This is a genomic window from Mogibacterium kristiansenii (assembly GCF_029224645.1).
Lineage (GTDB): Bacteria > Bacillota > Clostridia > Peptostreptococcales > Anaerovoracaceae > Mogibacterium_A > Mogibacterium_A kristiansenii.
In genome coordinates, this window is sequence record NZ_JAQXUZ010000016.1 from 1 (window position 1) to 43,580 (window position 43,580).

The 43,580-nt window shown below is 50.4% G+C and carries 57 protein-coding genes, 1 tRNA gene and 2 other RNA genes; 58 read left to right on the forward strand and 2 right to left on the reverse strand.

Annotated features, from left to right (window positions below):
* The 45 genes from PUE40_RS04465 to PUE40_RS04685 all read left to right on the forward strand — a co-directional run.
* A partial coding sequence (locus PUE40_RS04465) for an EF-Tu C-terminal domain-related protein (RefSeq protein WP_472850824.1) occupies positions 1-280 on the forward strand: 280 nt, incomplete at its 5' end.
* 139 nt (positions 281-419) lie between these two features.
* Positions 420-2,108, forward strand: a complete 1,689-nt coding sequence (locus PUE40_RS04470) for a nucleoside kinase (RefSeq protein WP_277672034.1) — start codon at positions 420-422, stop codon at positions 2,106-2,108.
* A gap of 13 nt (positions 2,109-2,121) precedes the next feature.
* Positions 2,122-3,495 carry a tRNA (N(6)-L-threonylcarbamoyladenosine(37)-C(2))-methylthiotransferase MtaB gene (gene mtaB, locus PUE40_RS04475; protein ID WP_154554939.1) on the forward strand — a complete coding sequence of 458 codons (1,374 nt, stop codon included), beginning with the start codon at positions 2,122-2,124 and terminating at the stop codon, positions 3,493-3,495.
* A gap of 3 nt (positions 3,496-3,498) precedes the next feature.
* Entirely contained in the window at positions 3,499-3,840 is a 342-nt protein-coding gene (locus PUE40_RS04480) for a histidine triad nucleotide-binding protein (RefSeq protein WP_154554940.1), read from the forward strand.
* Between the two features lie 527 nt (positions 3,841-4,367).
* Positions 4,368-4,679: a 30S ribosomal protein S10 gene (gene rpsJ / locus PUE40_RS04485; RefSeq protein ID WP_154554941.1), complete on the forward strand. Its 312-nt coding sequence runs from the start codon at positions 4,368-4,370 to the stop codon at positions 4,677-4,679.
* A gap of 78 nt (positions 4,680-4,757) precedes the next feature.
* Positions 4,758-5,393, forward strand: a complete 636-nt coding sequence (rplC, locus tag PUE40_RS04490) for a 50S ribosomal protein L3 (RefSeq protein ID WP_154554942.1) — start codon at positions 4,758-4,760, stop codon at positions 5,391-5,393.
* A gap of 23 nt (positions 5,394-5,416) precedes the next feature.
* On the forward strand, positions 5,417-6,040 hold the full coding sequence (gene rplD / locus PUE40_RS04495; RefSeq protein ID WP_154554943.1) for a 50S ribosomal protein L4: 624 nt from the start codon (positions 5,417-5,419) through the stop codon (positions 6,038-6,040).
* Positions 6,040-6,330, forward strand: a complete 291-nt coding sequence (gene rplW, locus PUE40_RS04500) for a 50S ribosomal protein L23 (RefSeq protein ID WP_154554944.1) — start codon at positions 6,040-6,042, stop codon at positions 6,328-6,330. Before rplD ends, rplW begins: the two co-directional genes overlap by 1 nt.
* Positions 6,331-6,348: 18 nt before the next feature.
* Complete coding sequence (gene rplB / locus PUE40_RS04505; RefSeq protein ID WP_154554945.1) at positions 6,349-7,182, forward strand: 50S ribosomal protein L2; 834 nt, start codon at positions 6,349-6,351, stop codon at positions 7,180-7,182.
* Between the two features lie 14 nt (positions 7,183-7,196).
* Complete coding sequence (rpsS, locus tag PUE40_RS04510) at positions 7,197-7,466, forward strand: 30S ribosomal protein S19 (protein WP_154554946.1); 270 nt, start codon at positions 7,197-7,199, stop codon at positions 7,464-7,466.
* Between the two features lie 18 nt (positions 7,467-7,484).
* Positions 7,485-7,868, forward strand: a complete 384-nt coding sequence (gene rplV / locus PUE40_RS04515; RefSeq protein WP_154554947.1) for a 50S ribosomal protein L22 — start codon at positions 7,485-7,487, stop codon at positions 7,866-7,868.
* Positions 7,852-8,718, forward strand: a complete 867-nt coding sequence (gene rpsC, locus PUE40_RS04520) for a 30S ribosomal protein S3 (protein ID WP_154554948.1) — start codon at positions 7,852-7,854, stop codon at positions 8,716-8,718. The genes rplV and rpsC overlap by 17 nt, the downstream gene beginning before the upstream one ends.
* Positions 8,719-8,742: 24 nt before the next feature.
* Complete coding sequence (rplP, locus tag PUE40_RS04525) at positions 8,743-9,165, forward strand: 50S ribosomal protein L16 (RefSeq protein WP_154554949.1); 423 nt, start codon at positions 8,743-8,745, stop codon at positions 9,163-9,165.
* Complete coding sequence (rpmC, locus tag PUE40_RS04530; protein WP_154554950.1) at positions 9,165-9,368, forward strand: 50S ribosomal protein L29; 204 nt, start codon at positions 9,165-9,167, stop codon at positions 9,366-9,368. The genes rplP and rpmC overlap by 1 nt, the downstream gene beginning before the upstream one ends.
* Positions 9,369-9,386: 18 nt before the next feature.
* The gene (rpsQ, locus tag PUE40_RS04535) at positions 9,387-9,641 is read left to right on the forward strand and encodes a 30S ribosomal protein S17 (RefSeq protein WP_154554951.1); all 255 of its coding nucleotides are present in this window, start codon (positions 9,387-9,389) and stop codon (positions 9,639-9,641) included.
* Positions 9,642-9,652: 11 nt separating this feature from the next.
* Positions 9,653-10,027, forward strand: coding sequence for a 50S ribosomal protein L14 (gene rplN, locus PUE40_RS04540; protein ID WP_154554952.1), 375 nt, complete (start codon positions 9,653-9,655; stop codon positions 10,025-10,027).
* Between the two features lie 11 nt (positions 10,028-10,038).
* Positions 10,039-10,344 carry a 50S ribosomal protein L24 gene (rplX, locus tag PUE40_RS04545; RefSeq protein ID WP_154554953.1) on the forward strand — a complete coding sequence of 102 codons (306 nt, stop codon included), beginning with the start codon at positions 10,039-10,041 and terminating at the stop codon, positions 10,342-10,344.
* A 17-nt stretch (positions 10,345-10,361) separates the two neighbouring features.
* On the forward strand, positions 10,362-10,904 hold the full coding sequence (rplE, locus tag PUE40_RS04550; RefSeq protein ID WP_277672035.1) for a 50S ribosomal protein L5: 543 nt from the start codon (positions 10,362-10,364) through the stop codon (positions 10,902-10,904).
* Between the two features lie 14 nt (positions 10,905-10,918).
* Positions 10,919-11,104: a type Z 30S ribosomal protein S14 gene (locus tag PUE40_RS04555; protein WP_154554954.1), complete on the forward strand. Its 186-nt coding sequence runs from the start codon at positions 10,919-10,921 to the stop codon at positions 11,102-11,104.
* Positions 11,105-11,173: 69 nt separating this feature from the next.
* Positions 11,174-11,572, forward strand: coding sequence for a 30S ribosomal protein S8 (rpsH, locus tag PUE40_RS04560; protein WP_154554955.1), 399 nt, complete (start codon positions 11,174-11,176; stop codon positions 11,570-11,572).
* A 12-nt stretch (positions 11,573-11,584) separates the two neighbouring features.
* Positions 11,585-12,127, forward strand: a complete 543-nt coding sequence (gene rplF / locus PUE40_RS04565) for a 50S ribosomal protein L6 (RefSeq protein ID WP_154554956.1) — start codon at positions 11,585-11,587, stop codon at positions 12,125-12,127.
* A gap of 18 nt (positions 12,128-12,145) precedes the next feature.
* Complete coding sequence (gene rplR, locus PUE40_RS04570) at positions 12,146-12,511, forward strand: 50S ribosomal protein L18 (RefSeq protein WP_154554957.1); 366 nt, start codon at positions 12,146-12,148, stop codon at positions 12,509-12,511.
* 13 nt (positions 12,512-12,524) lie between these two features.
* Positions 12,525-13,028, forward strand: coding sequence for a 30S ribosomal protein S5 (gene rpsE / locus PUE40_RS04575; RefSeq protein WP_154554958.1), 504 nt, complete (start codon positions 12,525-12,527; stop codon positions 13,026-13,028).
* An 11-nt stretch (positions 13,029-13,039) separates the two neighbouring features.
* Entirely contained in the window at positions 13,040-13,222 is a 183-nt protein-coding gene (gene rpmD / locus PUE40_RS04580) for a 50S ribosomal protein L30 (protein WP_154554959.1), read from the forward strand.
* A 14-nt stretch (positions 13,223-13,236) separates the two neighbouring features.
* Positions 13,237-13,677, forward strand: a complete 441-nt coding sequence (gene rplO / locus PUE40_RS04585) for a 50S ribosomal protein L15 (protein WP_154554960.1) — start codon at positions 13,237-13,239, stop codon at positions 13,675-13,677.
* Positions 13,678-14,958, forward strand: coding sequence for a preprotein translocase subunit SecY (gene secY, locus PUE40_RS04590; protein ID WP_277672036.1), 1,281 nt, complete (start codon positions 13,678-13,680; stop codon positions 14,956-14,958).
* Between the two features lie 33 nt (positions 14,959-14,991).
* Positions 14,992-15,645 (forward strand): adenylate kinase, encoded by a 654-nt coding sequence (locus PUE40_RS04595; RefSeq protein WP_277672037.1) that lies wholly within the window; start codon positions 14,992-14,994, stop codon positions 15,643-15,645.
* A gap of 33 nt (positions 15,646-15,678) precedes the next feature.
* The gene (infA, locus tag PUE40_RS04600) at positions 15,679-15,909 is read left to right on the forward strand and encodes a translation initiation factor IF-1 (protein ID WP_154554963.1); all 231 of its coding nucleotides are present in this window, start codon (positions 15,679-15,681) and stop codon (positions 15,907-15,909) included.
* Between the two features lie 18 nt (positions 15,910-15,927).
* On the forward strand, positions 15,928-16,041 hold the full coding sequence (rpmJ, locus tag PUE40_RS04605) for a 50S ribosomal protein L36 (RefSeq protein ID WP_154554964.1): 114 nt from the start codon (positions 15,928-15,930) through the stop codon (positions 16,039-16,041).
* Between the two features lie 133 nt (positions 16,042-16,174).
* On the forward strand, positions 16,175-16,540 hold the full coding sequence (gene rpsM / locus PUE40_RS04610; protein WP_154554965.1) for a 30S ribosomal protein S13: 366 nt from the start codon (positions 16,175-16,177) through the stop codon (positions 16,538-16,540).
* Positions 16,541-16,559: 19 nt separating this feature from the next.
* The gene (gene rpsK, locus PUE40_RS04615; RefSeq protein WP_154554966.1) at positions 16,560-16,952 is read left to right on the forward strand and encodes a 30S ribosomal protein S11; all 393 of its coding nucleotides are present in this window, start codon (positions 16,560-16,562) and stop codon (positions 16,950-16,952) included.
* 19 nt (positions 16,953-16,971) lie between these two features.
* A complete protein-coding gene (gene rpsD, locus PUE40_RS04620) occupies positions 16,972-17,559 on the forward strand; it encodes a 30S ribosomal protein S4 (RefSeq protein ID WP_154554967.1) in 588 nt (195 codons plus the stop codon).
* 49 nt (positions 17,560-17,608) lie between these two features.
* The gene (locus PUE40_RS04625) at positions 17,609-18,556 is read left to right on the forward strand and encodes a DNA-directed RNA polymerase subunit alpha (RefSeq protein ID WP_154554968.1); all 948 of its coding nucleotides are present in this window, start codon (positions 17,609-17,611) and stop codon (positions 18,554-18,556) included.
* Between the two features lie 17 nt (positions 18,557-18,573).
* Positions 18,574-18,915: a 50S ribosomal protein L17 gene (rplQ, locus tag PUE40_RS04630; RefSeq protein ID WP_154554969.1), complete on the forward strand. Its 342-nt coding sequence runs from the start codon at positions 18,574-18,576 to the stop codon at positions 18,913-18,915.
* 7 nt (positions 18,916-18,922) lie between these two features.
* Positions 18,923-19,147, forward strand: an RNA gene (ffs, locus tag PUE40_RS04635) — signal recognition particle sRNA large type.
* Positions 19,148-19,322: 175 nt separating this feature from the next.
* Positions 19,323-20,147 carry an amino acid ABC transporter substrate-binding protein gene (locus PUE40_RS04640; protein WP_154554914.1) on the forward strand — a complete coding sequence of 275 codons (825 nt, stop codon included), beginning with the start codon at positions 19,323-19,325 and terminating at the stop codon, positions 20,145-20,147.
* A 148-nt stretch (positions 20,148-20,295) separates the two neighbouring features.
* Positions 20,296-20,952, forward strand: coding sequence for an amino acid ABC transporter permease (locus tag PUE40_RS04645; protein WP_154554913.1), 657 nt, complete (start codon positions 20,296-20,298; stop codon positions 20,950-20,952).
* Position 20,953: 1 nt separating this feature from the next.
* Positions 20,954-21,748, forward strand: coding sequence for an amino acid ABC transporter ATP-binding protein (locus PUE40_RS04650; RefSeq protein WP_154554912.1), 795 nt, complete (start codon positions 20,954-20,956; stop codon positions 21,746-21,748).
* A gap of 115 nt (positions 21,749-21,863) precedes the next feature.
* Positions 21,864-22,072: signal recognition particle sRNA large type (ffs, locus tag PUE40_RS04655), an RNA gene on the forward strand.
* Between the two features lie 15 nt (positions 22,073-22,087).
* Positions 22,088-23,938, forward strand: a complete 1,851-nt coding sequence (gene dnaX / locus PUE40_RS04660) for a DNA polymerase III subunit gamma/tau (RefSeq protein ID WP_277672038.1) — start codon at positions 22,088-22,090, stop codon at positions 23,936-23,938.
* A gap of 30 nt (positions 23,939-23,968) precedes the next feature.
* A complete protein-coding gene (locus tag PUE40_RS04665; protein WP_154554910.1) occupies positions 23,969-24,322 on the forward strand; it encodes a YbaB/EbfC family nucleoid-associated protein in 354 nt (117 codons plus the stop codon).
* 10 nt (positions 24,323-24,332) lie between these two features.
* Positions 24,333-24,935: a recombination mediator RecR gene (gene recR / locus PUE40_RS04670; RefSeq protein WP_154554909.1), complete on the forward strand. Its 603-nt coding sequence runs from the start codon at positions 24,333-24,335 to the stop codon at positions 24,933-24,935.
* A gap of 54 nt (positions 24,936-24,989) precedes the next feature.
* Positions 24,990-25,475 (forward strand): YbaK/EbsC family protein, encoded by a 486-nt coding sequence (locus tag PUE40_RS04675; protein WP_277672039.1) that lies wholly within the window; start codon positions 24,990-24,992, stop codon positions 25,473-25,475.
* 97 nt (positions 25,476-25,572) lie between these two features.
* A tRNA-Pro gene (locus PUE40_RS04680) sits at positions 25,573-25,649 on the forward strand.
* Between the two features lie 78 nt (positions 25,650-25,727).
* Complete coding sequence (locus PUE40_RS04685; protein WP_154554907.1) at positions 25,728-26,888, forward strand: aldo/keto reductase; 1,161 nt, start codon at positions 25,728-25,730, stop codon at positions 26,886-26,888.
* Between the two features lie 87 nt (positions 26,889-26,975).
* Here PUE40_RS04685 and htpG read toward each other — a convergent pair whose 3' ends face one another.
* Positions 26,976-28,910, reverse strand: a complete 1,935-nt coding sequence (gene htpG, locus PUE40_RS04690; RefSeq protein WP_277672040.1) for a molecular chaperone HtpG — start codon at positions 28,908-28,910, stop codon at positions 26,976-26,978.
* Positions 28,911-29,179: 269 nt separating this feature from the next.
* Here htpG and PUE40_RS04695 point away from each other — a divergent pair, with 269 nt between their 5' ends.
* From PUE40_RS04695 to PUE40_RS04735, 9 genes are all read left to right on the forward strand, one after another.
* Entirely contained in the window at positions 29,180-30,118 is a 939-nt protein-coding gene (locus tag PUE40_RS04695; protein WP_277672041.1) for an NAD(P)/FAD-dependent oxidoreductase, read from the forward strand.
* A gap of 89 nt (positions 30,119-30,207) precedes the next feature.
* Entirely contained in the window at positions 30,208-31,059 is an 852-nt protein-coding gene (locus tag PUE40_RS04700) for an Mrp/NBP35 family ATP-binding protein (protein WP_154554904.1), read from the forward strand.
* 123 nt (positions 31,060-31,182) lie between these two features.
* Complete coding sequence (locus PUE40_RS04705) at positions 31,183-31,716, forward strand: cupin domain-containing protein (protein WP_154554916.1); 534 nt, start codon at positions 31,183-31,185, stop codon at positions 31,714-31,716.
* Between the two features lie 39 nt (positions 31,717-31,755).
* Positions 31,756-32,844, forward strand: coding sequence for an ABC transporter ATP-binding protein (locus tag PUE40_RS04710; RefSeq protein ID WP_277672042.1), 1,089 nt, complete (start codon positions 31,756-31,758; stop codon positions 32,842-32,844).
* Positions 32,828-33,649 (forward strand): ABC transporter permease, encoded by an 822-nt coding sequence (locus PUE40_RS04715; RefSeq protein ID WP_330679740.1) that lies wholly within the window; start codon positions 32,828-32,830, stop codon positions 33,647-33,649. Before PUE40_RS04710 ends, PUE40_RS04715 begins: the two co-directional genes overlap by 17 nt.
* Positions 33,646-34,425, forward strand: coding sequence for an ABC transporter permease (locus PUE40_RS04720; protein ID WP_154554902.1), 780 nt, complete (start codon positions 33,646-33,648; stop codon positions 34,423-34,425). The genes PUE40_RS04715 and PUE40_RS04720 overlap by 4 nt, the downstream gene beginning before the upstream one ends.
* Positions 34,426-35,478 (forward strand): ABC transporter substrate-binding protein, encoded by a 1,053-nt coding sequence (locus tag PUE40_RS04725; RefSeq protein WP_277672043.1) that lies wholly within the window; start codon positions 34,426-34,428, stop codon positions 35,476-35,478.
* A 440-nt stretch (positions 35,479-35,918) separates the two neighbouring features.
* Complete coding sequence (locus PUE40_RS04730; protein ID WP_277672044.1) at positions 35,919-36,458, forward strand: hypothetical protein; 540 nt, start codon at positions 35,919-35,921, stop codon at positions 36,456-36,458.
* A gap of 315 nt (positions 36,459-36,773) precedes the next feature.
* A complete protein-coding gene (locus tag PUE40_RS04735) occupies positions 36,774-36,932 on the forward strand; it encodes a hypothetical protein (RefSeq protein ID WP_277672045.1) in 159 nt (52 codons plus the stop codon).
* Between the two features lie 385 nt (positions 36,933-37,317).
* On the opposite strand, the gene PUE40_RS04740 is transcribed toward PUE40_RS04735, so the two are convergent.
* Positions 37,318-38,148: a pyridoxamine kinase gene (locus PUE40_RS04740; protein ID WP_277672046.1), complete on the reverse strand. Its 831-nt coding sequence runs from the start codon at positions 38,146-38,148 to the stop codon at positions 37,318-37,320.
* A 174-nt stretch (positions 38,149-38,322) separates the two neighbouring features.
* Here PUE40_RS04740 and hrcA point away from each other — a divergent pair, with 174 nt between their 5' ends.
* The 4 genes from hrcA (at position 38,323) to dnaJ (ending at position 43,079) form a co-directional block, all read left to right on the forward strand.
* Positions 38,323-39,375: a heat-inducible transcriptional repressor HrcA gene (gene hrcA, locus PUE40_RS04745; protein ID WP_154554897.1), complete on the forward strand. Its 1,053-nt coding sequence runs from the start codon at positions 38,323-38,325 to the stop codon at positions 39,373-39,375.
* On the forward strand, positions 39,368-39,937 hold the full coding sequence (gene grpE / locus PUE40_RS04750; protein WP_206157383.1) for a nucleotide exchange factor GrpE: 570 nt from the start codon (positions 39,368-39,370) through the stop codon (positions 39,935-39,937). Before hrcA ends, grpE begins: the two co-directional genes overlap by 8 nt.
* A gap of 25 nt (positions 39,938-39,962) precedes the next feature.
* Positions 39,963-41,837 (forward strand): molecular chaperone DnaK, encoded by a 1,875-nt coding sequence (gene dnaK / locus PUE40_RS04755; RefSeq protein ID WP_277672047.1) that lies wholly within the window; start codon positions 39,963-39,965, stop codon positions 41,835-41,837.
* A 96-nt stretch (positions 41,838-41,933) separates the two neighbouring features.
* Positions 41,934-43,079, forward strand: coding sequence for a molecular chaperone DnaJ (gene dnaJ / locus PUE40_RS04760; protein ID WP_154554894.1), 1,146 nt, complete (start codon positions 41,934-41,936; stop codon positions 43,077-43,079).
* The last annotated feature ends 501 nt before the right edge of the window (positions 43,080-43,580 follow it).

Consider the following 43,580-nt stretch of genomic DNA (forward strand, 5'->3'; position numbering starts at 1 on the left):
CACCAAGTTCAAGGGTCAGGTATACGTACTGAAGAAGGAAGAGGGTGGCAGACACACTCCGTTCTTCAATGGATACAGACCGCAGTTCTATTTCAGAACAACTGACGTAACCGGAGATCTGCAGCTGCCGGAAGGCACTGAAATGTGCATGCCTGGAGATAACGTAGTAATGAATATCTCCCTGATCACTCCGATTGCTATCGAAGAAGGACTGAGATTCGCTATCAGAGAAGGCGGAAGAACCGTAGGTTCCGGCGTTGTAACTGAGATCATCGAGTAATTTCAGATATCGCTTAATAAAGCTATAGAAAGGATGCCCTTTGCGGCATCCTTTTTGTTTTGGGAATTCTCACGAAAACACCCCGAACCGCCCGGAAAACATGATATAATAAATTCATCTTTTTATCAGGAGAATTACCATGAATATTCAATTCAGTTTGGGAAAAAATATACCATATACAGCCATTGAAATATCCGATGAGATTACGGCGGAAGAATTGGCGGAACGGTATCGGGAGGAGACACCGTGGCCGGTGGTGGCGGCCATCATCAACCATGAGGTGAAGCCGCTGATTACGCCGATTCATAAAAACGATACCGTGCAGCTGCTGGACATCCGGAACAAGCAGGCCTATCTGATTTTTCAGAACAGCTTGATTCTGCTGTTCATCTGTTCGGTGCGGCAGATTCTGGGAAACGTGCACGTGGAGGTGATGACGTCCCTGAACGACGGGCTGTTTCTTCAGGTGATGCGTCACGGAGAGGATGGCGAGTTTCAGGTAGTGGACATGTCGGAAGATGATGTAGCGCGAACTTATTTTTATATGAAAAAAATGGTGCAGGAAGATCATCCCATTGAGGCGAAGATGTTCCGGCGAAAAGAAGCCATGGAGATTCTGAAGGAGACCGGCTTGACGGAGAAGTATCGGAGTCTGCAGCGGATGAAGGTGGATGAAACGGTACGGATCTATACCTTGGATGGATACAGCGACTTTTTCTACAACTACATGGTGCCTTCCACCGGGTATGTGTCCAAATTCGAGCTGATGAAGTATCGGGAGGGGCTTTTGCTGCGGCATCCGTCGGCGCAGAACCCGGGAGTGATTCCGGACTACGTGGATGAATATCGGGTGTACAACGCTTTGAAAGAGGAGCGTCAGTGGAATCATCTGCTGGGAGTGCAGTATCAAGCGGATATCAACGATCGGATTGAGTCCGGGGCGTACCGGACGCTGATTAAGTTAAGCGAAGCGCTGCACGATAAGAAGATTGTGGAGATTGCGGATCGGATTTCAAAGGAGGAGAAGAAGGTGGTGCTGATTCTAGGGCCCTCTTCTTCCGGAAAAACCACATTTGCCCATCGGCTGATTATTCAGCTGATGGTGAACGGCATGAAGCCGCTGTACATCGGAACGGACGACTATTTTGTGGAGCGGGAGGACACCCCGCTGGATGCAGACGGTCAGAAGAATTACGAGAACATCGATGCCCTGGATCTGCCCCTGTTTAATCGTCAGATGAAGGACCTTCTTGAGGGCCGGGAAGTGGATATGCCGGTGTTTAACTTCAAGACGGGGCATAAGGAGTTCGGAAAGCGGAAGACTCGCCTGGCGCGGAACGGGGTGATCGTCATTGAGGGAATTCACGCCTTCAACCACCTGCTGACCCGGCAGCTTCCGGAGGAGTCTAAATTCCGGATTTATATCAGCCCGCTGACTCAGATTAACCTGGATTCCCACAACCGGATTCCAACGACGGATACTCGGGTAATCCGCCGAATTGTTCGGGATAACCGAAACCGGGCTCATACCGCCGCCATGACTCTGCACCTCTGGCCGAAGGTGCGGGAGGGAGAGAATAAGAACATTTTCCCGCTGAGCAACGAGGCGGACGTGTTCTTCAATACGGTGCACGTCTACGAGATGACGGTGCTGAAGAAGTACGCGGTTCCGCTGCTGAAGGAGGTGCGGCAGGAGGAAGAAGAATATGCGGAGGCCCAGCGGCTTCTGCGGCTGTTCCGCTACGTGGACAGTTTGGACGATGAGAGCATTATCGCCGGGGACTCTATTCTGAGGGAGTTCATCGGCGGCAGTATTTATACGGATTAGATGGAGTAAAAGAATGATAAAGATCGCATTCCATACCCTTGGGTGCAAAGTAAATCAATACGAGAGCGAAGCCCTAATGGAGGCTTTTGCAAAAAGAGGAGCGGAGATTGTCCCGGAGACCGAGATTGCAGACGTGTATTTGGTAAATACCTGTTCGGTTACCAGCATTGCGGATCGAAAATCCCGGCAATTTATCCGCCGCATGAAGAAAAAGAATCCCCACGCTCTGATGGTGGTTACCGGCTGTTATGCCCAGGTTTCCTCGGAGGAACTGGAGGCCATGCCGGATGTGGACCTGATTATGGGCAACAACCTGAAATCCGAGATTCCGGACCGGGTCTGCGAACTGCTTCAGGCGCGGGAGAACCGTGAAACAGCTGTACCGCAGAAACGGAAGGAAGTACTGGCGTACCGCGACCTTCGGGGATACGAGGATATGGGCATCGTCACCGCCAGCGAGTCGGAGATGAGCCGGGCATATATCAAGATTCAGGAGGGCTGCAACCGCTTCTGCTCCTACTGCCTTATTCCGTATGCCCGGGGCGTAGTTCGGAGTCGTCCCCTGGAGGAAGTGCTGGAGGAGGCCAAAATGCTCCTGAACAAGGGATTCCGGGAACTGGTGCTCACGGGCATCAACACCGCCCTGTACGGCACGGAACCGGAGTTCGATTTCCAAAGAGAGCCGGGAGAAGAAGGTCTGAATGGGCTGGAAGCGGTGATTCGGCGCCTGGATGCCATGGAGGGGGATTTCCGGATTCGTCTCAGTTCCCTGGAGCCGACTGTGGTGGACATTAAACACATCGAGCGCATTGTGCAGTACGATAAGCTGTGCCATCACCTGCATCTGTCCCTTCAGAGCGGAAGCGATGCTATCCTGGAATCCATGAACCGCCACTACAATCGGGAGGATTATTTCAAGATTGTACGGTCGCTGCGGGATTTCGATCCTTGTTTTGGCATCACCACGGACATCATCGTGGGATTCCCGGGGGAAACCGAGGCGGACTTTGAGGACACTTTGGATGCGGTTCGTAAAAGCAATTTCGGCAAGGTCCACGCCTTCCGCTATTCCGCTCGGAAGGGCACCAAGGCGGCGGGCTTCAAGGACATGATTTCCGGACGCGTGAAGAGTCGGCGGGCCGGCGCCCTGGAAGAACAGGCGGACGAAATATCCAAAGAATTCTTCCGACGGAACCTGAATCGGGAAGACCGGGTGCTGGTGGAGCGCCACGAGAACGGCATGGCCACCGGGTACACCGGGAACTACATTAAAGTCTATATTCCGGATGAAGAGGAAACCCTGGATGCTGGCGGTTTCGTATCCGTCCGGCTGATAGAGCTATACGAGGACGGCTGTCTGGCTGAGATAACCGGGAAAAGGAGGTAAATCATGAGTGACTGCATTTTCTGTTCACTGGCGAACGGCGAGATCCCAACCGATATGGTCTATGAAGACGACCGCATTGCGTGCTTCCGGGATGCAGACCCGCAGGCTCCGGTTCACGTGCTGATGGTTCCGAAGGAACACATCGCATCTTTGGAAGAGTTGGATGAGAGCTATCGGGATCTGATGGGCTACATGATGGTGAAGATTCACGAAATCGCTGCTTCAGAAGGTCTGGAGAACGGTTACCGTGTGGTAATCAACACGGGCGAAGACGGTCAGCAGACGGTAAAACATCTGCACATCCATCTTCTGGGCAAAAGAAAAATGACCTGGCCACCGGGCTAAACCGGGACAATTCGGACATTTTGACCGAGGCGAGGGAACCGCAAGCCGAAGCTGCGGTTCCCTTTTTTTATGGGAAATTATGGTAAAATAAAGAAAAAAACCTTGATTTTGTAAGGAAAAACGAAAAAATGAACGTGATAAAACGCAGAAACAAAAATGCTGGGAAACCCCAGAGACAGTGTACAGCGGTGGCGCCGTGTAAGGCTTGAAAACAAAGGGTAATGCTTAGAAAAGAGTTGGAAAAATCCGAAAAAAATTTATAAAAAAAGCTTGCGTTATAAGATGATATCCGTTATACTAATAGAGCTTGTTTAAGGCGATGAAGCAGGAAGTTGCTGAGCTATCAGGTAATTTCTGCCGAGAATTGTCCTCGCGAGACGGGGGCGAAGGGGTTCGCTACTTTTGTTTTGAGCATTCATTTGGGAAACGCTCGAAAGAGTGTAGGAGCAAAACGAAAGCCCGGGGCGAATGAAGTGGAGTCCTGTACAAGCATAGCGAAAACAGTACAAATTATAGGAGGATCTACAATGAGTGAATTACAGAAAATCAGAATCAGACTGAAGGCGTACGATCACGCACTGCTGGACAAGTCCGCTGCGAAGATCGTAGAGACCGCACAGAGAACAGGCGCTGTTGTATCGGGACCAATTCCGCTGCCAACACAGAAGGAAGTGGTAACAATCATCAGAGCGGTCCACAAGTATAAGGACAGCAGAGAGCAGTTCGAGCAGAGAACTCACAAGAGACTGATCGACATCACGAACGCAACCACTAAGACGACTGATGCGCTCGCTAAGCTGGACATGCCTGCAGGCGTTGATATTGAGATCAAGCTCTAAGCTAGATTAGGAAGATCACATGAGAGGGCAATCCGGCCAAACCAGAGTGATCCGCTGTAAGAAAGTAGGAGGAGAAATATGAAGACACTGCTTGGAAAGAAAATCGGAATGACACAGATTTTCACCGAAGACGGCCAAGTTGTACCGGTAACCGTTGTTGAGGCGGGACCTGAAGTCGTAACACAGATCAAGACTGTTGAGACTGACGGATACAATGCGGTACAGGTTGGTTACGAAGACCAGAAAGCTCACAGAGTGAACAAGCCGATGACCGGACATTACGAGAAGGCCGGCGTTGCTCCAAAGAAGCATCTCGCTGAGTTCAGAATCGAAGACGGCGAGACTTATGAGCTGGGTCAGGAAATCACAGTAGCTGATTTCGAAGAGGGAATGAAGATTGACATCACTGGCATTTCCAAAGGTAAGGGAACTCAGGGTAATATCAAGAGACACGGACATCACAGAGGTCCGATGAGCCACGGTTCCAAGCATAAGAGACTGGCCGGCGCACTGGCAGCCGGAACTTATCCTTCCAGAGTATTCAAGGGCAACAAGGCTCCGGGAAGAATGGGAAGAGATAAGATTACCGTACAGAACGTTGTTCTGGTAAAAGTTATTGCTGACCGTAACCTCATGCTGGTAAAGGGCGCTGTTCCTGGAAAGAAGGGCGGAGTCGTAAGAATCAGACCGGCAATCAAAGGTCAAGATAAGTAAGAAGGCAGAAAGGAGGAAACAAAATGGCAAACATTAAAATGCTGAACATGGCCGGCGCTGAAGTTGGCGAAATCACATTGAACGATGCGATCTTCGGTATCGAGCCTAACGAGTATGCTGTACACGCTACCGTTAAAAACTATCTGGCAAACCAGAGACAGGGAACTCAATCTGCCAAGACAAGAAGCGAAGTAAGAGGAGGCGGACGTAAGCCTTTCAGACAGAAGGGAACCGGTCGTCACAGACAGGGAAGCACAACGGATCCATCCCAGATTGGTGGTGGTATCGTATTTGCGCCGAAGCCAAGAGATTACAGCTATGCAATTCCGAAGAAGGTAAAAAGACTGGCACTGAAGTCTGCGCTTTCCGCAAAGGTTGCTGAAAACGAGCTGATCGTTCTGGACGAGCTGAAGTTCGAAGCTCCGAAGACAAAAGAGATGGTTAAGGTCCTGGAGAATGTCAAGGCTGAGAAGAAGGCACTGATCGTACTCGCTGAGAAGGATGAGAACGTAATCCGTTCCGCTTCCAACCTGCAGGGCGTAAGAACTGCTCTTGTCAGCACGATGAATGTATATGAGATCGTTAATCATTACAGCCTGATTCTCACAAAGGCAGCCGCTGAGAAAATTGAGGAGGTATATGCGTAATGAAGACAGAATATCAGACAATCATCAAGCCGATCATCACCGAAGAGACGATGGATCTGGCAAGCGACAAGAAATATGTTTTCCAGGTTGCTAAGGAAGCAAACAAGACTGAAGTAAGACAGGCTGTTGAGAAGATCTTCGGCGTGAACGTTGCGAAAGTCAACATTATGAATGTAAACGGTAAAACAAAGAGAATGGGAAGATATGTCGGTAAGACAGCTGACTACAAGAAAGCTGTTATTACTCTTACTGCAGACAGCAAAGAGATCGAAATCTTCCAGGGACTGTAATATAGGAGGTATGTAAGAATGGGAATCAAGAAATACAATCCAACATCTCCAGGCCTCAGAGGAATGACGGTTTCGACATTCGAGGAAATCACCACTGATAAGCCTGAGAAAGCTCTTACAGTCACCCTCAAGAAGCACGCAGGAAGAAACGTAAGAGGTAAAATCACCGTTAGACACAGAGGCGGCGGTACAAGAGCAAAGTACAGAATCATCGATTTCAAGAGAAACAAAGATGACATTCCGGCAACTGTAAAGAGCATCGAGTATGATCCGAACAGATCTGCAAACATTGCTCTGGTATGCTATGCAGACGGTGAGAAGAGATACATTATCGCTCCGAACAAGCTGAAGGTCGGCGATGTAATCGTATCCGGTCCGGATTCGGATATCAAGGTTGGAAACGCACTTCCAATCGCTAACATTCCGGTTGGTACCATTATCCACAACATCGAGCTGAAGCCGGGCAAGGGTGCTCAGATGGTAAGATCTGCCGGTAACGGTGCTCAGCTGATGGCGAAGGAAGGCAACTATGCACAGGTTAGACTGCCATCCGGCGAAGTTCGTATGGTAAGAATCGACTGCAGAGCTACCATCGGCGAAGTTGGAAACATCGAGCATGCTAACATCCAGATTGGTAAGGCTGGACGTAAGAGACACATGGGTTGGAGACCGACCGTAAGAGGTTCCGTAATGAACCCGAACGACCACCCACACGGCGGTGGTGAAGGCAGAGCTCCAATCGGACGTAAGGGTCCGGTTACTCCATGGGGTAAGCCTGCGCTGGGTTACAAGACACGTAACAAGCATAAGGATTCCAACAAGTACATCGTTAGAAGAAGAAATGCCAAATAGGGAAGGAGCATATAATGGGAAGATCGCTTAAGAAAGGCCCTTTCGTTGATAAGAAACTCCTCAAGAGAATCGTTGAGATGAATGAGGCAAATGAAAAAGAAGTAATCAAGACATGGTCGAGACCATCGACGATTTTTCCGCAGATGGTAGGACACACAATTGCTGTTCATGACGGACGCAAGCATGTTCCGGTATACATCACGGAAGACATGGTTGGACACAGACTGGGAGAGTTCGCTCCGACCAGAACATACAAAGGCCATGCCGGTGACAAGTCAAAGTAGTAGAAAGGAGAAATTGACATGGAAGCAAAAGCAACTGCGAAATATGTAAGAATGTCTCCAAGCAAACTCAAGCCTGTTACCGACCTGGTAAGAGGAAAGGATTTGAACGAGGCACTGACCATCCTGAAGTTCACATCCGGTAAGGGTGCTGAGCTGGTGGAGAAGGTTGTACAGTCTGCTGCAGCAAACGCAGAGAACAACCACGATATGAATCCAGATGAACTGTATGTTGCAGAAATCTATGCAAACCAGGGCCCGACAATGAAGCGGTTCAGAGCCGGTGCTCAGGGAAGAGCATCCATGATTCTGAAGAGAACCAGCCACATTGCTGTGACTTTAAGAAGCAGAGAAGATGCAGAACAGAAGGTAGAAGGAGGTTCGCCAGATGGGTCAGAAAGTTAATCCACACGGTCTGAGAGTCGGAGTTAACAAGGATTGGAACTCCAAGTGGTATGCAGGAAAGAACGATTTCGCAGACTTCCTGATTGAAGACCAGCAGATCAGAAATTATGTAAAGAAGACTCTCTATGCAGCAGGCGTTGCAAGCGTTGTTGTTGAGAGACCGGCAGCAGACAAGGTAAGAGTTGTTATCCTGGCTGCAAGACCGGGAATGGTAATCGGCAGAGCAGGAGATGGCGTTGAAGAGCTGAAGAAGTCCATCGTTAAGATGACCGGCAAGACCGTAGAAATCTCCATCGAAGAAGTTCGCAGATCCGAGCTGGACGCACAGCTGACTGCAGAGAGCATTGCACAGGCTCTGGAGAGAAGAGTTTCCTTCAGAAGAGCCATGAAGCAGGCAATCCAGAGAACCATGAAAGCCAATGCAAAGGGTATCAAGGTTCTGTGCTCCGGAAGACTGGGTGGTGCGGAAATCGCCAGAAGTGAGAAGTACAGCGAAGGAAACGTTCCGCTTCACACTCTAAGAGCAGATATTGATTATGGTTTTGCAGAAGCAGACACTACATACGGAAAGATTGGTGTTAAGGTTTGGATTAACCATGGCGAGATTCTTGATAAGGGTCTCAAGGATGCAATTCCGGAATCCACCACGAACGACAGAAGAGACAGAAAGTCCAGAAGAAACGAGAAGAGAGATCGTAAGAAATCCTTCGGAAATCGTAGAAGGGACAGCCGCGAGGCTAGACCTGAGGTAAAGCCAGCTACAACAAGAGTTAGAAAAGCTCCGAAGGTAGAGGCTCCGGCTCCGGAAGCTGTAACTGAAGAGGTTCAGACAGAGAGCACAGAAGCATAGTATTAGAGAAAGGAGAGACTTGCCATGTTAATGCCAAAGCGCGTTAAACGCAGAAGAGTCCACAGAGGCAGAATGAAGGGCGTTGCAACTAAGGGCAACACCATTACATATGGAAGCTACGGTCTGATTGCGGAAGAGTGTGCATGGATCGATTCCAAACAGATCGAGGCTGCCAGAATTGCGATGACCAGATCCATCAAGAGAGGCGGAAAAGTTTACATCAAAATTTTCCCGCATAAGCCAATCACAAAGAAGCCTGCAGAAGTTCGAATGGGTTCCGGTAAAGGTAGTCCAGAGTACTGGGTTGCAGTAGTTAAGCCGGGCAGAGTAATGTTCGAAATTGAAGGCGTAACAGAAGCACAGGCAAGAGAAGCTATGAGACTTGCTGCTCATAAGTTGCCGATCAAGTGCAAATTCGCTGTAAAGAAAAAGGGTGGTGACGAATAATGGATCTGAATAAAATTAGAAAAATGACGGACCAGGAAAGAACCGCTGAGCTTGAAAAAATGCAGCAGGAGCTGTTCAACCTGAGATTCCAGCACGTTACCGGCCAGCTTGAGAATCCGGTTCGTATGAGAGAAGTGAAGAGAGATATCGCTCGGGTAAAGACGATTATCCGGGAAAAAGAGCTTGAAGGACCACAGGCATAACGGAAAGGAGGATGGACAATGGAAAGAAATAGAAGAAAGACAAGAGTTGGCATCGTTGTCAGCGACAAGATGGATAAGACTGTTGTCGTTGCTACAGAAGAAATCGTCAGACATTCTCTTTACGGTAAGGGTGTGAAGAGAACGAAGAAGTTCAAGGCACACGATGAGAATAACACATGTGGTATCGGCGATACAGTAAAAATTATGGAGACAAAGCCTCTGTCCAAGGATAAGAGATGGAGAGTTGTCGAAATCGTTGAGAAGGCTAAATAAGGAGGCGACAAATGATTCAGACAGAAACTAGACTGAGAGTTGCCGACAATTCCGGAGCAAAGGAACTTCTTTGCATCAGCATCCTCGGCGGAACAGGCCGTAAATATGCAAACATCGGTGATGTCATCGTTTGCGCAGTTAAGGATGCAACTCCTGGTGGAGTTGTCAAGAAGGGCGACGTTGTAAAGGCTGTTATCGTTAGAAGCAAGACCGGCGCTAGAAGAGATGACGGCAGCTACGTAAAGTTCGACCAGAACGCTGCAGTTATCATCAAGGACAGAACCGACAAGAATCCGGTTGGAACCCGTATCTTCGGACCTGTAGCTAGAGAGCTGAGAGATAACGGCTTCATGAAGATCGTGTCATTGGCACCGGAAGTACTGTAGGAGGTGTAACAATGCAGATTAAGAAGAATGATACAGTAGTAGTAATCGCAGGAAAGGATAAGGGTAAGACCGGAACCGTGCTGCGCGTACTGCCGAAGAAGAATAAGGTTGTTGTTGAAGGCGTTAACGTTCAGACCAAGCACGCAAGAGCAACCAGAACATCCAATTCCGAGATTAAGCACATCGAGGGACCAATCGATGCATCCAACGTTATGTTCTATGACAAGGAAGCAAAGGCCGGAACCAGAGTTGGCTACAAGGAAGAGAATGGAAAGAAAGTACGTTACTCCAAGAAGACCGGTAACGTTATAGACTAGTGAAAGGAGGAGAGACAGTGGCAAACAGACTGAAAGAAAAATACAGAACAGAAGTATTTGAAGCACTGAAGGATAAGTTCAATTATTCCAATCCGATGGAAGTTCCGAAGCTGGAGAAGATTACCATTAACATGGGTCTGGGCGAAGCAAAGGACAACTCCAAGATCATGGAAAGCGCTGTTAAGGAAATCGCTCTGATCGCCGGACAGAAGCCGGTTGTTACAAAGGCTAGAAAGTCCATCGCTAACTTCAAGGTTAGACAGGGTATGCCGGTTGGTGCAAAGGTTACACTGAGAGGCGACAGAATGTATGCATTCGCAGACAAGCTGTTCAACATTTCTCTTCCAAGAGTAAGAGACTTCAAGGGTGTAAACAGAAACTCTTTTGACGGCAGAGGAAACTATTCCATGGGCGTTAAAGAACAGCTCATCTTCCCTGAAATTGTGTATGATGATGTTGAAACCGTAAAGGGAATGAACATCGTGTTCACGACAACGGCTAAGACCGACGAAGAAGCTCAGGCACTTCTTGAGCTGATGGGCATGCCGTTCGCAAAGTAATTTAGGAGGAGAAAATGGCTAAGACATCGCTAAAGGTTAAACAGCAGAGAAAGCCTAAGTATAAGACTCGGGCTTACACAAGATGCAGAGTATGCGGCAGACCGCACTCTGTTCTGAAGAAATACGGTATCTGCCGTATCTGCTTCAGAGAGCTTGCTTACAAGGGCGAAATTCCGGGCGTAAGAAAAGCAAGCTGGTAGGTTTAAGTTGCGAAGGCCCGTCACTGAATTGCAGTGCGGGAACCGCGTGAGGAAAGGAGAATTACTGTTATGGCAATGACAGACCCAATAGCAGATATGCTGACAAGAATCAGAAATGCCAACACAGCTGGACACAAGACAGTAGATATTCCGGCATCCAAGATGAAGAAATCTATTGCTGAAATCCTGAAGAACGAAGGATTCATCAACAGCTACGAGGTCGTTTCTGACAGTGCACAGGGCACTATCAAAGTTGAACTCAAGTATGGTCCGAACAGAGAGAAGACCATTTATGGAATCAAGAAAATTTCCAAGCCAGGACTGAGAGTATATGCGAAAGCAGATCAGGTTCCAAAGGTTCTGGGTGGACTCGGTATCGCAATTCTCTCCACATCCAACGGTGTGATTACTGATAAGCAGGCTCGCAAGCTGGGTGTTGGCGGAGAAGTTATTTGTTACGTTTGGTAGGAGGTATAGAAAATGTCAAGAATTGGTGTTAAACCTATTACTATCCCTGCCGGCGTAGAAGTAACGGTAGACGATAATAATCTGGTAAAAGTAAAAGGTCCGAAGGGCGAGATGGAGAACAGCGTAAACGCGGATCTGGAAATCAAGATTGAAGACGGCGTACTCACCGTCACTAGACCGACCGATGACAGAATTCACAGAGCGCAGCACGGTCTGGCTAGAACTTTGATTCACAACATGGTTGTCGGTGTAACCGATGGCTTCCAGAAGAAGATGACCATCAACGGTGTAGGTTACTCTGCATCCAAGAAGGGCAACACTCTGGTTCTGAAACTCGGATTCTCCCATCCGGTAGAGATGGTTGATCCGGAAGGTATTGAAACAGAAGTTCCGGACGCTACAACTGTAATCGTCAAGGGTTCTGATAAGGCAAAGGTAGGAAACTACGCTGCAAACATCAGAGCATGGAGAAAGCCTGAACCTTACAAGGGTAAGGGAATCATCATGGAAGGCGAAGTTGTTCAGAAGAAGGAAGGAAAGAGCGGAGCTAAATAAGAAGGGAGGATTTGAAAAATGGCAAAAGCTAGCAGAAATGATAGAAGACTCAAAAGACACGAAAGAGTCAGAAAAAACGTTTTCGGAACTCCCGAGAAGCCAAGACTTTGCGTTTATAGATCGAACTGCAATATTTCGGCTCAGATTATCGATGATGTTAACGGAAACACTCTGGTTTCCGCATCTTCTCTCGATAAGGAGCTCAAGGCTCAGCTGGAGAACGGTGGAAACAAGGATGCAGCGAAGGCTGTAGGCAAAGCAGTTGGTGAAAGAGCAGTCGCTAAGGGCATCAAGGTAGTTGCTTTCGATAGAGGCGGATACCTGTACCACGGCAGAGTTAAGGAACTCGCTGACGGTGCTCGCGAAGCTGGATTAGAATTCTAAGGGAGGACAAGGAATGCGTAGCAAAATTGATGCATCCAAGCTGGAACTCACTGAGACCATCGTAAATATCAGACGTGTTGCTAAGACCGTAAAGGGCGGTAGAAACATGAGATTCAGTGTTACTATCGTTGTCGGCGATGGCGAAGGTCACGTTGGTATCGGACTCGGTAAGGCTCAGGAAATCCCTGAAGCAGTAAGAAAAGCTACTGAGGATGCGAAGAAGAAACTGATTTATGTACCGACAGTAGGAACAACCGTTCCTCACGAAACACTGGGAATCTTCGGCGCAGGAAAGGTTCTGATTATGCCTTCCGCACCGGGAACCGGAGTTATCGCTGGTTCTTCCGTACGTACCGTACTGGAAGCTGCCGGAATTAAGGACGTTAGAGCGAAATCGCTCGGTTCAAGCAATACTGGAAACATGGCACTGGCAACTATCGAGGGTCTGAGAAACCTCACCACCATCGATGAAGTTGCAAAGCGTCGTGGTAAGACACCGGAAGAAATTTTAGGATAGGAGGCAAAGATATGGCAAAGACATTAAAGATTACTTTAGTCAAGAGCACCATCGGCGCATCCCCTAAACAGAAGAAGACCGTGGAAGCACTGGGCCTGAAGAAGCTGCACCACTCCGTAGAACTGGCAGATTCCGCTGCAGTTCGCGGTGCAATCGCAAAGGTTTCCCATCTTCTGAGCGTTGAAGAACTATAAGGAGGAATGTGACCATGAGACTTCATGAATTAAAAGCAGCTGAGGGCTCCACAAAGGCTCCAAAGAGAAGAGGCCGCGGTACCGCTACCGGCCAGGGTAAAACCGGTGGTAGAGGTATGAACGGTCAGAAATCTCGTAGCGGCGGCGGAGTAAGACTCGGCTTCGAGGGTGGCCAGATGCCACTGTACAGAAGACTTCCGAAGAGAGGATTCACCAATCCGTTCACAAAGGAGTATTCTGAAGTAAACGTACAGGATCTGAATCGTTTCGAAGACGGTGCTGTTGTAGATTGCGCAGCTCTTGTTGAAGCAGGAGTTGTTAAGCAGGTAAAGGATGGCGTTAAAGTCCTGGGCAACGGCGAAATCACAAAGAAGATCACTGTAAAAGCTGAAAAGTTCAGCAAGAGTGCTGTAGAAAAGATTGAAGCAGCAGGAGGAAAGGTAGAGGTGCTCTAAATGGAGTTACTGAAGACTCTCTCACAGGCATGGAAAGTTGAAGAGCTTCGGAAGAAGATTCTCTTCACACTCATGATGTTGGTTGTATATCGAATCGGATCCAATATTCCGGTTCCGGGAATTAACAGAGCATACTTATCACAAATGTTCTCTGGAGAGACAGGTCTTCTGGATCTTTTCGATCTTTTTTCTGGTGGATCGTTCAGTAATTTTACAATTTTCGCGCTGAGTATCACACCATATGTTACAGCATCTATTATCGTACAGCTTCTGACAATTGCGCTTCCTTACTTTGAAAGACTTTCGAAAGAAGGAAACGAAGGCCACAAGAAGATGGCGACAATCACCCGATACATGACGGTTGTCCTGGGTCTGATCCAGGCAATCGGACTGACGGTGGGCCTCTTCAAGAACGCGGTCGTTGATAAGAGCGCATTTGCCTCAATTACGATAATTATGGTATTGACAGCAGGTACAGTGTTCCTGATGTGGCTGGGTGAGCAGATTAACGAGTATGGTATCGGCAACGGAATCTCATTGATTATCTTTGCCGGTATCGTGGATCGCTTCCCGACATTCGTCAGAAATACTTACGCTCAGGTATCTGAGGGTGCGATTAGCGGAGTTGCTGTATTAACATTATTGATTGTATCTATTATGCTTGTAATGGTAATCATACTGTTCGAGCAAGGCGTTCGAAAGATTCCGGTGCAGTATGCAAAGCGAGTTGTGGGACGTAAAATGTATGGGGGACAGTCAACACACATTCCGATGAAGGTGAACCAGGCCGGAGTTATTCCGATCATCTTCTCGCTATCGCTGTTACAGTTCCCGCTGATTGTTACATACTTTGCTCCGAAATCAGCATATGCGGACTTTGTCAACAAGTACATGTCACCGTCCGGAGACCCGGGTCTCTGGATTTATGTAGTATTAAACGTTGTTCTCACAATGTTCTTCACTTACTTCTACACCGCGATTACATTTAATCCGACAGAAGTGGCAGAGAATATGCGTCAGAGTGGCGGCTTTGTCCCCGGTATTCGTCCGGGAACGGCAACAGTGGAATACCTTTCCCGTGTAATGTCAAGACTGTGCTTCAGCGGAGGCCTGTTCCTGGCAGCGGTATCGGTGATTCCAACTATCGTCAGCAATTTTACACCGTTTGAAATGACATTCGGAGGTACTTCCCTCCTGATTGCCGTAGGTGTTGCAATCGACACGGTGAAACAGATTCAGAATCAAATGCTGATGAGAAACTATCAGGGATTCCTGAAATAAATATTGCTTCGTGGAACACAGAGGAGAGATGAAATGCTTAGAGCTGTTTTGCTGGGACCTCCGGGAGCCGGAAAGGGAACCCAGGCCGTAAGACTGGTAGAAAAGTATGAGATTCCGCACATTTCTACCGGCGATATCTTCCGGAAGAATATTAAGGAAGGTACCGAGCTGGGGAAAAAAGCGCAGGAGTACATGAATGCAGGTGCGCTTGTACCGGATGAACTGGTTGTTGATCTGGTAAAGGACAGACTGCAGCAGGATGATTGTAAGAACGGATTCCTGTTGGATGGATTTCCAAGAACGATTTTCCAGGCAGAAAAGCTGGATGAATTCCTTTCGGAATCCAATCTGAAAATGGATATCGTAATCAACCTCAAGGTTGAAAAGGAAGCTTTGATTAAGCGACTGACCGGCAGAAGAGTCTGCAAGGACTGCGGTGCAAGCTATCATATCGTCAACATTCCTCCGAAGAAGGAAGGTGTCTGCGATATCTGTGGCGGTGAGCTGATTCAGAGAAAAGACGACAACATTGAGACTGTGGAGAACAGAATCAACGTCTATGAAGAGCAGACCGCTCCGCTCATTGGATATTATAAGGGAGCAGGTTCGCTGGTTGACTTTGACGGAGAAGCTTCTCTGGACGAAGTTTTCGATGCAATCGTTCAGGCAATCGGTGAGCAGGAATAATTCCTGACGTTATAATTAAAGGAGACTGATATTATGGCGAAAAAGAATGCCATCGAGGTTATGGGCACAGTCGTGGATGCTCAGCCTAACGCAATGTTCAAGGTAAAGCTGGAAAACGGTTTTGAAGTCCTTGCACACATTTCCGGAAAGATTCGTATGAATTACATTCGAATTCTCCCGGGCGACCGCGTTAGAGTAGAGCTTTCTCCGTATGACTTGACTCGTGGACGCATTACCTGGCGTGATAAGAACAATAACAACTAAGTATAAGGAGGAACTAACATGAAGGTAAGAGCTTCAGTTAAGCCTATGTGTGAGAAGTGCAAAGTAATCAAGAGACACGGTAGAGTCATGGTTATTTGTGAGAACCCTAAGCACAAGCAGAGACAAGGCTAGTTTTATCAGATATTAATAAAACATATTAATATAAGGCACTGCTTTGCCGGGAAAGCGGTGTGACTATTCAAAATTGCAACCCCTGTCTATATCGCCCCCGGAGTGGTGATGGAAGATGGGAAAGGAGGAAGAAATGGCAAGAATTGCCGGAGTTGACCTGCCAAGAGATAAGAGAATCGAAATCGGTCTGACTTATATTTATGGTATTGGTCTGAAGACGTCTAAGGATATCCTCGCTAAAGCGAACGTAAATCCAGACATCAGAGTTAAGGATCTGTCCGAGGAAGATGCCGGAAAGATCAGAAAGGTAATCGAAAGCGATTACATCGTAGAAGGTGACCTGAGAAGAGAGACTTCCCTCAACATTAAGAGACTGATGGAGATCGGAAGCTACAGAGGCATCAGACACAGAAGAGGTCTTCCAGTAAGAGGACAGAAAACCAAGACGAACGCTAGAACTCGTAAAGGACCTAAGCGTCTGGCTGGTAAGAAGAAATAAGGTGAGGAGGTAGAGAAATATGGCTGCTAAAAAGCAAGTTAGAAAGAAAAAAAGAGAACGTAAACACGTTGAAAGAGGCCAAGCTCATATCCAGTCCACCTTTAACAACACACTGATTACTCTGACTGATATGGACGGTAACGCTCTTTCTTGGTCCAGTGCAGGCTCCAATGGTTTCAAGGGCTCCAGAAAGTCCACACCATTCGCTGCACAGAGTGCTGCAGAAGTAGCTGCGAAGGCTGCTATGGAGCACGGTCTGAAATCCGTAGAAGTATTTGTAAAGGGACCGGGTTCCGGTAGAGAAGCTGCTATCAGAGCACTGGAAACCGCAGGCCTGAAGGTTGTATCCATCAAGGATATTACACCGATTCCGCACAACGGATGCAGACCGCCTAAGAAGAGAAGAGTCTAATCGGAAGGAGGAGTAATACATGGCTAGAAATAGAGAACCGGTACTGAAGAGAGCAAAGGCACTTGGCATTGAGCCTCAGTACCTGGGAATTAATAAGAAATCGAAGAGACAGGTTCAGCAGAGCAGAAGAAAGAAGAGCGAGTACGGTATTCAGCTGACTGAGAAACAGAAGGTTAAGTTCTACTACGGACTTCAGGAAACTCAGTTCAGAAACACCTACGAGAAGGCTACCAAGAGAGCCGGCGGTGCAGGTGAAAACCTTCTGATTATGCTGGAGAGCAGATTCGACAATGTAGTATTCAGAATGGGATTTGCTGCAACAAGAAGAGAAGCCAGACAGCTGGTTTCCCACGGACACTTCCTGGTAAACGGAAAGAAAGCAAACATTCCTTCCATGGAACTGAAGGCTGGAGACGTTATCTCCGTAAAGGAAAAGTCCAAGTCCTCTCCGAAGTTCAAGGAGCTGAGAGACATGGTTATCACCACTCCACAGTGGCTGGATATTGACCTGGACAAGCTGGAAGGCAAGATCCTGACTGCTCCAACTCGTGCTGACATCGATTTACCAATCGAAGAGCGTTACATCGTAGAGTTCTACTCTAGATAATGCGTTTAATGTTTTTACATTTTGCTGGTAAATTAATGGGAGGAAGAGAATGATCGAGATAGTAAAGCCAACAATCACTAAAGAAATCGATGAGAATGGCCACTATGGTAAGTTTGTCGTAGAACCTCTGGAAAGAGGATACGGCACAACATTAGGTAACTGTATGAGAAGAATTCTCCTGAGTTCCCTGCCAGGCGCTGCTATCACTTCGGTAAAGATCGATGGAATTCTTCACGAGTTCTCGACGATTCCTGGCGTTAAGGAAGATGTGACGGAAATTATCCTCAATCTGAAAAGACTGGCAGTTCGCATCAACGGAGATGAGAACAAGAGAGCCATCATTAACGCAGTGGGTCCGAAAGAAGTAACAGCTGCCGACATCATTGTGGATGCGGATACGGAAATTTTCAACCCGGATCTGCACATTGCAACGCTTGCAGATAATGCGACACTTGTAATGGAGATGAATCTGACTTCGGGAAGAGGTTATGTTCCGGCGGAACAGAACAAAAAGGAAAATACTCCGATCGCAGAAATTCCAGTGGATTCTATTTTTACTCCTGTGAAGAAAGTAAACTTCACGGTAGACAATACGAGAGTCGGCCAGGTTACAGACTTTGACAAGCTGACCCTGGAACTCTGGACAGATGGATCGATTACACCGGAAGAAGGCGTTTCAATTGGTGCGAAAATCATGCAGGAGCATCTCAACTTGTTCATCGGACTGGGTTCCGATGTGGATGAGATGGAATTCATGATCGAAAAAGACGAAGACCGCAAGGTTAAAGCACTTGAAATGACAATTGAGGACCTTGAATTGTCGGTTCGTTCATTCAACTGCCTCAAGAGAGCATCCATCAACACCGTTGAGGAATTGACCCAGCGGTCCGAGGAAGACATGATGAAGGTCAGAAACCTCGGAATGAAGTCACTTGTAGAAGTGAAGAACAAGCTGGCTGAGCTCGGATTGAGCCTCAAGCCAAACGACGATAACTAAGCGAAAGGAGCATACTGATGAAGGGTTACAGAAAGCTGGGCAGAAATTCTGCACACAGAAAATCCATGCTGAGAAACCTGGTAACCGATCTCTTCAGAGAGGGTAGAATCACTACCACTGAGATGAGAGCGAAAGAAGCCGGCCGTATCGCTGAAAAGATGATCACAAAGGCTAAGAAGGGTGATCTTCACGCACGGAGACAGGTACTCGAATATATCTTTGACGAGGACGTTGTAACAAAGCTGTTTGAAGAAATCGCTCCGGGATATGAAGATAGAAATGGTGGTTACACCAGAATCCTCAAGCTCGGACCGAGACAGGGAGACAACGCAGAAGTCGTATATCTGGAACTGGTATAAGATATGATTTAACAGGCGGAGCGGGCTGAGCCCGCTTCCGCTGCGTATACTTGAATAAGTAAGATGAAACGTCTTTAGATAACCTGCGGTTTCAAGGGGTCCTGCGCAATGGATGCCCGTGAACCTTGTCAGGACCGAGAGGGAGCAGCAATAAGCGGTTCCGTCCGTGTGCCGCAGATCCACCTCTTGATGGACTGCAGGTTATCTAAGGACGTTTTTTTATTGTTTTAAACAGAAAAGCCGAGATGAATTTATAAAAATACTTATATTTTATTGACAAAAGAACCGACCTTTGGTATTATAACACTATCACATTAGTACTTTAACACGATAAAGTGATAAAACAAAAATACGCCGTACAAAGAGCGACGGCAAGAAAAATTAAGAAAAGGACAAGGGAAGGAAAAATGAAGAAATTTATCTATCTGATGACAACGATTGCATTGGTTGCCGGAATGGCACTGCTGAGCGGATGCGGAAGCTCCAAGGAAGCCACGGATTACGCATACATCGAAGACAAGGGTACTCTGACGGTGGGACTGGATGATACTTTTGCACCGATGGGCTTCCGGGATAAGGACGATAACCTGGTGGGCGTAGACATCGATCTGGCGAAGGCTGTTGGAAAGAAGCTGGGCATCAAGGTGGAATTCCAGCCAATCGATTGGGATGCCAAGGAAGCGGAGCTGAAATCCAAGAACATTGACTGCGTATGGAACGGAATGTCGGCGACAAAGGATCGTCAGAAGAGCATGACGCTGTCCAACAAGTACTTCAACAATAAGATTTTGGTAATGTCCCTGGATAAGGGCATCAACATCAAGAGCAGTGCAGATCTGAAGAACTATAAGGTGGGCACTCAGGCGGATTCCGCAGCGTTGGAATCCGTCAAAGCGGATAAGAACTACGATTCTTTTGCGGATAACGTATCGGAATATCCAACCTACGATGAAGCGATTTTGGATATGAAGGCGGGCCGCATCGACGTCGTCGTCATCGATGAGGTATATGCACTCTACAACAACAAGAATAAAACCAAACTGTATCAGTCGGATTTCGATTTCGGATCGGATAAGTACGCAGTAGGCTTCCGAAAGGGAGATAAGGAATTGGCTGTAAAGGTGAACGATGCGATTCAGGAATGCATCGATGACGGAACGGCAGACAAGATTTGCGAGAAATGGTTTGGCAAAGGCAGCAGCCTGATAATCAACGAGGGGTATGACAACTAGGGTTTTGACAACGAGGAATTTGACAACTTGGGATTTGACAGCATGGGACGATAAGGTGAATGACTGCACTTTGCTTTATCATATGAATCTATAAGGTATTGATGAATCAGCGGGTCTTCGGACCCGCTGAAGGATTGTGAGGAGTTTTATGAGCTACATACAGACAATTACACCGGCACTTTTGCAAGGGGCAATCATCTCTTTGGAATTATTTGCGTTGACGTTGATTTTTTCCCTGCCGCTGGGGCTGCCCATCGCATTGGGCGAGAATTCGAAGCTGTCGCCCCTTCGGTGGTTCTGTAAAGTGTACGTACTTGTTTTTAGGGGAACGCCGCTGATGTTGCAATTGTTCTTCTTCTACTATTTTTTCCCGATTTGTCTGAACATTCGTATGGATGCGTTTCCGACGGCGGTAATCACCTTCGCGCTGAACTATGCAGCGTATTTTGCGGAAATTTACCGGGGCGGAATTAAGAGCATCGATGCGGGTCAGTACGAAGCCGCGCATTCCCTGGGATTGAGTCGAAGTCAGACGCTGTTCGGCATCATTTTGCCCCAGACGTTTCGCATCGTGATTCCGCCGATTTCCAACGAAATCATCGTCCTGGTGAAGGACACGGCGCTGGCGTCGGCAATTGCCTTGGCGGATATTATGAAAGTCTCCAAAAGCATCGTGAACAGAGACGGTTCGCTGATGGCGTATGTAATCGCGGCGGCTATGTATCTGGCATTCTCCTTCTTGGCAACCTGCGTGATGGAGAGATTGGAAAAGAAGACGTCTTTGTACGACGGAAAGGAGGCCTAGAATGGCACTGCTGGAAATGAAGAATATCGTGAAGGATTTTGCCGGCTGCCGGGCCCTGGATGACGTGAGTCTTTCGGTAGAGAAGGGTGAAACCGTGGCCATCATCGGGCCGTCCGGTTCTGGAAAAAGCACCCTCCTTCGCTGCATCAATGCCCTGACACGGATTTCCCGGGGAAGCATCGCTCTGAACGGGGAAGTTTTCGTGGATTCGGAAAACGGACAGGTACAGAATAGGAGCGGACAGCCGGAGGCGGTATATCCGTCGGAGAAGGAGCTGAAGCGCATTTGCTGCGAGACAGGAATGGTGTTCCAGCACTTCAACCTTTTCCCGCACATGAACTGCTTGAAGAATATCACCTACGCGCCGGTAAAAGTAAAGGGCGTGAATCCGGCCGATGCGGAGGCGCGGGGGCTGGAGCTCCTGAAGCTGGTAGGGCTTCCGGACAAGAGAAATGAGTTTCCGGGACGTCTCTCCGGCGGACAGAAGCAGCGGGTGGCCATTGCGAGGGCGCTGGCCATGGAGCCGGAAATCATGCTGTTCGACGAACCCACGTCCGCACTGGACCCGGAGATTACGGGAGAAGTGCTGAACGTGATGAAGACGTTGTCTGCTCGAAATACCACCATGGTGGTGGTGACTCACGAAATGGGTTTCGCCCGGGAAGTGGCGGACCGAGTTGTGTTCATGAACAAGGGCAAAATTGTGGAGGAAGGAACGCCGGAGGAAATCTTCGAACATCCGAAGAGCGAGCGGCTGCAAGAATTCCTGAGCTCCATGCTGCAGGTGAAGAAATAGGTGAAAATAGAACAACAAATAGGAACAGTTTAAGGGCGATGCGGCCGGAAATGGGGCGCATCGCCCCTTTCTATGGCGCGAACCCTGCAGTGAGAATCCACTATGCCATAGAGAGATTGACAATAAAATTTTTAAATTATATAATAAGCACTGAGTTTATGTGAGAATCGAGCGCTCTTAGATTACCTGCAGGTCGAGGGGACCCTGCGCAAGGGTGAGCCGTGAATCTTGTCAGGTCCGAGAGGAAGCAGCAATAAGCGGTCCTTACCCTGTGCCGCAGACCCGTCTTCTCCAATCTGCAGGTAATCTAAGGGCGTTGTCTATATTACGGGAGGGAAAATGCATCTAGCTTTGTATCGGTCGGAGCGGCCGGAGCGTTTCAATGAAATCATCGGACAGAAGCACATCGTGCGGATTCTGCAGCATCAGCTGGAAACGGACAATGTGAGCCAGGCCTACCTGTTCACCGGCACCCGGGGAACGGGAAAGACCACCACGGCCCGAATTCTGGCGAAGGCTTTGAACTGCACCGGCAATCCGGCGGACGGACAGCTTCCTTGCGGTGAATGCGAGAACTGCAAAGCGATTAAGGAAGGCCGTTTTCTGGATGTTATCGAGATGGATGCCGCGTCCAACAACGGTGTGGATGATATACGGGACTTGATCGACCGAGTGAACTATCCGCCGATGGTGGGCCGGTACAAGGTCTACATCATCGACGAGGTGCACATGCTTTCCACCAGTGCGGAGAACGCCTTCCTGAAAACCTTGGAAGAACCGCCGGCACATGTGATTTTCATCCTGGCCACCACCAATCCCGAGAAGGTGCGGGAGACCATCCGTTCCCGGTGCATGCGGCTGGATTTCCGCCGGGTGTCCGAGGATGACCTCATTGAAGGCATGGAACGAATCTGCCGGCGAAAACAGGTGAACATCACCCGGGATGCCCTGGCGCTGGTGGCGCAGAAAGCCGACGGATCCGTGCGGGACGGCCTCAGCATTCTGGAGCAGTGCATCAGCGGCGGCGATGCGCTGGTGGATCTGGAGACGGTGGAAGACTACCTGGGAAGCGCCGGAATGGATTTCTATCTGGGCCTGACCCAGAACGTAATTGAGCACAACATGGCGGAAGCGCTGAAGCGAGTGGGGGATGCCCTTCGTACCGGCTGCGACGCGAAACAGATATTCAGCGATTGGCTGGAGCATTACCGAAATCTGATGGTGGTGCGGTATGTGGACGATGCCAAACGGCTAATCAATGCATCGGAGGAGAACATCGGCCGCATGCGGCTTCAGGCAAGTCAGATGGATGCGGATTCTTTGGAGGTGAGCATTCGCCTTCTTTCGGAATACATCAACCTGGCACGCTCCTCCACCCAGCCGAGAATCCTTCTGGAAACGGCAGCGCTGCACTTGATGAACGGCAAGGCGGTGCCGTCGTCCAAAGTCGCGGAGATGCTTCAGCTGGCAAAAGCAGAACTCAAGAAGGTGCCGCTGGTTCCGACCGTGCAGGCGTCGTCGCCGGAACAAACGATGGCGGCGGAACCAAAAGAAGCGGCGGAGCCGGCCGTCCCGGTATCGGAAGCTTCAGTCCCGACAGCGGCCGTGCCGGAAACCTCCGACGCGGCGGAAACTTCTTTTTATGAGGACGGATTCGACCCGGAAGCGATATGGGATCGGATTGTGGATATCGTGGCGCAGGATGCGGGTGCCAGCTTTCGGATTATGGTGGGCAGCACCAGCCGAATCGAATCTTACCGGAACGGCGAATTGTCGATTTTGGTGAAGGCCAATAAGATTGACTTGGCCAATGACAGCAAGGCGGAGATTCAGGCGGCGGCCCGGCAGATTTTGGGAGAGCACGCGGTGGTGACCTTGCGGTCCGACGACGGAAAGGGCGCACCGACCGGGACAGCGCCGGCGCGGGACGTGAAGCCGGTTACCGCACTGAAGCCTTCCAACCCACCGGCAGCGGAACCGAGCAGACCGATACCGGAAGTGCCGGCATACCCGGCGGAACCGGAGTTCGGCATCGGGGATGAAGGCGTGGATGAAATCGTCCCATCCGACTACAATATGATGGGGGGCGTGGATTACCCGACCCGGATGGAGCAGAAGGACGATATCGTTACCGAAATTGCGGAAGAAGCCGGAATCCTTTTCGGCACGTCCGTGGAAATAATTGACTAACATTAAGAACTACAGAGGAGGAAAAGAAAAATGGGCAAAGGTATGAGAGCAGGAAAGAGAAAGACCAAGATGGGCGGCGGCGATATGCAGAAGCAGCTGAAGCAGATGCAGGCAATGCAGCGAGAGATGGAGCAGAGCCAGGCTGAGCTGGCGGAGAGAGAGTTTACTTCCACAGCCGGCGGCGGTGCGGTTGAAGTGGTAATCAACGGCAACAAGGAAATCACCAAGCTGAACATCGATAAGGACGTTGTGGATCCGGATGATGTGGAAATGCTGCAGGACCTGCTGATTGCCGCAGTGAACGAAGGCATGAGACAGGTGGATACCGTTGTGGAGCAGGAAATGAGCAAGATTACCGGAGGACTGGGAATCCCGGGACTCTAGGAGGAGCAGCATGAGGCAGTATCCAAAACCGCTGAATCGATTAATCAATGAGTTTTCAAAACTGCCGGGAATCGGTGGAAAGACAGCACAGAGACTGGCGTTTCATGTGCTGTCTTTGAGTACGCCGGAAGTGGAGAGCCTGGCGAACGCCATTCGGGATGCGAAGCAGAACCTGCGCTACTGTTCCGTGTGCGGAAATCTGACGGATCAGGATCCCTGCTCCATCTGTTCGGATCCACAGCGAGATCCGAAGGTCATCTGCGTGGTGGAATCCCCGCAGGACGTACTGGCCATGGAACGGATACGGGAGTTCAACGGGCGCTATCACGTTCTTCACGGCACCATTTCGCCGGTGGAGGGAATCGGTCCCGGGGACATCAACCTGAAATCCCTGATCGTTCGGCTGCAGAAGGAGCCGGAGGTGGAAGAGGTAATCATCGCTACCAATCCCAACATCGAGGGAGAAGCCACCGCCATGTACATTTCCCGTCTGCTGAAGCCATCCGGAATTCGGGTGACGCGAATTGCTCACGGCATTCCGGTGGGCGGCGACCTGGAGTATGCCGACGAAGTCACCTTGCTGAAGGCGATGGAAGGCCGTCGGGAGATCTAATCGATTCAAACGCGAACGCATTTTACGGAAACCTTTAGAGGGGAAGGAGCAATCATGTCGATTGAGAAGGTAAAAGAATATTTGGAACAGTTTGAGGCGGCGGACCGCGTGATGGAGTTCGACGCATCCAGCGCCACCGTGGATCTGGCGGCAGAAGCCCTGCACGTAGACGGTGCCCGTATTTGCAAAACCCTGTCGTTCCGCAACAAGGAAGAGGGTGCGATTGTGGTGCAGATGGCGGGGGACGCCAAGGTGGATAACCACAAATACAAACACACCTTCGGGGTAAAAGCAAGATTCCTCACACCGGAGGAAGTACTGGAATTCACCGGTCATCCCATCGGCGGCGTCTGTGCTTTTGCCATCGACCGCGATGATGTGAAGGTGTACTGCGACGAATCCCTTCGCCGATTCGACACGGTTTTCCCGGCCTGCGGCACGGCCAACAGCGCCATAGAAGTAAGCTGCGATGAGCTCTTCGAGTTCTCCCGAGCACTGGAATGGGTGGATGTGACTAAGTTGCCGGAGGCATTCGAATAAAGCATGCACGAATGAAATTTAATTAAAATCCAGATATAAAGAAAAAAGGCTTGCGTCGATCGGACCATTGTGGTAATATAAACAATGTAATCGACGTCGGGATGTGGCCCAGCTTGGTAGGGCGTCTCGTTCGGGACGAGAAGGTCGTGAGTTCGAATCTCGCCATCCCGACCAATAGAAACAGAAGTTCATCAATTGAACTTCTGTTTTGCTATGTGCGGATTATTTTATGATTTAAGGGAGGGAATACAGATGGCAGTGATCGAATCGAAGAAAAAGCTGGGATTCGGAATGATGCGTCTTCCGAAGAGAACAGATACGGAGAAGGGAGAGCTGGACAACATCGATGTGGAGAAGGTAAAGGAAATGGTGGACACCTTCATTGCGAGGGGGTTTACTTATTTCGACACCGCATGGATGTACCACAACAAGAACAGCGAACAGGTGGTGAAGCTGGCCTTGACCGACCGCTACTCCCACGACCGCTACACTCTGGCAGATAAATATCACCTGGCCTACGTGAAGGACGGCACGCCGGAAGAGGTGTTCCTGGCACAGCTGGAGCGCTGCGGCGTGGAGTATTTTGACTACTATCTTCTCCACGATATGGGCCACGACAACTACGGAAAATTTCAAGAAGTAGGCGCCTTCGACATGGTGGCAAAGATGAAGGCAGAGGGAAAAATCCGCCACGTGGGCTTTTCCTGCCACGACAAAGCACCGTTCCTGGATCGGGTGCTCACGGAGCATCCGGAGCTGGAGTTCGTCCAAATACAGCTGAACTACCTGGATTGGGACAGTCCCGGAATTCAGGCACGGGAAGCCTATGAGATGATTACAAAGCACAACAAGCCGGTCATCGTAATGGAGCCGGTAAAAGGAGGTATGCTGGCGAACCGGATTCCGGAGAGCGTGGAGGCGGCGTTCAAAGCATACGATCCGGATCTGTCCGTTCCGTCCTGGGCCATCCGCTATGCGGCCGGGCATGATAATGTGGCCGTGGTGCTGTCCGGTATGAGCAGCATGGAACAGCTGCTGGATAACACGGGATACATGGAGGATTTTAAGCCGCTGGATGAAAAGGAACAGGAGCTGATCCGGCAGGCGGTGACGAAGATCAACGAAGGGATTGAGATTCAGTGCACCGGATGTTCCTACTGCACGGCAGGATGTCCGATGAATATTCCGATTCCGGAATACTTCTCTCTGTATAACGCGGACCAGAATGAGACGCGGACGGATTGGACCACTCAGCGGGAATTCTACAGCAGAACGGCGCTGAACAGCGGCAAAGCCGGCGACTGCATCGGCTGCGGCCAGTGTGAGGCAATTTGCCCGCAGCACCTGCCGATTATCGAGAACCTGAAGAAGGTGGCCGCATACTTTGAGGGAGATGGGGATAAGGAAGCATAAATCGAATTGACATTTGAAAAAGTGAAGACCAAAACAAAGGCTGCGGCGTCATGCCGCAGCCCTCGTTTTATTCATGAGCAAGTAATTCTATTTCATCAAATTGCAAATTCTGTTGCTGAAGGCGACCGGGTCGTCGATTGGCAGGCCTTCAATAATCAGAGCCTGATCGTACAGAAGCTGAGCGTAATCCGAAACCTTTTCCTTGTTGTCGGAATCCACGGCGGCCTTCAGGGCAGCGAAGAACGGATGGTCTCCGTTCAGCTCCAAGATTTTGTCCGCCTTGATGGCGCCCACTTCCTTGTTGCCGGTAATCTCCGCCTGTGCCTTCAGTACCTTTTCCATCTCCAGGGAGAGGCCGTCGCCGGAGGCAAAGCATACCGGATGATCCTTCAGACGAGTGGATAGAATGACGGACGCTACCTTGTCCCCGAGTGCTTCTTTTACCGCGGTGAGAACGTCCTTGGCTTCCTCTTGCTTCTCTTCCTGTGCCTTCTTCTCCTCGTCACTCATCTCGAAGCCCAGATCTTTATCGGAAATGCTCTTGAACTCCTTATCGTCGTAGTTCTGCAGAATCTTCAGGGCGAACTCGTCAATCTCGTCGGTGCAGTACAGAACCTCGTAGCCCTTCTCCTTGAAGAGATCCATCTGCGGCATTTTGGCAATCTTTTCCTTGGATTCGCCGGTTGCGTAGTAGATGTATTTCTGATCGTCCCTCATGCGGCTTACGTATTCCTTGAAGGTGGCAAGCTCGTCGGTAGTGCTGCTGTAGAATTCGATAAAGTCCTTCAGCTTATCCTTATGTACGCCATACTGATCATAGACGCCGTACTTCAGCTGCATGCCGAAGGCTTCGAACATTTTGTCGTAGCTCTCCCGATCTTTCTCCTGCATCTCCAGAAGGGTGCTTGAAATTTTCTTCTCCAGGCGCTGGGCGATGGCCTTCAGCTGGCGGTCCTGCTGCAGCATTTCACGGGAAATGTTCAGGGACAGGTCCGGGGAATCCACCAGACCCTTGACGAAGCTGAAGTAATCCGGCAGCAAATCCTCACAGTGATCCATAATCATGACGCCGCTGGAGTAGAGCTGCAGCCCCTTCTTAAAGTCCTTGGTGTAGTAGTTAAACGGCACCTGACTCGGGATGAACAGCAGGGCATCGTAGGAAATCACGCCCTCCACGTTGGTGTGGATGACCTTCAGCGGATCGTTCCAGTCGAAGAATTTGGACTTGTAGAACTCGTTGTACTCCTCTGCGGTAATCTCGCTCTTCTTCTTTTTCCAGATCGGCACCATGCTGTTGAGGCGCTCGTCCTCCCGGTAGGTCTCGTACTCCGGCTGATAATCCTCTTTGGCCTTTTCCTCCTCCGACGCTTCCTTCATCTTGGACTTCTCCACGTTCATCACGATTGGGTACCGGATGTAATCGGAGTATTTGGTAACCAGGCTGCGCAGGCGATATTCCTCCAGGAACTCATCGTATTTGTCGTCCTCGGTGTCGTCCCGCAGAGTCAGCTGAACGGTGGTGCCCACCTCGTCCCGGCTGCTATCCTCCACGGAATAACCGTCGGCACCGTCACTGATCCATACGTGGGCCTGCTCCTCTCCCAGCTTGCGGGAAGTGACCTCGATGTGTTTCGCTACCATAAAAGCACTGTAGAATCCCACGCCGAATTGTCCGATGATGTCGGTGTCTTTGGCGGCCTCTTCGTTCTCCGTCTTAAAGCCCAGGGAACCGCTCTTGGCGATGATTCCCAGATTCTCCTCCAGCTCCTCCGCGGACATTCCGATGCCGTTATCGGAAATGGTCAGGGTGCGGTCATCCTTGTTCGGCTCAATCCGAATCTCAAAATTCTCCCGGGAAAGTCCGGTCTTGCCGCTCTTGGCCTCTTCGTAATACCGCTTGTCAATGGCATCGCTGGCATTGCTGATAATCTCCCGCAGGAAAATCTCCCGGTTGGTGTAAATGGAGTTAATCATCAAATCCAACATCCGCTTGGATTCTGCTTTGAACTGTTTTTTGCTCATCTTGTGATACCTTCCTTCTATTTATATTTATTTCATTTCCATAAAAACAGGATCGGAGGGTTAGCACTCACCGAACCCGTTTGCTAATAAACATAATACTCTTTCGGCGGGGGGATTTCAACCGCCGAAAATAAATATCACAGAAAAATCATATTGTCACCGCGGAAAGAAACGACTATACTCAAGATACGCACTTTATAATTCGATATACTGTATATAATTTAGAAGAAAGTCAGCAGCGTACTGAGAGGATGCAAGGAGTGATAACGATGAATAAAAAATATGATGTAGTAATTGTGGGCGGCGGCCCGGCGGGACTGACGGCGGGAATCTACGTCGGCCGTGCGGGAAAGACCGCAGCCCTCTTTGAGAAAGAGATGATCGGCGGACAGATCACCTACACCGATGAGATCGACAACTTTCCGGCGGCCCCGGGAATGGGCGGCGCGGAATACGCCATGAAGCTGCAGCAGCAGGCGGCGGATTGCGGCACCGAGATTTTCATGGATGGCGTAACGGAGATTCTGCCGAAGGAAGACGGAAGCTATGAAGTAAGGACGGCGGACGAATCGGTGGAATGCACTGCCGTAATTCTGGCCACCGGACTGCAACGGCGGAAGATGAACGTGCCGGGGGAAGAAGATTTCATCGGCCGGGGGCTTTCCTTCTGTGCCGTGTGCGACGGCGCCTTTTTCCGGAACCGGGATGTGGCGGTCTACGGCGGCGGCAACACCGCGGTGGAGGACGCCATCTACCTGTCGGGCATCTGCCGGAAGGTGACCATCATCCATCGCCGAGACCGTTTCCGAGCGGAAGATCGATTGGTTCGGGAACTGGAGTCCAAAGACAATGTTGTTTTTGCCATGGAAAAGACCGTATCCTCCGTGCAAGGCGAGAAGATTATTCAGAGCGTGATCCTGCGGGACGGAAAGACCGGAGAAGAGACGGAGCTTCCGGTGGACGGATTTTTTGTGGCCATCGGACAGGTGCCGAACGGGGAGCCTTTCCGCGGACTGGTGGAGATGGACGACGCCGGATACTATCAGATCGATGAAAACTGCGGCGGCAAGCGGGACGGCGTGTTCGTGGCCGGAGACGGCCGAAGCAAGTCCGTGCGCCAGCTCACCACGGCGGTGGGCGACGGTGCGGTGGCGGCTACCCACGCGTGCCGGTACGTGGACCGGGTGAACGGCAACGAATATATTTAATAGTGAATGCGTACAGTGCATTTGGGATGAGAATATGGTATAATCACCCCGTGCGAATGTATATTGTGTAATGTATAGGAGGGAACAAAATGGCAGAATTTGAAGAAAACTGCACTCATTCTTGCGAAACATGCAGCGCAGATTGTGCGTCCAGACAGGGGGAACAGAAGGATCCTCACGAAAAGATGCATGAGGGATGCAGTGTCAAAAAAGTCATTGGCGTAGTCAGCGGAAAGGGCGGCGTTGGCAAATCCATGGTCACCGCGCTGTCGGCAATCGCTGCAAATAGAAATGGTCTGAAGACCGGTATCCTGGATGCGGATATCACCGGACCGTCCATTCCGAAGATGTTCGGAATTCACGAGAAGGCAGAGGTGTCCAACATGGGACTGCTTCCGGCTTCCACACCGACTGAGATGGAGATCATGTCTCTGAACCTGCTGACGGATAACGAGACGGATCCGGTTATCTGGCGAGGACCGGTAATTGCCGGTGCGGTTACCCAGTTCTGGACCGACGTAATCTGGGGCGACCTGGATGTAATGTTCATCGATATGCCGCCGGGCACCGGCGACGTTCCGCTTACCATCTTCCAGTCCATTCCGGTGGATGGTATCATCATCGTGACTTCTCCGCAGGAGCTGGTATCCATGATCGTGGAGAAGGCAATGAAGATGGCTCAGATGATGAACATTCCGATTCTCGGAATGGTGGAGAACATGAGCTACCTGCAATGCCCGGACTGCGGAAAGAAGGTCGAGGTATTCGGACCGAGCTCTGCGGATGCCATCGGTGCGGAATACGGCATTCCGGTCATCGCAAAGCTGCCGATCGATCCGAAGCTGGCAATGCTCAGCGACGCCGGAAGAATCGAGTTCCACGAGAACAAGGAAATGGATGCCATGGTGGACGTTCTGGCAGAGATGGGTCTGGACATTTAAAGAATACTATACAAAAAAATTTACTTGACTTCCTTGCGGAGTCAAGTATAATTTTTAGTGTTTGAGTTTACAAATACTAAACTTCATTTTTAGTATTCTATGTTTTTAGAAAAAGAGGTTATCATGGAAATCGGAGAGAAAATCCGTCGAATCCGAATCGAACGGGGTCTGACCCAGGAGGAGCTGGCGGACCGAGCAGAACTGTCCAAAGGGTTTATTTCGCAGATTGAACGGGATCTCACTTCCCCGTCCATCGCCACCCTGGAGGATATTCTCACCTGTTTGGGAACGGACTGCGGAGAATTCTTTGCCAACCGGACCCGCCCCCAGGTGGTGTTCTCGGCGGAAGATTATTTCTTGAAAGAAGATTCGGCCAGAAAGAGCCGCATCGAATGGATCGTCCCCAACGCCCAGCGAAACGAGATGGAACCCATCCGGCTGACCCTGAAGAAGGGGGGATCCACCATACCGGACAATCCCCACGAGGGCGAGGAGTTCGGATACGTTATTTCCGGAAGTGTGGAAGTCCACATCGGAAAAGAGAAATATGCCGTGGGAGAAGGAGAGAGCTTCTATCTCTATCCGGACGAAGAACATTACATCAGCTCACCGGCGGGGGCCGAGCTGATCTGGGTGAGTACACCCCCAAGCTTTTAAAGAAATGACATCGGGAAAGAACAAAGGAGGAAGAAAGCATTGGCGGAACTGATTAGATTGGAGAACATTCGGAAATCCTACGGGGAGAACGAAGTCCTGAAAAACATTACCATTTCCATTCAGGAAAAAGAATTTGTCACGCTGCTGGGACCGTCCGGCTGCGGAAAGACCACGACGCTGCGGATTCTAGGGGGATTCGAAAACCCGGACAGCGGTCGGATTCTTTTTGACGGCAAGGATATCACCAACGTGCCGTCCAACCGGCGAAACCTGAATACGGTATTCCAGAACTACGCCCTCTTCCCGCACATGACCGTGGGAGACAACGTGGCCTTCGGTCTTCGGGTAAAAGGAATGAACGAATCGGACGTCAAGGAGAAGGTGCATTACGGCCTGAAGCTGGTGAACCTGGAGGGCTACGAGAACCGGAAGATCTCCCAGATGTCCGGCGGACAGCAGCAGCGGGTGGCCATGGCCCGGGCCATCGTAAATGAACCAAAGGTGCTTCTTCTGGACGAGCCGCTGGGAGCGCTGGACTTGAAGCTGAGACAGGAGATGCAGTACGAGCTAGTGCGGCTGAAGCACGAACTGGGTATCACCTTTATCTACGTAACCCACGACCAGGAAGAGGCGCTGACCATGTCGGATAAGGTCATTGTCATGAACAGCGGACGGATTCAGCAGGAAGGAACGCCGGAGGAAATCTACAACGAGCCGGAGAACGCATTCGTGGCGGATTTCATCGGAGACAGCAACATCCTTTCCGGAAAGATGGTTCGGAATCATCTGGTTCGAATCAACGGCGTGGATTTCCCGTGCATCGACGGCAGCGAAAACGGATTTGCCCCGGGACTGGATGTGGACGTGCTGATTCGGCCGGAGGATCTGGAAATCCATCCGGCGGGAAAGGGAATTCTGGACGCCAAGATTACCAGCAAGCTGTTCATCGGCATGCACTACGAGATGCTGGCGCAGGCGGATACGGAAGGAGATTTTGAGTGGCTCCTGCAGAACTACGATTCCTACGAAGTGGGAAGCACGGTAGGACTGTACGTTCGTCCGGAGAACATTCAGATTATGCATAAACCAAAGACACAGGAAGAGGAGGCGATTGAAATTGACATTTAGCAAGAAATGGTCGGCACCGTTCATCGTCTTTGTGATTGCCGGAACGGTCATTCCCATCCTCTCCATTGCCTACTACGGATTCACGGCCAGAGGCGGAGGAATTACTTTAGATAACATCACCGCCATGTTCAGCGCCAACCACATGGAGGCGCTGGGGCTGTCTCTGCTGCTGGCGCTGGTGAGCACGCTGGTGTGCCTGATCGTGGCATTCCCGATGGCGATTGTGCTTCGGGACAGCAAGTTCGGAAAACAGGGCTTTACGATTTTCGTGCTGATCCTGCCGATGTGGATGAACTTCCTGCTCCGGACCATGGCATGGCAGGTGCTGCTGGAACGAGCAGGGGTCATCAACGGAATCCTGCAAGCCCTTGGTCTGCCGAGACAGGAAATGATGAATACGCCGGGCGCGGTAGTGCTGGGCATGGTCTACGACTTCCTGCCTTTTATGATTCTGCCGATTTACAATGCGGTGATGAAAATCGACAGCCATCTGATTGAAGCCGCTTACGACCTGGGAGCTGGTAAAGCCTATATGTATCGCAAAGTGATTTTACCCCTGTGCGTGCCGGGCATCGTCAGCGGAATCACCATGGTATTTATTCCGGCCCTCACCACATTCGTTATTTCCAACATGTTGGGCGGCGGAAAGGTGAACCTGATCGGAAACATCATCGAGCAGGAGTTCACGGTGAACTCCAACTGGTACCTGGGTTCGGGACTGTCCCTGGTGATGATGGTGTTCATTATTATCAGCATGGTGCTGCTGGAGAAATTCGATAAAACCGGGGAGGGAACGTTCATATGAAGAAATTCTTTGGAAATCTGTACATTGTAATTATCATGCTGTTCCTGTATCTCCCGATACTGACGCTGATTGTGCTGTCGTTCAACGAGGCGAAGTCCATGTCGGTATTTACCCGGTTCAGCCTGAAGTGGTATGGGGAAATGTTCCACAGCAAGCTTATTCTGGGCGCGCTGGTGAACACCTTCTCCATCGCGCTGCTGGCGGCGCTGATTGCCACGATTATCGGAACCATGGCGGTCATCGGAATCGACGGGATGAAACAGAGCACCCAGATGGTGCTGATGGGGTGCAACAACATTCCGATGCTGAATGCGGACATCGTGACGGGAATCGCGCTGATGCTGTCCTTCCTGATGTTCGGAATCTCTCTGGGATATTGCACGATTCTTTTTTCCCACATCACGTTCTGCATTCCATACGTGATTCTATCGGTGCGGCCGAGGATGAACAAGGCGACGGACACCCTGTTCGAAGCGGCGCTGGACCTGGGCGCTTCCCGGGGATACGCCTTCCGCAAAGTGGTGCTGCCGGAGCTTCTGCCGGGAATCGCATCGGGATTCCTGCTTTCTTTTACCATGTCCATCGATGATTTCATCATCACCCACTTTACCAGAGGGGCGGGCATCAACACCATCTCCACGCTGATCTACAGCGAGGTGAAAATCGGAATTCGTCCATCCCTGTACGCCTTATCCACCGTAATCTTCTTGATTGCGCTGGTGGTGCTGCTGGTGGTCAACTGGAACAATATTAAGAATGAAAGGACGGCTGCGTAGATGAAGAAAATCAAATGGGTGCTGGCGGCGGTGGCCGTGCTGGGAATGATGCTCTGCACCGGCTGCCGAAGCGGCGAGAACGGCGAGATCTACGTCTACAGCTACGGGGACTATTTCGACCAGGAGGCGATTGCGGACTTCGAGGATGAGACGGGAATCCGGGTCATCCAGGATACCTACGATACCGCAGAGGAAATGTATCCGGTCATCGAGAAGGGAACCGCGGATTACGACGTCATCATCACTTCCGACTACATGATTGAGAAGATGATTCACCACAAAATGCTCCTGGAGGTGGACAAGAAGAATCTCCCGGCCCTGAAGAACATCGATTCCCGCTACATGAAGAAGTCGGAATCCTTCGACCCGGGCAATAGATACTCCGTGCCGTACATGGTGGGCGTTTCTGGAATCATTTATAATAAGAAGATGGTGGGGGATGTAAAAATAGACTCTTGGGGGGACCTGTGGAATCCGAAGTTCAAGGACAGCATCGTGATGCCGGACAGCGTCCGGGACGACTTCATGATCGCCCTGCGTTTGCTGGGATATGACCAGAACACCTCCAACGAGAAGGAAATCAAGGCGGCAGCGGAACTGCTGAAGAAGCAGAAGCCGCTGGTGTACAAATACGCCAACGATTCCGCCCGGGATCTGCTGGCCGACGGCTCCGCAGCCATCGGCGTGGTGTGGAACGGCGAGTACATCTACACCAAGGACCTGAACCCGGATGTGGAATTCGTCATTCCGAAGGAAGGCACGGAATTCTTCGTGGATTCCTGGGCCATCCCGAAAACCTCCAAGAACAAGGCCAATGCGGAAAAGTTCATCAATTATATGTGCAAGGCCAAGGTGACAAAAAAGAATTTCGATTACCTCTACTACACCACTCCGAACGAGGCGGCGATGAAGCTAATCGAAAAGAAGTACCGGAACGAGGATGCCATCTTCCCGACGGATGAGACCCTGGACATGTGCGATACGCTGAAAACGCTGGATACGAAAACCACGGATTTGTACAGCAAGTACTGGAAAGAAGTGAAGGCGAAATAGAAAGCGACATAAACAGCATTTCGTGGGAATAACGAAAGCAAAACACCTGCTGTCTCAGAGATGAGGCAGCAGGTGTTTTATTATCTCTTTACTCATCTGCATTGGTTCTGTTCTCCTCGAACTGGGAAATGTCTGTGTTCAGAATAATATCGATGCTGTTGGCAATCAGACGATAATCTTGGAGCAATTGCTTCAACCATTACAGCGTTGGGTAGAGACTGCCTTCGGGAACAACTCACAGCATAAAGATAGCGTAAATAAAGAAAGAAGTCAATATTTAGTAAATATAAATATTTATTGACAAGGCAGGCAGAATAAGGTATTCTGACGGTAAGAGATACACTATGAGTTTTTTGAAAAATTTGTAGCGGAGATTATATAATTCTGTTGGACAACAGACCTATGGGAGAAGCACATTCATAAGAAAAGGAGAGTGAATCATGGACGAAAACCGGCTAAGAAATATAAAGACGTATGTGGTGGCCAACGAAATCGGATTCATCGTATTGTGGATTCTTTCCTGGTATCTCTTCCGTTCGGATTACGGAGAGTACTTGATTTTCCACGGAGCAAAACCGTATACGTTGGATACCACGGGGGTATATTTTTACAGAATTATAGAACTCGTATGGGACGTGTCGGATGTGCCGCTCTTCGGAATTGCACTAATATATTTCACGCTTTGGAAGAAGAAAGATGTTCAAGGCACGTATCGCTTCGTCAGTTATATGTCCTTTGGCGTCAGCTTGTTTATGGTGGCGGTCATGGTGTTCAGCATACTTTTCTTCGATCCGACGTTCTACAATGCAGATTTGCAAGTAATTAAAAACAGCGCGGGGCAGGCGCTCACCTTTCCGAGGTTGCTGATTGCGCCGCTGGTGCTGGCCGGGGTGTTGATGCTGTTATCCGGGAATAATGTGAGGAAGATTATGCCGGAACGAAAGGCGGAGAAAAAACTGCGGGAACAGGGAAAATTATAAAGTGGCCTCTAATCCGGGCTGCTTTAAAGGAAACCGGAAGAAATTGACGACGGAACCTCCAGGAGAAGCGTTCCGTCGTCAATTTCCCCGCGGCCGCTTGGTAGATTAGAGTTCAATGCCGGGGGTGAGGGCGAGATAAGGCCTTGAAAGCAGGAAATTCGGGTTGGAAGAAGTGATTTTTTTCCATTGATTGGAATTTGAATTAGAATAAAAGTGTGAAGAAAGTATTAGATTGACGACAGACTTTCCAAGGGCAAGGGTCTGTCGTCAAATTTTTTAAAACCGAATGTATATTAGAGCATAAGGCATGAGGAGATGATTAGAATTGACGACGAAAGGTGGGGAGAAGGAGAGTTCGTCGTCAATTCTCTTCCTTTGGAAATAACAATGGAGAGAAGTGATGCATGGAACAAGAAAACGGGTGCTTATGCATCAACCCTGGAAATGGAGTTGATGCATGAGGCGGAAAAATGAGGGGGCATGCATCACTTCTCATCTGAACGCGGCCCGGCTCTCGCTCGGGCCGCCGGTACAAATCGGGAAATTGATGTAAGAACGCTGAAAAATGATGTTCCTGCATCAATTGGTTCACCGCCGCCGAGCAATTAAAGGGCTGACGCTCGGCGGCAATGGTGAGAGGTGATGCATGGGACAAAAAAACGGGTGCTCATGCATTAACCCTGGAAATGGAGTTGATGCATGAGGCGGAAAAATGAGGGGGCCATGCATCACTTTTCATCTGAACCCAGCCCGGCGGAGCCCCAAACCCGGCCCGGCGGAGCCCCAAACCTCGGGCGGACAGAGCAGAAAACCCGGCCCACCCCGGCCCGGCCAACCAAAAAAGCCGGCGGGTGCCGGCTTACTTCAGTGCTTCAATCAGTTCCCCCAGCACCGGCTCGAACTTCACACCGTACCAGTGGTCCGGGTCGTCCAGGGTGTTTTTGATGCAGGCCAGGGTATAATCCGCAGCGATTCGGGCGGCCTCCGGGACGGTTTTGCCGTGCATGTACGCCCCCACAAAGGAAGAGGCGTACACGTCGCCGGTGCCGTGGCAGCCCCGGTCCAGCAGTTCGTGGCGGTAGTAGGTCTGTTTTCCCTGCTCCGAAACCAGGACGCCCGTGCTGTGGGCGTCGTAGCTCACGCCGGTGAGCACCACGGTGCCGGCGCCCAGCCGGTGAATCCCCTCCACCAAGCCGCAGATGTACTCCTCATCGTATTCCTCCCGATACTCTGTGTCGGTTAGAAGCGAAGCCTCGGTAATGTTGGGCAGCACGATGTCTCCTTCTCCCACTAATTCTTTCATCTCCTGAACGAAATCCATATCGAAGACCGGATACAGTTCTCCCCGGTCGGCCATGGCGGGATCCACGATTTTTTTGCCGCCGGGCACCAGAAGATTTCGACAGATGTCTTTGACCATTTCAATCTGGCGGGCGCTTCCCAGGTAGCCGGTGTACACCGCCTGAAAACGGATGCCCTCCTGCTGCCAGTGGTGCTCGATGGCGGGAATGTCCTCCGTCAGATCCCGGAATGTGAAATCCCGGAAGCCCACGGAGTGGGTGGACAGCACCGCCGAGGGGAGAATGGCCGTCTCCAGTCCGCAGGCGGAGAGGATGGGCAGCGCCACGGTAAGGGAGCACTGGCCAACGCAGGAAATGTCCTGTATTGTAAGAATTCTTTTGTAATCCATGGTTATTCCTCCTGATTGTCTAAACATCAGTATTGTACACTAATCACAGAAAAAACACAAAAAACTTCAATTTATTCGTTGACTATTTGGGAGGGTGAGAGTACACTATAGACAGTGATTAGCACTCCAGTATATTGAGTGCTAACAACGAAAAAGAAAGAAGGAGGCAGAACAATGGATTTAACAGAACGAAAACTGCGAATCCTTCAGGCAATTATTACGGATTACGTGCAGAACGCCGAACCGGTAGGCTCCCGTTCCATCGCGAAGAAATATGATTTTGGCGTGAGCCCGGCCACCATTCGGAATGAGATGGCGGACCTGGAAGAGATGGGCTATCTGACCCATCCCCACACATCGGCGGGGCGAGTTCCTTCCGATAAGGCATATCGGCTCTACGTGAACAACATGATGCAGAAGACGGATTTGAGCCTTCAAGATAAGCAGACCATCAACGAACGGCTTCAAGTGAACCGAAACGAGTTCGATCGAACCATTCGCCACGCGGCAGAGCTTCTGTCCGATATCACGAAGCTGGCATCCTTTGCCATGACTCCGTCCACTCGGCAGGACACCCTGAAGTTCATCCGACTGCTTCCCATCGACGATGACAAAATCGTCCTGATGATTGTGGCAGACAGCGGAAAGGTGACCAACACCACCTTGCGCCTGAACGTGCCGTACACCAACGATGCCCTGGAGATTCTCAGCAAAACCATGACCTACCATTATAAAGGTCATACCATCGACGATGTGCTGAAGAATTCCATCATCGAAGATGTGGGCACCGACCTGGGTGCGTTGAGTTCCCTGGCGGGAGATGTGATGCCCAACTTCATGCGAACTTTGGAGGATATGCTGAACGTCAACCTGTACATGGAAGGCCTCACCAACATATTCAACATTCCGGAATACAGCGACATGGATCGGGCCAAATCCTTCCTGGAGCTGGTGAGCCGGAAGGAGGAATTCACCCGGGACATTCTGAACCGGGACAACGGCGTAATCGTCACCATCGGCAACGAGAATCCGGAACAGGCCATGAAGAACAGCTCCGTGATTACCGCCACCTACCACGTGGATGGCAAGCTGGTGGGCAAAATCGGCGTTATCGGGCCGACCCGTATGAACTACAGCGAGGTCACCTCGATTATGGAATATTTGACAAATAACCTCAGCCAATCGTTTATGCTGAGCAATGGAAAGGATGAGAAAGAGGATGAGTGAAGAGCAGAAAAAAGAAGCCCAGACTCCGGAAGATGAAGTAAAAAAAGAAGCCGGTTCGGCGGAGGCGACCGAGACTCCGGAAGAGGATAACGCACCGGAGGCGGAAAAGACCGAGGAAAAGTCGGAAGAGAAAACCGAAGAAAAAGCCGATGACGGAAATGAGAAATACGTCCGCCTGATGGCCGAGTTCCAGAACTACAAGAAACGGGTAGCGAAGGAAAAGAACGACATTCGGGAATATGCCACCGAGAAGCTGGTGATGGAACTGCTTCCGGTTCTGGATAATTTTGAAAGAGCCCTGGCGGCCAGCGCAGAGGATGACCCTGCCGGATACGCCAAGGGAATGGAACTTATTTTTACCCAAATGGTAACGGAGCTTCAGAAATCCGGTCTGGCGGAAGTGGAAGCGGAAGGTCAGGATTTTGACCCGACGAAACACAATGCGGTAATGACCGAAGAGAACGAAGAGCTGGAAAGCGGCAAAGTAAGTAAGGTCCTGCAGAAGGGCTACGCTTTGAACGATAAAGTAATCAGACCGTCTATGGTCGCAGTAACAAAGTAATTTCAAGGAAGGAAAGGTAATAGAAATGAGCAAAGTAATTGGAATTGATTTGGGAACAACAAACAGCTGTGTCGCTGTACTGGAAGGTGGAGAACCGACCGTAATCGCTAACGCAGAGGGCGCAAGAACCACCCCATCTGTAGTGGCATTCACAAAGAACGGTGAGAGACTGGTAGGTGAGACCGCAAAGAGACAGGCCATCACCAACCCGGACAGAACCATCGCATCCATTAAGAGACACATGGGTGAGAACTATCACGTAGAAATCGACGGAAAGCAGTACACACCGCAGGATATTTCCGCGATGATTCTGGCAAAGCTGAAGGCGGATGCGGAAAGCTATCTGGGCGAGAAGGTTACCGAAGCGGTAATCACCGTACCGGCATACTTCTCCGATGCACAGAAGCAGGCAACCAAGGATGCCGGTAAAATTGCCGGATTGGATGTAAAGAGAATTATCAACGAGCCGACCGCAGCTTCCCTGGCATACGGTCTGGACAAGGCAGAGGGATCCCACAAGATTCTGGTATACGACCTGGGCGGCGGTACATTCGATGTATCCGTACTGGAGCTGGGCGACGGCGTTTTCGAAGTACTGGCAACCAACGGTGATACTCACCTGGGCGGCGATGACTTCGATAACAAGATCATGGACTTCCTGGCAGACTCCTTCCAGAAGGAGCACGGCGTGGATCTGAGACAGGACAACATGGCACTGCAGAGACTGAAGGAAGCCGCAGAGAAAGCAAAGAAGGAACTGTCCAGCGCACAGACCACAAAGATTAACCTGCCGTTCATCACCGTAACCGCTGATGGTCCGCTGCATTTGGATATGGACCTGACCAGAGCGAGATTCGATCAACTCACTTCCGATCTGGTAGAAAGATCCATCGAGCCGATGAACAAGGCAATGAGAGATGCCGGCGTTACTTCCGCAGATCTGGACAAGGTTATCCTGGTCGGTGGTTCGACTCGTATCCCGGCAGTACAGGCTGCGGTACAGAGAGTAACCGGCAAGGAACCGTTCAAGGGCATCAACCCGGATGAGTGCGTTGCAGTCGGTGCATCCATTCAGGCCGGCGTGCTGACCGGTGAGGTCAATGACGTACTGCTGCTGGATGTCACTCCGCTGAGCCTGTCCATCGAGACACTGGGCGGAATCGCTACCAAGCTGATTGAGAGAAACACCACGATTCCGACAAAGAAGAGTCAGATTTTCTCCACCGCAGCAGACAACCAGACCACAGTAGACATTCACGTACTGCAGGGTGAAAGAGAGATGGCTTCCGACAACATCACACTGGGAAGATTCCAGCTGTCCGGCATTGCACCGGCTCCTCGTGGAATTCCGCAGATTGAGGTTACTTTCGATATCGATGCCAACGGTATCGTTAACGTAAGCGCAAAGGATCTGGGCACCGGTAAGGAACAGAAGATTACCATCACTTCCTCCACCAAGCTGTCCGAGGATGAGATTAACGAGAAGATCAAGGAAGCGGAGAGATTCGCCGAAGAAGATAAGAAGCACAAGGAAGAAATCGAGACCAAGAACCAGGCAGAGGGCATGATTTTCGAAGTCGAAAAGCAGATGAACGAGCTGGGCGACAAGGTAAACGATTCTGAGAAGACCGCAGTGGAAAATGCGAAGAAGGATCTGCAGGAAGCGCTGAACAACAACGCATCCACCGAAGACCTGAAGAGCAAAATGGAAGCGCTGACCAACGCATTCTATCCAATCTCCACCAGAATCTATCAGGAAGCACAGGCTGCACAGGGTGCCGCAGGTCAGGCAGGACCGGACATGGGCGCACAGCAGGCAGCGGGAGATCAGAACTCCGGTGCGGCGCACAACGGAAACACAGTAGACGCAGACTACGAAGTAGTTGACGACGATAAATAATCTGTGTATTATAGAAAAGCTGCCGGCGTACTGCCGGCAGCTGTCATTTCATGATAATGACAAATGAAATAGATATATTTTGGAAAGGAACGAAAGATGGCTGAAAAAAGAGATTATTACGAAGTGCTTGGACTTCAAAAGGGCGCATCGGATGATGAAATCAAGAAGGCATTCCGTAAGATGGCCATGAAGTATCATCCGGACCGGAATCCCGACAACAAAGAGGCAGAAGAGAGGTTCAAAGAAGTGAATGAAGCCTATGCCGTTCTGTCGGATCCGGATAAAAAGAGCAAATACGATCGGTTCGGCCATGCCGGAGTGGATCCAAATGCCGGCTTCGGCGGCGGCGCCGGTGGATTCGACGGTTTTGGCGGCTTCGATTTCAGTGATATATTCGATATGTTCGGCGGTGGCGGCGGTTTTGGCGGCTTCGGCGGCGGCCGGCGGTCCGCGCGGCGTAACGGTCCGATGAAGGGCCGGGATCTGCAGCAGGAGATTACCATTGATTTTACCGAGGCAGTCTTCGGCTGTGAGAAGGAAGTGGAACTGACCAAGATGGTACAGTGCAAGACCTGTAACGGGGAAGGCACCGCACCGGGAACCTCCAAGCGCACCTGCGATGCCTGTGGCGGAACCGGTCAGGTGACCCAGGTATCCAATACGCCGTTCGGTCGAATTCAGAACGTGACCACCTGCTCCAAGTGTGGCGGAACCGGTCAGGTTATCGATACGCCGTGTCCGGATTGCCACGGTGCCGGCGCAGTTCGGAAGAAGGTCAAGATTAAGATTAATATTCCGGCGGGCGTGGACAACGACAGCGTAATCCCGATTCGGGGTCAGGGCGAGCCGGGAACCAACGGCGGACCGAACGGAGACCTGTACATCGTATTGAATGTACGTCCTCACAGTACCTATAAGAGAAGAGGCGACGACCTGTATCTGGACCTGCCGATTTCCTTCGATCAGGCAGCGCTGGGCGCAAAGGTGAGCGTGCCGGGCTTCAACGAGACCTACAGCTACACCATTCCGGCGGGAACCCAGACCGGATCCAATTTCCGCCTGAAGGGCAAGGGCGTGAAGAACCCTCGCACCGGACGGTACGGAGACCTGTTCGTGAAGGTCATCGTGGAGGTGCCGACAAAACTCAGCTCCAAGGAGAAGAAGGCCATTCAGAAGATGGCGGGCGAATTGTCCGAGAAAGCCTATCCGAAGAAGAGCAAATTCTCCAAGCTGAAATTCTAAATCGCAAATATCGCACAATACATACTGGCAATAGAAAATCCATCGCTGTGCAAGCGGTGGATTTTCTATTGCCTTTTTTCAGATTTCTCATGTAGTTCTTCCCTTTTTCTTTGGACATGTTGGCGTCGACTTCCCGGCAAAGCCTTTGCCTTCCATCTGGTCACGCCAACAAGAACAGGATTCCCCAGGGCTTCCGGCGCCGATGTTGGCGTCGACCTTCCGGCAAAGCCTTTGCCTTCCATCTGGTCACGCCAACAAGAACAGGATTCCCCAGGGCTTCCGGCGTCCATGTTGGCGTCGACTTCCCGGCAAAGCCTTTGCCTTCCGTTTGGTCACGCCAACAAGAACGGGATTCCCCAGGGTTTCCGGCGACGATGTTGGCGTCGACCTCCCGGCAAAGCCTTTGCCTTCCGTCTGGTCACGCCAACAACAACGGGATTCCCCAGGGCTTCCGGCTTCCATGTTGGCGTCGACCTCCCGGCAAAGCCTTTGCCTTCCGTC

What these genes read in the sequence shown, in the direction of transcription:
- PUE40_RS04470 (WP_277672034.1), top strand. Translation starts at nt 420, where the DNA reads ATGAATATTCAATTCAGTTTGGGAAAAAATATACCATATACAGCCATT.
- mtaB (WP_154554939.1), top strand. Translation starts at nt 2,122, where the DNA reads ATGATAAAGATCGCATTCCATACCCTTGGGTGCAAAGTAAATCAATAC.
- PUE40_RS04480 (WP_154554940.1), top strand. Translation starts at nt 3,499, where the DNA reads ATGAGTGACTGCATTTTCTGTTCACTGGCGAACGGCGAGATCCCAACC.
- rpsJ (WP_154554941.1), top strand. Translation starts at nt 4,368, where the DNA reads ATGAGTGAATTACAGAAAATCAGAATCAGACTGAAGGCGTACGATCAC.
- rplC (WP_154554942.1), top strand. Translation starts at nt 4,758, where the DNA reads ATGAAGACACTGCTTGGAAAGAAAATCGGAATGACACAGATTTTCACC.
- rplD (WP_154554943.1), top strand. Translation starts at nt 5,417, where the DNA reads ATGGCAAACATTAAAATGCTGAACATGGCCGGCGCTGAAGTTGGCGAA.
- rplW (WP_154554944.1), top strand. Translation starts at nt 6,040, where the DNA reads ATGAAGACAGAATATCAGACAATCATCAAGCCGATCATCACCGAAGAG.
- rplB (WP_154554945.1), top strand. Translation starts at nt 6,349, where the DNA reads ATGGGAATCAAGAAATACAATCCAACATCTCCAGGCCTCAGAGGAATG.
- rpsS (WP_154554946.1), top strand. Translation starts at nt 7,197, where the DNA reads ATGGGAAGATCGCTTAAGAAAGGCCCTTTCGTTGATAAGAAACTCCTC.
- rplV (WP_154554947.1), top strand. Translation starts at nt 7,485, where the DNA reads ATGGAAGCAAAAGCAACTGCGAAATATGTAAGAATGTCTCCAAGCAAA.
- rpsC (WP_154554948.1), top strand. Translation starts at nt 7,852, where the DNA reads ATGGGTCAGAAAGTTAATCCACACGGTCTGAGAGTCGGAGTTAACAAG.
- rplP (WP_154554949.1), top strand. Translation starts at nt 8,743, where the DNA reads ATGTTAATGCCAAAGCGCGTTAAACGCAGAAGAGTCCACAGAGGCAGA.
- rpmC (WP_154554950.1), top strand. Translation starts at nt 9,165, where the DNA reads ATGGATCTGAATAAAATTAGAAAAATGACGGACCAGGAAAGAACCGCT.
- rpsQ (WP_154554951.1), top strand. Translation starts at nt 9,387, where the DNA reads ATGGAAAGAAATAGAAGAAAGACAAGAGTTGGCATCGTTGTCAGCGAC.
- rplN (WP_154554952.1), top strand. Translation starts at nt 9,653, where the DNA reads ATGATTCAGACAGAAACTAGACTGAGAGTTGCCGACAATTCCGGAGCA.
- rplX (WP_154554953.1), top strand. Translation starts at nt 10,039, where the DNA reads ATGCAGATTAAGAAGAATGATACAGTAGTAGTAATCGCAGGAAAGGAT.
- PUE40_RS04555 (WP_154554954.1), top strand. Translation starts at nt 10,919, where the DNA reads ATGGCTAAGACATCGCTAAAGGTTAAACAGCAGAGAAAGCCTAAGTAT.
- rpsH (WP_154554955.1), top strand. Translation starts at nt 11,174, where the DNA reads ATGGCAATGACAGACCCAATAGCAGATATGCTGACAAGAATCAGAAAT.
- rplF (WP_154554956.1), top strand. Translation starts at nt 11,585, where the DNA reads ATGTCAAGAATTGGTGTTAAACCTATTACTATCCCTGCCGGCGTAGAA.
- rplR (WP_154554957.1), top strand. Translation starts at nt 12,146, where the DNA reads ATGGCAAAAGCTAGCAGAAATGATAGAAGACTCAAAAGACACGAAAGA.
- rpsE (WP_154554958.1), top strand. Translation starts at nt 12,525, where the DNA reads ATGCGTAGCAAAATTGATGCATCCAAGCTGGAACTCACTGAGACCATC.
- rpmD (WP_154554959.1), top strand. Translation starts at nt 13,040, where the DNA reads ATGGCAAAGACATTAAAGATTACTTTAGTCAAGAGCACCATCGGCGCA.
- rplO (WP_154554960.1), top strand. Translation starts at nt 13,237, where the DNA reads ATGAGACTTCATGAATTAAAAGCAGCTGAGGGCTCCACAAAGGCTCCA.
- secY (WP_277672036.1), top strand. Translation starts at nt 13,678, where the DNA reads ATGGAGTTACTGAAGACTCTCTCACAGGCATGGAAAGTTGAAGAGCTT.
- PUE40_RS04595 (WP_277672037.1), top strand. Translation starts at nt 14,992, where the DNA reads ATGCTTAGAGCTGTTTTGCTGGGACCTCCGGGAGCCGGAAAGGGAACC.
- infA (WP_154554963.1), top strand. Translation starts at nt 15,679, where the DNA reads ATGGCGAAAAAGAATGCCATCGAGGTTATGGGCACAGTCGTGGATGCT.
- rpmJ (WP_154554964.1), top strand. Translation starts at nt 15,928, where the DNA reads ATGAAGGTAAGAGCTTCAGTTAAGCCTATGTGTGAGAAGTGCAAAGTA.
- rpsM (WP_154554965.1), top strand. Translation starts at nt 16,175, where the DNA reads ATGGCAAGAATTGCCGGAGTTGACCTGCCAAGAGATAAGAGAATCGAA.
- rpsK (WP_154554966.1), top strand. Translation starts at nt 16,560, where the DNA reads ATGGCTGCTAAAAAGCAAGTTAGAAAGAAAAAAAGAGAACGTAAACAC.
- rpsD (WP_154554967.1), top strand. Translation starts at nt 16,972, where the DNA reads ATGGCTAGAAATAGAGAACCGGTACTGAAGAGAGCAAAGGCACTTGGC.
- PUE40_RS04625 (WP_154554968.1), top strand. Translation starts at nt 17,609, where the DNA reads ATGATCGAGATAGTAAAGCCAACAATCACTAAAGAAATCGATGAGAAT.
- rplQ (WP_154554969.1), top strand. Translation starts at nt 18,574, where the DNA reads ATGAAGGGTTACAGAAAGCTGGGCAGAAATTCTGCACACAGAAAATCC.
- PUE40_RS04640 (WP_154554914.1), top strand. Translation starts at nt 19,323, where the DNA reads ATGAAGAAATTTATCTATCTGATGACAACGATTGCATTGGTTGCCGGA.
- PUE40_RS04645 (WP_154554913.1), top strand. Translation starts at nt 20,296, where the DNA reads ATGAGCTACATACAGACAATTACACCGGCACTTTTGCAAGGGGCAATC.
- PUE40_RS04650 (WP_154554912.1), top strand. Translation starts at nt 20,954, where the DNA reads ATGGCACTGCTGGAAATGAAGAATATCGTGAAGGATTTTGCCGGCTGC.
- dnaX (WP_277672038.1), top strand. Translation starts at nt 22,088, where the DNA reads ATGCATCTAGCTTTGTATCGGTCGGAGCGGCCGGAGCGTTTCAATGAA.
- PUE40_RS04665 (WP_154554910.1), top strand. Translation starts at nt 23,969, where the DNA reads ATGGGCAAAGGTATGAGAGCAGGAAAGAGAAAGACCAAGATGGGCGGC.
- recR (WP_154554909.1), top strand. Translation starts at nt 24,333, where the DNA reads ATGAGGCAGTATCCAAAACCGCTGAATCGATTAATCAATGAGTTTTCA.
- PUE40_RS04675 (WP_277672039.1), top strand. Translation starts at nt 24,990, where the DNA reads ATGTCGATTGAGAAGGTAAAAGAATATTTGGAACAGTTTGAGGCGGCG.
- PUE40_RS04685 (WP_154554907.1), top strand. Translation starts at nt 25,728, where the DNA reads ATGGCAGTGATCGAATCGAAGAAAAAGCTGGGATTCGGAATGATGCGT.
- htpG (WP_277672040.1), bottom strand. Translation starts at nt 28,910, where the DNA reads ATGAGCAAAAAACAGTTCAAAGCAGAATCCAAGCGGATGTTGGATTTG.
- PUE40_RS04695 (WP_277672041.1), top strand. Translation starts at nt 29,180, where the DNA reads ATGAATAAAAAATATGATGTAGTAATTGTGGGCGGCGGCCCGGCGGGA.
- PUE40_RS04700 (WP_154554904.1), top strand. Translation starts at nt 30,208, where the DNA reads ATGGCAGAATTTGAAGAAAACTGCACTCATTCTTGCGAAACATGCAGC.
- PUE40_RS04705 (WP_154554916.1), top strand. Translation starts at nt 31,183, where the DNA reads ATGGAAATCGGAGAGAAAATCCGTCGAATCCGAATCGAACGGGGTCTG.
- PUE40_RS04720 (WP_154554902.1), top strand. Translation starts at nt 33,646, where the DNA reads ATGAAGAAATTCTTTGGAAATCTGTACATTGTAATTATCATGCTGTTC.
- PUE40_RS04725 (WP_277672043.1), top strand. Translation starts at nt 34,426, where the DNA reads ATGAAGAAAATCAAATGGGTGCTGGCGGCGGTGGCCGTGCTGGGAATG.
- PUE40_RS04730 (WP_277672044.1), top strand. Translation starts at nt 35,919, where the DNA reads ATGGACGAAAACCGGCTAAGAAATATAAAGACGTATGTGGTGGCCAAC.
- PUE40_RS04735 (WP_277672045.1), top strand. Translation starts at nt 36,774, where the DNA reads ATGATTAGAATTGACGACGAAAGGTGGGGAGAAGGAGAGTTCGTCGTC.
- PUE40_RS04740 (WP_277672046.1), bottom strand. Translation starts at nt 38,148, where the DNA reads ATGGATTACAAAAGAATTCTTACAATACAGGACATTTCCTGCGTTGGC.
- hrcA (WP_154554897.1), top strand. Translation starts at nt 38,323, where the DNA reads ATGGATTTAACAGAACGAAAACTGCGAATCCTTCAGGCAATTATTACG.
- grpE (WP_206157383.1), top strand. Translation starts at nt 39,368, where the DNA reads ATGAGTGAAGAGCAGAAAAAAGAAGCCCAGACTCCGGAAGATGAAGTA.
- dnaK (WP_277672047.1), top strand. Translation starts at nt 39,963, where the DNA reads ATGAGCAAAGTAATTGGAATTGATTTGGGAACAACAAACAGCTGTGTC.
- dnaJ (WP_154554894.1), top strand. Translation starts at nt 41,934, where the DNA reads ATGGCTGAAAAAAGAGATTATTACGAAGTGCTTGGACTTCAAAAGGGC.